General features: G+C 73.1%; 46 protein-coding genes, 1 tRNA gene and 1 pseudogene. 21 read left to right on the top strand and 27 right to left on the bottom strand.

The features are described from left to right. Positions 1-1,474 (top strand): glycoside hydrolase family 15 (locus AC1DT4_RS15835; RefSeq protein ID WP_477090756.1); only part of this gene is annotated, 1,474 nt, incomplete at its 5' end. Positions 1,475-1,569: 95 nt separating this feature from the next. On the opposite strand, the gene AC1DT4_RS15830 is transcribed toward AC1DT4_RS15835, so the two are convergent. The 3 genes from AC1DT4_RS15830 to AC1DT4_RS15820 all read right to left on the bottom strand — a co-directional run bounded on the left by AC1DT4_RS15830 (position 1,570) and on the right by AC1DT4_RS15820 (position 2,897). Next, positions 1,570-1,773, bottom strand: coding sequence for a cold-shock protein (locus AC1DT4_RS15830; RefSeq protein ID WP_456825370.1), 204 nt, complete (start codon positions 1,771-1,773; stop codon positions 1,570-1,572). Between the two features lie 114 nt (positions 1,774-1,887). Continuing rightward, entirely contained in the window at positions 1,888-2,496 is a 609-nt protein-coding gene (locus tag AC1DT4_RS15825; protein WP_477090755.1) for a LytR C-terminal domain-containing protein, read from the bottom strand. A gap of 92 nt (positions 2,497-2,588) precedes the next feature. Then, complete coding sequence (locus tag AC1DT4_RS15820) at positions 2,589-2,897, bottom strand: DUF3263 domain-containing protein (RefSeq protein WP_477090754.1); 309 nt, start codon at positions 2,895-2,897, stop codon at positions 2,589-2,591. A gap of 192 nt (positions 2,898-3,089) precedes the next feature. On the opposite strand from AC1DT4_RS15820, the gene AC1DT4_RS15815 reads away from it, so the two are divergent. Then, positions 3,090-3,767, top strand: coding sequence for a uracil-DNA glycosylase (locus AC1DT4_RS15815; RefSeq protein ID WP_477090753.1), 678 nt, complete (start codon positions 3,090-3,092; stop codon positions 3,765-3,767). 14 nt (positions 3,768-3,781) lie between these two features. Next, positions 3,782-4,585 (top strand): SGNH/GDSL hydrolase family protein, encoded by an 804-nt coding sequence (locus AC1DT4_RS15810; protein WP_477090752.1) that lies wholly within the window; start codon positions 3,782-3,784, stop codon positions 4,583-4,585. 21 nt (positions 4,586-4,606) lie between these two features. Here the strand turns inward: AC1DT4_RS15810 and AC1DT4_RS15805 are convergent, their stop codons facing one another. From AC1DT4_RS15805 to AC1DT4_RS15790, 4 genes are all read right to left on the bottom strand, one after another. Further along, the gene (locus AC1DT4_RS15805; RefSeq protein ID WP_477090751.1) at positions 4,607-5,431 is read right to left on the bottom strand and encodes a hypothetical protein; all 825 of its coding nucleotides are present in this window, start codon (positions 5,429-5,431) and stop codon (positions 4,607-4,609) included. Next, positions 5,428-6,036, bottom strand: coding sequence for a signal peptidase I (locus tag AC1DT4_RS15800; protein ID WP_477090750.1), 609 nt, complete (start codon positions 6,034-6,036; stop codon positions 5,428-5,430). The genes AC1DT4_RS15805 and AC1DT4_RS15800 overlap by 4 nt, the downstream gene beginning before the upstream one ends. 26 nt (positions 6,037-6,062) lie before the next feature. Then, on the bottom strand, positions 6,063-6,542 hold the full coding sequence (locus AC1DT4_RS15795; RefSeq protein WP_477090749.1) for a hypothetical protein: 480 nt from the start codon (positions 6,540-6,542) through the stop codon (positions 6,063-6,065). A 208-nt stretch (positions 6,543-6,750) separates the two neighbouring features. After that, on the bottom strand, positions 6,751-7,923 hold the full coding sequence (locus AC1DT4_RS15790) for a sensor histidine kinase (RefSeq protein WP_477090748.1): 1,173 nt from the start codon (positions 7,921-7,923) through the stop codon (positions 6,751-6,753). Between the two features lie 92 nt (positions 7,924-8,015). On the opposite strand from AC1DT4_RS15790, the gene AC1DT4_RS15785 reads away from it, so the two are divergent. From AC1DT4_RS15785 to AC1DT4_RS15775, 3 genes are all read left to right on the top strand, one after another. Continuing rightward, entirely contained in the window at positions 8,016-8,687 is a 672-nt protein-coding gene (locus AC1DT4_RS15785; protein ID WP_477090747.1) for a response regulator, read from the top strand. Positions 8,688-8,810: 123 nt separating this feature from the next. Continuing rightward, positions 8,811-9,431, top strand: coding sequence for a pentapeptide repeat-containing protein (locus AC1DT4_RS15780; protein WP_477090746.1), 621 nt, complete (start codon positions 8,811-8,813; stop codon positions 9,429-9,431). A gap of 135 nt (positions 9,432-9,566) precedes the next feature. After that, positions 9,567-10,547 (top strand): hypothetical protein, encoded by a 981-nt coding sequence (locus AC1DT4_RS15775; RefSeq protein ID WP_477090745.1) that lies wholly within the window; start codon positions 9,567-9,569, stop codon positions 10,545-10,547. Between the two features lie 67 nt (positions 10,548-10,614). On the opposite strand, the gene AC1DT4_RS15770 is transcribed toward AC1DT4_RS15775, so the two are convergent. The 6 genes from AC1DT4_RS15770 to AC1DT4_RS15745 form a co-directional block, all read right to left on the bottom strand. Then, positions 10,615-10,691, bottom strand: a tRNA-Thr gene (locus tag AC1DT4_RS15770). Between the two features lie 56 nt (positions 10,692-10,747). Continuing rightward, on the bottom strand, positions 10,748-11,668 hold the full coding sequence (locus AC1DT4_RS15765; protein ID WP_477090744.1) for a DsbA family protein: 921 nt from the start codon (positions 11,666-11,668) through the stop codon (positions 10,748-10,750). 44 nt (positions 11,669-11,712) lie between these two features. Next, complete coding sequence (locus AC1DT4_RS15760; RefSeq protein WP_477090743.1) at positions 11,713-12,210, bottom strand: hypothetical protein; 498 nt, start codon at positions 12,208-12,210, stop codon at positions 11,713-11,715. Between the two features lie 41 nt (positions 12,211-12,251). After that, the gene (locus AC1DT4_RS15755) at positions 12,252-12,668 is read right to left on the bottom strand and encodes a hypothetical protein (RefSeq protein WP_477090742.1); all 417 of its coding nucleotides are present in this window, start codon (positions 12,666-12,668) and stop codon (positions 12,252-12,254) included. Further along, the gene (locus tag AC1DT4_RS15750) at positions 12,665-12,835 is read right to left on the bottom strand and encodes a hypothetical protein (RefSeq protein ID WP_477090741.1); all 171 of its coding nucleotides are present in this window, start codon (positions 12,833-12,835) and stop codon (positions 12,665-12,667) included. Before AC1DT4_RS15750 ends, AC1DT4_RS15755 begins: the two co-directional genes overlap by 4 nt. 99 nt (positions 12,836-12,934) lie before the next feature. Further along, entirely contained in the window at positions 12,935-14,653 is a 1,719-nt protein-coding gene (locus AC1DT4_RS15745) for a serine/threonine-protein kinase (protein ID WP_477090740.1), read from the bottom strand. Positions 14,654-14,777: 124 nt separating this feature from the next. On the opposite strand from AC1DT4_RS15745, the gene AC1DT4_RS15740 reads away from it, so the two are divergent. The 7 genes from AC1DT4_RS15740 (at position 14,778) to AC1DT4_RS15710 (ending at position 23,027) form a co-directional block, all read left to right on the top strand. Beyond that, entirely contained in the window at positions 14,778-16,217 is a 1,440-nt protein-coding gene (locus tag AC1DT4_RS15740; protein WP_477090739.1) for an alpha,alpha-trehalose-phosphate synthase (UDP-forming), read from the top strand. After that, on the top strand, positions 16,210-16,992 hold the full coding sequence (gene otsB / locus AC1DT4_RS15735) for a trehalose-phosphatase (protein WP_477090738.1): 783 nt from the start codon (positions 16,210-16,212) through the stop codon (positions 16,990-16,992). Before AC1DT4_RS15740 ends, otsB begins: the two co-directional genes overlap by 8 nt. Positions 16,993-17,037: 45 nt before the next feature. Then, positions 17,038-18,672, top strand: coding sequence for an outer membrane protein assembly factor BamB family protein (locus AC1DT4_RS15730; RefSeq protein ID WP_477090737.1), 1,635 nt, complete (start codon positions 17,038-17,040; stop codon positions 18,670-18,672). Positions 18,673-18,676: 4 nt separating this feature from the next. Beyond that, positions 18,677-20,167, top strand: a complete 1,491-nt coding sequence (locus tag AC1DT4_RS15725) for an outer membrane protein assembly factor BamB family protein (RefSeq protein WP_477090736.1) — start codon at positions 18,677-18,679, stop codon at positions 20,165-20,167. A gap of 19 nt (positions 20,168-20,186) precedes the next feature. Next, the gene (locus tag AC1DT4_RS15720; RefSeq protein ID WP_477090735.1) at positions 20,187-20,342 is read left to right on the top strand and encodes a hypothetical protein; all 156 of its coding nucleotides are present in this window, start codon (positions 20,187-20,189) and stop codon (positions 20,340-20,342) included. 168 nt (positions 20,343-20,510) lie between these two features. After that, complete coding sequence (locus AC1DT4_RS15715; RefSeq protein WP_477090734.1) at positions 20,511-21,638, top strand: ABC transporter ATP-binding protein; 1,128 nt, start codon at positions 20,511-20,513, stop codon at positions 21,636-21,638. 102 nt (positions 21,639-21,740) lie between these two features. Further along, the gene (locus tag AC1DT4_RS15710) at positions 21,741-23,027 is read left to right on the top strand and encodes a DUF4032 domain-containing protein (RefSeq protein WP_477090733.1); all 1,287 of its coding nucleotides are present in this window, start codon (positions 21,741-21,743) and stop codon (positions 23,025-23,027) included. 6 nt (positions 23,028-23,033) lie between these two features. On the opposite strand, the gene rlmB is transcribed toward AC1DT4_RS15710, so the two are convergent. The 5 genes from rlmB to AC1DT4_RS15685 form a co-directional block, all read right to left on the bottom strand. Continuing rightward, positions 23,034-24,041: a 23S rRNA (guanosine(2251)-2'-O)-methyltransferase RlmB gene (gene rlmB / locus AC1DT4_RS15705; RefSeq protein ID WP_477090732.1), complete on the bottom strand. Its 1,008-nt coding sequence runs from the start codon at positions 24,039-24,041 to the stop codon at positions 23,034-23,036. Positions 24,042-24,043: 2 nt separating this feature from the next. Continuing rightward, positions 24,044-25,489 (bottom strand): cysteine--tRNA ligase, encoded by a 1,446-nt coding sequence (gene cysS / locus AC1DT4_RS15700; RefSeq protein WP_477090731.1) that lies wholly within the window; start codon positions 25,487-25,489, stop codon positions 24,044-24,046. Positions 25,490-25,749: 260 nt separating this feature from the next. After that, a complete protein-coding gene (locus AC1DT4_RS15695; protein WP_477090730.1) occupies positions 25,750-26,934 on the bottom strand; it encodes an alanine racemase in 1,185 nt (394 codons plus the stop codon). Beyond that, a complete protein-coding gene (locus AC1DT4_RS15690; protein ID WP_477090729.1) occupies positions 26,931-28,172 on the bottom strand; it encodes an MFS transporter in 1,242 nt (413 codons plus the stop codon). Before AC1DT4_RS15690 ends, AC1DT4_RS15695 begins: the two co-directional genes overlap by 4 nt. Next, positions 28,169-28,819 carry a TetR/AcrR family transcriptional regulator gene (locus tag AC1DT4_RS15685; RefSeq protein WP_477090728.1) on the bottom strand — a complete coding sequence of 217 codons (651 nt, stop codon included), beginning with the start codon at positions 28,817-28,819 and terminating at the stop codon, positions 28,169-28,171. The genes AC1DT4_RS15690 and AC1DT4_RS15685 overlap by 4 nt, the downstream gene beginning before the upstream one ends. A 157-nt stretch (positions 28,820-28,976) precedes the next feature. Here AC1DT4_RS15685 and AC1DT4_RS15680 point away from each other — a divergent pair, with 157 nt between their 5' ends. Further along, the gene (locus AC1DT4_RS15680; RefSeq protein WP_477090727.1) at positions 28,977-30,338 is read left to right on the top strand and encodes a D-arabinono-1,4-lactone oxidase; all 1,362 of its coding nucleotides are present in this window, start codon (positions 28,977-28,979) and stop codon (positions 30,336-30,338) included. On the opposite strand, the gene AC1DT4_RS15675 is transcribed toward AC1DT4_RS15680, so the two are convergent. Continuing rightward, positions 30,335-31,357 (bottom strand): LacI family DNA-binding transcriptional regulator, encoded by a 1,023-nt coding sequence (locus AC1DT4_RS15675; RefSeq protein WP_477090726.1) that lies wholly within the window; start codon positions 31,355-31,357, stop codon positions 30,335-30,337. The genes AC1DT4_RS15680 and AC1DT4_RS15675 overlap by 4 nt on opposite strands. Before the next feature lie 320 nt (positions 31,358-31,677). Between AC1DT4_RS15675 and AC1DT4_RS15670 the strand changes: the two genes are divergently transcribed. The 5 genes from AC1DT4_RS15670 (at position 31,678) to AC1DT4_RS15650 (ending at position 37,864) form a co-directional block, all read left to right on the top strand. Further along, positions 31,678-32,994, top strand: coding sequence for an ABC transporter substrate-binding protein (locus AC1DT4_RS15670; RefSeq protein ID WP_477090725.1), 1,317 nt, complete (start codon positions 31,678-31,680; stop codon positions 32,992-32,994). 104 nt (positions 32,995-33,098) lie between these two features. Then, complete coding sequence (locus AC1DT4_RS15665; protein WP_477090724.1) at positions 33,099-34,019, top strand: carbohydrate ABC transporter permease; 921 nt, start codon at positions 33,099-33,101, stop codon at positions 34,017-34,019. 11 nt (positions 34,020-34,030) lie between these two features. Further along, positions 34,031-34,927 (top strand): carbohydrate ABC transporter permease, encoded by an 897-nt coding sequence (locus AC1DT4_RS15660; RefSeq protein WP_477090723.1) that lies wholly within the window; start codon positions 34,031-34,033, stop codon positions 34,925-34,927. Continuing rightward, positions 34,924-36,828 (top strand): glycoside hydrolase family 127 protein, encoded by a 1,905-nt coding sequence (locus AC1DT4_RS15655; protein ID WP_477090722.1) that lies wholly within the window; start codon positions 34,924-34,926, stop codon positions 36,826-36,828. The genes AC1DT4_RS15660 and AC1DT4_RS15655 overlap by 4 nt, the downstream gene beginning before the upstream one ends. Positions 36,829-36,913: 85 nt before the next feature. Beyond that, the gene (locus AC1DT4_RS15650; protein WP_477090721.1) at positions 36,914-37,864 is read left to right on the top strand and encodes an NADP-dependent oxidoreductase; all 951 of its coding nucleotides are present in this window, start codon (positions 36,914-36,916) and stop codon (positions 37,862-37,864) included. 5 nt (positions 37,865-37,869) lie between these two features. On the opposite strand, the gene AC1DT4_RS15645 is transcribed toward AC1DT4_RS15650, so the two are convergent. Next, entirely contained in the window at positions 37,870-38,085 is a 216-nt protein-coding gene (locus AC1DT4_RS15645) for a hypothetical protein (RefSeq protein ID WP_477090720.1), read from the bottom strand. 82 nt (positions 38,086-38,167) lie between these two features. Then, positions 38,168-39,082: a LysR family transcriptional regulator gene (locus AC1DT4_RS15640; RefSeq protein WP_477090719.1), complete on the bottom strand. Its 915-nt coding sequence runs from the start codon at positions 39,080-39,082 to the stop codon at positions 38,168-38,170. Positions 39,083-39,154: 72 nt separating this feature from the next. On the opposite strand from AC1DT4_RS15640, the gene AC1DT4_RS15635 reads away from it, so the two are divergent. Beyond that, positions 39,155-40,198, top strand: coding sequence for an EamA family transporter (locus tag AC1DT4_RS15635; RefSeq protein WP_477090718.1), 1,044 nt, complete (start codon positions 39,155-39,157; stop codon positions 40,196-40,198). Here AC1DT4_RS15635 and AC1DT4_RS15630 read toward each other — a convergent pair. From AC1DT4_RS15630 to AC1DT4_RS15620, 3 genes and pseudogenes are all read right to left on the bottom strand, one after another. Next, positions 40,120-40,503: pseudogene (locus AC1DT4_RS15630) on the bottom strand (2-C-methyl-D-erythritol 2,4-cyclodiphosphate synthase); the annotation flags it as partial. The gene AC1DT4_RS15635 and the pseudogene AC1DT4_RS15630 sit on opposite strands and share 79 nt — an antisense overlap. Positions 40,504-40,535: 32 nt before the next feature. Continuing rightward, positions 40,536-41,282 (bottom strand): 2-C-methyl-D-erythritol 4-phosphate cytidylyltransferase, encoded by a 747-nt coding sequence (ispD, locus tag AC1DT4_RS15625; protein WP_477090717.1) that lies wholly within the window; start codon positions 41,280-41,282, stop codon positions 40,536-40,538. Positions 41,283-41,295: 13 nt separating this feature from the next. After that, the gene (locus AC1DT4_RS15620) at positions 41,296-41,778 is read right to left on the bottom strand and encodes a CarD family transcriptional regulator (protein WP_055916922.1); all 483 of its coding nucleotides are present in this window, start codon (positions 41,776-41,778) and stop codon (positions 41,296-41,298) included. 206 nt (positions 41,779-41,984) lie between these two features. Here AC1DT4_RS15620 and AC1DT4_RS15615 point away from each other — a divergent pair, with 206 nt between their 5' ends. Next, positions 41,985-42,488, top strand: coding sequence for a hypothetical protein (locus tag AC1DT4_RS15615; RefSeq protein WP_477090716.1), 504 nt, complete (start codon positions 41,985-41,987; stop codon positions 42,486-42,488). Between the two features lie 63 nt (positions 42,489-42,551). Here AC1DT4_RS15615 and pstB read toward each other — a convergent pair whose 3' ends face one another. The 3 genes from pstB to pstC are packed head-to-tail and all read right to left on the bottom strand — an operon-like array spanning position 42,552 to position 45,297. Continuing rightward, positions 42,552-43,331 carry a phosphate ABC transporter ATP-binding protein PstB gene (gene pstB / locus AC1DT4_RS15610; RefSeq protein WP_477090715.1) on the bottom strand — a complete coding sequence of 260 codons (780 nt, stop codon included), beginning with the start codon at positions 43,329-43,331 and terminating at the stop codon, positions 42,552-42,554. Between the two features lie 23 nt (positions 43,332-43,354). After that, complete coding sequence (gene pstA, locus AC1DT4_RS15605; RefSeq protein ID WP_477090714.1) at positions 43,355-44,308, bottom strand: phosphate ABC transporter permease PstA; 954 nt, start codon at positions 44,306-44,308, stop codon at positions 43,355-43,357. A 2-nt stretch (positions 44,309-44,310) separates the two neighbouring features. Then, entirely contained in the window at positions 44,311-45,297 is a 987-nt protein-coding gene (gene pstC, locus AC1DT4_RS15600; RefSeq protein WP_477090757.1) for a phosphate ABC transporter permease subunit PstC, read from the bottom strand. Positions 45,298-45,354 lie beyond the last annotated feature (57 nt).

Raw genomic sequence — 45,354 nt, 5'->3', positions numbered from 1 at the left:
CCCGCACGCTGCACATGTCGCTCTCGGCGGGCCCCGCCGCGCCCGCGGGACCCGGCGACGGAGCCGCGAGGGCGCCGTCGTCGCCGCCGCGCTCGTCGTCGCCGTGACCACCACCACCCTCGTCGCCACCGCACCCGCCGGAGCCACCGAGGCACCCGCCCCGGCGCCCGTCGTCGTGGACCCCGCGGCCCCCGTCTACGCGCACATCCCGCTCTACCTCGACGGCCTGACCACGCTCCCGGGCGGGCTCCGGGAGCCGCTCGACGCCGGCACCGACGTGACGTTCCTGGCCGGCACCCACGTGGTCGACCCGGCCGCGACGACGCTCGCGCGGGTGGTCGGCGGGCAGGTCGGGACGGGCCAGGGGGCGACCGCTCCCGCGGCGGCGAGCGTCGCGGGCCGGCAGCGCGCCTGGCTCGCGTCGGGGACCGTGCCCGGAGCCGGCGGGCCGTACGAGGACATGGCGCGTGCCGCCCTCCTCGACCTGCACGCGCTGGTGCTGCCCGACGGCGCCGCCGTCGCGGCCTGGTCGGACAAGTGGCGGTACGTGTGGCCGCGCGACGCGTCGTTCGTCGCCGTCGCCCTGGCGCGCACCGGCCACGTCGACGACGCGCTGGAGATCCTCGGCTTCCTCGACCGTGTGCAGTCGCCGGACGGCTCGTTCCAGGCGCGCTACCTTCCCGACGGCTCCGGCCCTCCCGACGACCGCGGCGTGCAGACGGACGGCACCGGCTGGGCGATGTGGGCCGCCGGGCTCGTCGTCGACGAGATCGAGGACCCCGCCGACCGAGCGGCCGCCGTCGAGCAGCTCTACCCGCTGGTGGCCCGGTCCGCGCGCCACGCGATCTCGCTCGTCGGCCACGGCGGGTTGCCGCCGGCGTCGCCGGACTACTGGGAGGTCCCCGAGGACTCGCTCACGCTCGGCACGGTCGCGCCGCTGGTCGCGGGCCTCCAGCAGGCGTCGCACCTGCTGGAGCTGGCCGACGACGACGCGCTCGCCGCGGCCGCGTTCGACGCCTCGATCCGGACCAAGGTCGCGGTGATCCGCGCGTTCGGGCCCACGGGGTTCGCCCGCTACGCGACGGGAGGCCACGCAGACGCGGCGAGCGCGTTCCTGCTGCCCCCGTTCCTGGCCACGGCCGTGCCCGGCGTCGACCAGGCGTGGCGGGCCTCGGCGGTGGCGATGGTGCGTCCCGCGAACGGGCTGGCGCCCGGTGCCGGGTGGCGCGACGACGGCGTCTCGTGGACCCCGCAGACGTCCCTCTACGCGTGGGTGGCCGCCGAGAACGGCGACCGGGGTCTGGCCGACGGCTGGCTGTCGTTCCTCGACACCCACCGCACCGCGTCGGGGTCGCTGCCGGAGAAGGTGCTCGCGGACGGATCGCCCGCGGCCGTCGCGCCCCTCGGCTGGAGCGCCGCCTGCGTGCTGCTCGCCCTCGCCGCCCTCGACGAGAGCGCGGGCCTCAGCGGCTGAGGTCCCGGGACCAACCGCCGGGCTTCGCACCCCTCGTCGTCAGACGCCGACGGGCCGCGCACCCGTCGGTGCACGGCCCGTCCGGACGAGCGCGGTCAGAGACCCCTGACCTGCTCGGCCTGCGGTCCCTTGGTGCCCTGACCCACCTCGAACTCGACGTCCTGCCCCTCCTCGAGGGAGCGGTAGCCGTCCGACTGGATCGCGCTGAAATGCACGAAGAGGTCCTGACCTCCCCCGACGGGGGTGATGAAGCCGTACCCCTTCTCCGCGTTGAACCACTTCACGATGCCCTGGGCCATGCCGTAACTCCTCGACGTCCGGTGCCGGGCGCTCCGCCGGCGCCTGGTGCGCGTGAGCCTAGTGGGAGCGATCCCTGGGCGACCAGGGTCGTCTCGGGAGCGACGAGACGTCTGTCAGGCGTCGGGGTCGCTGGCCAGCACGACGGTGATGCCGGTTCCCGCGTCGGCCGGCGACAGCGTCACGACCGTCAGGCCGAGGGTCGAGGCGACGAGGTCCGCGGTCACCTTCTGGTCCTCCGACGCGTAGTAGACGACCGAGTCGTCGGGTGCCGTGCCGGTGAAGTTCCCCGTGGTCACCGCGGTGAAGCCGGCGCCCGTGAGCTTCTCGGCCTGCACGCCCGCCAGCCCGCCGATCTTCGCGGCGTTGAGCACGACGACGGGGGTGTCCATGACCGGGGTCGCAGCGGGCGGCTCCTCCGCCGGCGTCGACTCGGTGGTGGTGTCGGTCGGCGCGGTGGCGCCGTCGCTCGCGGTGTCGGTGGGGTCCGCACCCGTGTCCGAGGCCGGCGAGTCGGACGCGCCGGGGAGCGCCGGAAGGTCACCGTTGCGCGCGGCCAGGTTGACGGCCACGTACGCGGAGCTCGCGGCGAGGACCACGACGAGCAGGAACGGCCACCACCTGCTCCACGCGGTTCGGGGTGCGCGATGCACGCCTCGGGGGACGTCGGGGTTCGACGGGACGTCGAACTCGTCCTCGGGGTAGGAGTACTCCGCCTTGCTCACGCCGGACAGGCTAACGGCTCGGGCCGTGCGATCGGGCCCAGCCGGGCCGGGACGTGGCCCGTGTCACGTGCGGGGATGTCGGGCCCGCCGGATCAGGCGTCGCCGAGGCGACGGGCCGTGCGCGCGCGCTGGCGCGAGGACCGCATCCGGCGCAGGCGCTTGATGAGCATGGGGTCGTGCGCGAGGGCCGCCGGGTCGTCGATCAGCGCGTTGAGCACCTGGTAGTACCGCGTGGCCGACATGTCGAAGAGCTCACGGATCGCCGACTCCTTGGCGCCCGCGTACTTCCACCACTGGCGCTCGAAGGCGAGGACCTGCTCGTCGCGCTCGGAGAGGCCGGAGGCGCCGGGTGCGTCGCTGGGATGCGGGAGCGATCCGATGGCGATCGTCGCGGCGTCCATGCGTCCTCCTGTGCTCTCGGGCTCTGCTCGTGCCAGCTGTCGTCGGCCGCGCCGAGCGACTCGGCTGGCGACGCCCGCCATCGTACGACCGTAATGACACGGGTGTCATTCCTTCGGCGCGTCGTCCCCCGCGTGCCGCAGTCGGCGTGCGCACCGCGCGGCACCGTGCCGTGGATCGGTAGCCTCGCGGGCGTGAACGCCGCGCCGCTCGACCAGCTCGTCGCGCCCGACTGGGCCGTCGCCCTCGCCCCCGTCGAGCCGCAGCTCCGCGCGGCCGGCCAGTTCCTGCGGGACGAGGTCGCTGCGGGACGGCAGTACCTGCCCGCGGGTGACGCCGTGCTCCGCGCGTTCCAGCGGCCGCTCGCGGACGTGCGGGTGCTCGTCGTCGGCCAGGACCCGTACCCGACCCCGGGGCACCCGATGGGGCTCTCGTTCTCCGTGCAGCCCGACGTCCGACCACTGCCGCGGTCGCTGACCAACATCTTCACCGAGCTCGTCGCGGACGTCGGCGTCGCGCCCCCGACGAACGGCGACCTGTCCCCGTGGGCGGACCAGGGCGTCATGCTGCTGAACAGGGTTCTCACGGTGCGTCCGGGCGCGCCCGCGTCGCACCGGCGGCACGGCTGGGAGGCGGTGACCGACCGGGCCATCGCGGCCCTCGTGGAGCGCGGCGGACCCCTGGTCGCGATCCTGTGGGGCCGGGACGCGCAGTCGCTCAAGCCGGCCCTCGGTCACGTGCCGACCGTCGAGAGCGTGCACCCGAGCCCGCTCTCTGCGAGCCGCGGGTTCTTCGGCTCCCGGCCGTTCTCCCGGGTGAACGAGCTGCTCGTCGCACAGGGGGCCGCTCCGGTGGACTGGTCGCTGACCTGAGCAACAATGTGGACGTGACTGAGCCTTCTTCCGTGCCCCGCTGGTCCCGGTACGTCGCCATCGGCGACTCGTTCACCGAGGGCCTCTGGGACGACCCCGACGGCCGCGAGGCGCCGCAGCGCGGCTGGGCCGACCTCCTGGCGTCCCACCTGTCCGCGCGACGGACCGCGGCGGGCGAGACCCCGCTGGAGTACGCGAACCTGGCCATCCGCGGGCGGCTGCTCAAGTCGATCCTGGTCGAGCAGGTGCCGGCCGCGCTGGACCTGAAGCCCGACCTGGTGAGCCTGGTCGGGGGCGGCAACGACATCCTGCGGCCCACCGCCGACGTGGACCGGATGGCGCGCAACCTCGAGGCCGCCGTCGTGCGGCTGCGGAAGGCCGGCGTCGACGTGCTGCTGGGCACCGGCGTCGACGCCGCCGACAGCCCCCTGGTCAAGGCCACCCGCAGCCGGGTCGCCGTCTTCGACGCGCTCATCTGGTCGATGGCCCGCCGCCACGGCGCCTACGTCGTCGACCTCTGGGGCATGCGGAGCCTGCGGGACTGGCGGATGTGGGCCGAGGACCGGATCCACCTGACCACCGACGGCCACGCGCGCGTCGCGCAGGCGGCCCTGGTCGGCCTCGGCCTCGAGCCCGACGACGCCGGCTGGGACGACCCCCTCACGCCCCTGCCGCCCACGCCGCGGATGCAGAAGGCCCGGGAGGACGCCGCCTGGGTGCGCGAGCACGTCTACCCGTGGGCGACCCGACGCCTGCGCGGGAAGTCGTCGGGCGACGAGCGGACGCCCAAGCGGCCCGAGCTGACCCCGCTCGACTGAGCGACCCGCCGGGCGGAAGCGTCAGGGCACGAGGCAGACGATCCCCGACTGGCCGGCGCGGTTCTCGACGAACGACACGAAGGCGTTCGGGGTCGCGCCCTTGTTCGGACCCAGCTGGCCGCTGAACGTCGGCAACGACGAGCAGCTGGACGAGACGGAGGCCGAGTTGTTGATGCTGGTCAGGCCCGAGGTGGACCACGACCAGCCTGCGGGGGCACCCGTGATCGTCAGGGTGAACGCGACGTACTGGTCGTTCGCGATGCCGGGGGCGCTGAAGTCGGCGCCGCCGTTGCCCTGTCCCGCGCCCGCGCTGCCCCAGAAGGCGAACGACGGTGCCCCGGTGATCGAGCACGGCTTCGTGGTGTCGACCGAGCCGTTCGCGTTCCGCACCTCGCACCGGTTGCCCGCGGGCGGCGTGAAGCTCCACGTGGCCGGGACGGCCCAGCCGTTCAGGGTCACGTACGCGAGCGCACCGCCCGAGGCGGGCGGGGTGAAGGCCGACGAGGTGGCCGTGAGCGTCCCCGCCGAGAGCGTGCCGTTCGCGCTGAGGAGCACGGTGCTGGGCGCGGCCGAGCGGTACAGGATCACGCGACCACCGGTGCACACGGTGCCCGTGATGCCGGTGACCTTCACGGACGTGTACTGGCCCGACGCGTTCGCCGTGCCGGTCGGGGAGACCGTGAGCGGGCCGTTGGTGCAGCGCGCGGCGGTGGCTCCGTAGGCGCGAGTACCGCCGACCACCTTCAGGCTCGCCGCGGCCGCCGGCACCACGGTGGCGACGACGAGCAGGACGAACGCGACGAGTGCCGCGGCGAGCGCGGGCCGCGAGGACCTGGGGGTCCTCATGAGATCCCCGCAGGGTCGAGCTCCGCGACGGGCGACGACGCGAGAGCTGACTCGTCGTCTGACCGGTCGTCCGCCTCGTCGTCGGCGTCGTCCCCGTCCTCGTCCTCGTCCTCGTCGCGTGGCCACACCAGGATCGCGAGCGCCAGGACGATCAGGCTCGCCCAGATCCACGGGCTCGTGACGGCCTGGACCACGAGACCGACCTGGGGGACGTGAAGACGCGCGACACCGAGGATCTCGTCGTCCGTCGGGCTGAAGGGGTCGACCCAGTCGTTGTTGTCGCCCTGGATCTGCCAGCCGGACGGGTCGCCGCCGATCACGCGGTGGATGATCCGCGCGCCGCCCAGCTCGTGCGGCTGGTAGACGACGATGTCGCCCACGGTCGGCTCGCCGCAGCGGGACGCGACGAGGTCACCGGTGTGGAAGGTCGGCTCCATCGAGTGGCCCGACACGATCGTCAGGGTCGTGCACCCGCCCAGGCTGGTCGGCCAGAGCAGGATCGCGGCGACCGCGGTCAGCGCCCACACCAGGACCGTGGAGACGCGCCTCAGCACCCGGCGCGCGGGGGGCGCGTCGGGTGCTGAGGTCGAGTCCGTGTGGTCCACGGGCGCCGCCGGGCTGCTGTCGCCGGTCAGTCGATGATCGTGACCGAGATCTTCGCGATCGAGTTGATCTGCGTGACCGTGCTGATGCCGAAGCTCGACAGCGGGATGACGGGCGTGAGGGTGCCGGCCGCGATGGCGGCGGCGGGCGCGTACTCGGTGCCGACGGCCGCGTTGGCCGTGGTGCCGAACGCGACCTTGTAGTGCTTGCCGATGCAGGCGGTGTCGATCGACGTCAGCGTGACGGAGTCGGTCGCCGACGGGTAGCCGAACGTGGTGCCGGTGGCCAGCTGGCCGGCGGTGCTGCCGTCGAGCGAGAACGAGGCCGTGATGGTGCCCGTCTGGCACGCCGCGGCCGTGATGGTGGTGACCCCGGCCTGGACGATCTTGCCGTTGGTGCCCGTGAGCGACAGCTGGGCGGCCGACGCGAGCGACAGGCCCGCGACACCGAGGATGGCCAGGCCGACGGCCAGACCCTTGCGGGACTTCTTGGACTTCGTGGAAGCCATGGTGATCTCCTGATCGGGAAGGTGCGGGGAATCGGCACCTCACCGAGACCCGCTCACGGAGACACGCCGAGAGGCGGTCGTCCGCGAACGTAGGTGTCATCGGCACGATCACCCGTTCGGCTCTGGGTGGCAGCACCCCGCCCGCCCGGCATGCCCTTTTCTTTCACCCCGCACGAATACGGCGCACCCGTCAAGTCGGACAGGCGTCCTACTCGGCTCCGGCCCCGAGCGGCAGCCACGCCTCGAGGCGGGCGCCCTTCTCGCGGCCCGGCGAGAGCGCCAGTCGGCCGTTCACGAGGGACAGCCGGGTGGCCAGCCGGGCGGTACCCGAGGGGGTGCCGGCCGTCGTGGCGTCGTACAGCTCGCCGTCGTTCTCGACGCTCACGTGCAGCACGGAGTCGCTGACGTCCAGCACCACGACGATCGACGACGCCGGCCCGTGCTTGAGCGCGTTCGTGAGGGCCTCCTCGACGAGGCGCACGGCGAGCAGGCGCTCGCTGATGGTGAGCGAGCAGCCGGAGGGGTCGTCGAGGGCGCGCACGGCGTCGCTCACCTGGAGCCTGGTCGCGATGCTCGCGGGGATGCGGCCGAGCAGCGCGCGCACCGCCGGCACGAGCCCGAGCTCGAGGCGATCGGGGTAGAGGATGCGGCTCATCTCCCGCACGTCGATCTCGCGCGCCGACTCGAGCTCGGAGCGCACCCAGCTCAGCGTGTCGACGTCCTCGTCGTCCATGCCGCGCGCACCGGCGCGCGCCAGGACGTCACCCAGCCGCGCGTCCATGAGCACGAGCTTCGACTGGAGCGTGCCGTGCAGTCCCTCGGCGACCGCGCGCCGCACCCGGATCTCTTCCTGCTCGAGCGCCTTCAGGGCGATCTCGACGTGCACAGCGTCGCGGGCGGACGCGCGGTTCCGCACGCGGTTCGCACGACGGACCTTGAGGGCCCACATCCCGATCGCGCCGGAGACCGCCCCGAGGACGAAGCCGCTGAGCACCTCGGCGTCGCGCGCCGGGTCGCTCAGGGAGTCGTGCACGCCGAGCAGCACCTGGGCGACGAAGCGCGCGACCGCGGCCACCGCGGAGGCGGCGAGGACGGCCGTCGCCATCGACCAGAACCGCGTCGCGAGGTGCGCCCGGACGGCGGCCAGCACGACGACCAGCATCACGACGGCGACCGCGTTCGCCGCGAGCCGCGCGCTGAGGGGCACCGACTCCCACTCCGGGATGTACGTCGAGTACACGTACGTCGACTGCAGGGCGGCGCCGAAGCCGTAGCCCAGCGCGATGATCGCGGTCCCGCGGAGCAGGGCCACGCGGTCGCCGCGGAGGTCCTCGCGGCGCTGGAGCACGGCCGCGGCGGAGTCGGTCGACGTCGTCGTCATCCCGCGCTCCCCCCTCGCAGCCGTGCGTGACGTTCATGGTCGGCCCGGCGCGTACCGCGCGTCGAACCCAGCCGCAGACGATACTGGCGGCGATGACCGTTCCTGCTACCAGCCCCCTCCGCGTCGCCATCGTCGAGGACCAGCCCCTGTTCCGCTCGATGCTCGAGCACACGCTCTCCGGCACGCCCGGCCTGCAGGTCGTGGCCGCGGTGGGCACCGTGACCGACGCCGCCCGGGTGCTGCGCCCCGGCTCGGTCGACTGCGTGATCCTCGACATCGACCTGCCCGACGGGAACGGCATCGCGCTGGGGGTCACGCTGCGGCGCCGGACGCCCGAGCTCGGCATCCTGCTGCTGTCGGCGCACGACGCGATGGACCTCCTGCTCGACCTCCCGACCGATGTCGCCGCCGGGTGGGGGTACCTCTCCAAGACGTCGTCGACGAGCGAGGAAGTGCTGGTCAACGCGGTGCGCGCGGCCGCCGTCGGCGAGACCGTGCTCGACCCTGCCCTGCTGGCGCGCATGACGCCTCGCGCCGGCTCGGCCGTCGCCCGGCTCACCGACCGCCAGTACGAGGTGCTCCGGCTGCTGGCGTCGGGGCTGTCGAACGCGGGCATCGGCGACAGGCTCGGGATCACCGAGAAGTCGGTACAGAATCATGTCAACGGGATGTACGCGACGCTGGGCATCGACAGCGACCCGAAGCGCAACCCCCGGGTGAGTGCGGCCCTGAGACTGCTCGAGGAGACCGGGCCGAGCGCCTGACTCGTCCGGTTCCTCCCCGGGAGCTGCCTCGGCAAGTTTCACCCGGTGCGCGGCTTGCGCGGCCGCGCCCTGAGATCGGCAGCGGCGGCCGTCAGGCACCTGCGCGTACGCCATGATCGACGCATGGCTGAGCGACGCGGCGGCGAGGCCGCTCCCCCGACCACGTCGATGGTGCGGGGCGAGGACTGGTACGCCCGCGACCTGTCCGGCCAGGAGTTCCACAACGTCGAGTTCGTGGACCTCGACCTGACCGAGACGTCGGGCGTCGGTGCGGTGTTCGAGGAGTGCGTCTTCCGGAACGCGAAGTTCAACGCCTCCGTGCACACCGACGCCGCCTTCATCAACTGCACCTTCCACCGCTCGAACTTCTTCGACGTCCGGTTCGAGCGGTGCAAGCTGATCGGGTCGATGTTCGACGGCTGCACCTTCGACATCACCGTGGTCGAGGGCGGCAACTGGTCGTTCGTCGGCCTGCCCGGCGCCGACCTGCACTCGGCGACGTTCACCGGCGTCCGGCTGCGCGAGGCGGACCTCACCGGGGTCCGCGCGCCGGGCGGGACCCTGCGCGACTGCGACCTGGCCGGGGCGTGGCTGCACCTGGCCGACCTGTCGGGCTGCGACCTGCGCGGCAGCGACCTGGCGGGCATCGACCCCGCGACGGTGAAGCTCGAGGGCGCCATCATCACGCTGCCGCAGGCCGTGGTGATCGTCGAGGCGATGGGGCTGGACCTCCGGGTGGAGTGAACGGTGACCAGGGGCGCCGTCCGGGTGACCCGGTCGAGGGGTGGGCCGCGAACGGTCCCCGATCCACTAGTCTCCGTCCCCAGCACGGCGCCGGCCGGCGCGTGCCCACCGCACCGCCGAACCCTGGAGCCCCTCGTGCGCCGAACCCTCGCCCGGGCAGCCGCCCTCGCGCTCACCGCGATCGTCACCATGTCGACGGCGACGATGGCGTCGGCGGCGGCGCTCCCCGCCGCGTACGTCGGCCCGAACGACGGCTTCTACTCCCAGCCGTACACCGACACGTTGATCTGGGTGCACTCGACGGGCAGCCCCGGCGCCGGCGTGTCCACGAGCTACGCCCCGGCAACCTTCGCCGAATGGTCGTCCCAGGGCTTCCCGACGCCCCGGCCGATGGCGATCCGCTACGTGAAGGCACCCTTTCTCAGCACCATCCTCGCCGTCCCCTACGCACCCGGCACGAACAACCGGATCGAGCTCTGGTCCTCCCGGACGGCGCTCACCGGCGAGCAGTGGGCCCGCGTGGGGTACCCGTGGCCGCAGGTCACGACGAACATCCCGGGCTACGTCCTCCAGTACCGCTCGACGACCGGGGACCCGACGATCTGGGCCTCGATCGACTCCGAGCGGCACGCGCTGACGCTGGCCGAGTGGATCGCCGCCGGGCAGCCGCAGCCCATCGTCTCCGCCGGAGGCACTGGTCCCGGCCCCGCTCCCGCTCCGACGGTGAGCTACCAGGGCTGGCCCACGTCCCCCGAGCTGTTCGCCGTCCCGAGCGACGGCTCCGCCTTCCACAAGCTGACGCCCGCGGAGTGGGCTCGAGCGGGCTACCCCGCGCCGCTCATGGTGCCCGGCGGGTACTACAAGCTGTCGTGGGACGTCACGATCGCGCTGCTGGGTCCGATCAACGGCGACGTCGAGCTGCTCACCCCGGCGACCTGGGCCCACCGCGACTACCCGACGCCGGCCGTCGTCCGGACCATCCCCGGCGACTACTACTGCTACGACACCGACGCCGAGGCCGTGTACTACGACGGTGCCACGGTCTCGGACTACCTCACGGACGACGAGGTAACCTCGTTCCTCGGCGTGGACGTCGACGACGTAGAGGAGTGCTGACTCCCTCCCGCCGCTGAACGCGACAGCCCGCCACCTGCACATGCGCAGGTGGCGGGCTGTTCTCGTGTGGAGCCCCCTATCGGATTCGAACCGATGACCCCCTGTTTACAAGACAGGTGCTCTGGCCGACTGAGCTAAGGAGGCGGGCGGCCCCAGGATAACCGGGCGCTCCCCGCGAGGAGCGCCCGGTCACCGGTGGGTCAGGAGCCCTGGGCGGCCTGGACGGCCTCGAGCAGGGCGCCCGGCGTGCGCCAGTCGCCCGTGAAGGGCTCGCCGTTGATGAGGATGGTGGGCGTCGAGATCTTGCCGATGTCCGTGGCCATCTGGTTGGTCGCGGCGGAGACCCAGGGGGCCATGGTCCGCCACGTGCCGTCGGCGGTGGCCTCGGTGTCGCCGTCCTTGGTGGTGTACGTGCCGTCCACGGTGCTCGTGAACGTCGCGGCCACCTCGGCCGGGACCCCGACGTCGGTCGCGATCTTCTCGATCTCGGCGTCGGTGCGGCCCTCGGAGCCCTCGGCGGGCTGGTCGACGTACATCGCGCTGACGAAGTCGGCGAACTGGCCCGGCGCCTTGTCGGCGACGATCGCCGCGGCGTTGGCGGCCCGCGTCGAGTACGACGTACCCGCGGAGTTGCCGTCGAGGAACGAGATCGGGTGGTACTCGATCGTCGTCCCGCCGTCCTTGAGCATCGTGTCGAGATCGTCGCCGTTGATCTCCTCGAACTGCCCGCAGATCGGGCACATGAAGTCGAAGTAGACCGTCAGCGTGACGTCGCCGTCGCCGACCACGCCGACGTCCTCGGCGGTGGTGCCGCTCACCGGGATGCCGCCCTTGTCGTTGGCGGGGGCCGGCGCGGTGACGTCCGCGAGCGCGGGGGCCACGACGTTCGCCGAGGTGCCGCCGTAGACGACGTCGGAGTTGGCGGCCTGGTTGGTCTTGTTCTGGTTGACGATCGCGAAGCCGACGCCGACCAGGGCGAGGACGGCGACAACGAGGCCGGAGATGGCGAGGATGCGGTTCCGCTTGGCCTTGCGCTCCTGCTCCTTGCGCATCTGGGCGGCCTTGAGGCGGGCGTCCTCGCGGCGCACGGCCTTGGTGGGGCGTGGGTCGTTCGTGGGCATGGGTGCTCCTGGGTGGGACGAGGGGTGGTGGGCGAGCCGGCGGGTCAGGCGACCGCGGGCGGACCCCGCCGCGCGATGCTGCCGGCGAGCACCCGCTCGGTCCACGACGCCGCGACGGTGGTCGGGACGTGCCGCACCTGTCGGGCGACGGGCAGCGCCCGCGCGGGGCCGCGCAGGCCCGGGAGGGCCCGGCCCAGGAGCAGGCGCACCTGGCGGGACGCCCGCACGAGCAGCGCGGTCAGGCCGATCCCGCAGGCGGTGAGCAGCAGGTAGAGGGCCGCGACCGGCACGGCGACGCTGAGCAGCACCACGGCGCCCTGCGACACGGTGCCCAGGCCGTAGGACCCGTCCGGGCAGTCGGTGGCGTCCCGGAGCACCGACAGGCGCAGACCGAGGGGGCCGAGGGCACCGCCCGCGGCGACGCAGTCGTGCAGCAGCACCCGGCCCTGGGCGACGACGGCCGCGGCGAGCGCGGTGACGGCGAGCGCGACGACCGGCGACAGGCGCGACGCAGCCAGGTGCGGCCCTCGTCGCGCGGTCATGCCGCACAGCGTAGGGGTCGAGGCTGAGGATCCTGACGTCGTCAGCTCGGGCGAGGCTGCCGGACCACCTCGATGTCGAAGCCGAACGAGCGCTTCCACTCGCGGGCCAGCCGCCCGCCGGCCCGCTGCACGATCCCGCGCACCCACCACTCGTCGGGGTCGATCCCGGGGAACGCGTGCTCCACGAGCAGGGGCCGGAACCGTGCGTCGACGGCCTCGACCCGGTCCCGCAGCGCCGCGAGCTCGGGGTACGACGCCAGCCCGGGGTCCGTCAGGGCGGCCTCGAGCGTGGTGCGCGCCATCACCTCGTTGGCGTAGGCGAACTCGTCGCCCCGGTAGCCGTGCTCGCACTCGACGACGAAGCTCGACCACCGCTCGAGGACCGCGGCCGGGCTGTCGTCGCGCCAGACGCCGCGCGCCCGGACCACCGAGGTGAAGGCGTCGTCGAACGCGCTCACTTGGCGATCTCGCGCAGGAAGAACTCGTAGCCCTCGTCGGGCCGGAAGTACGCCACGATCACGTCGCCGCGGAACACCCCGAGCGAGCCGGTGCGGTGGTCGAACCGGACGACGTCACCGTTGCTGCGGCGCCCCACGGCCACCTCGGCCTCCGCCTCGAGCGACATGCCTGCACCCTCCCCGGGATCGACCAGCCTTCACCCAAGGGGGTGAAGGCACGGCGCGCCAGGGCGGTCCCGCATCGCGAGACGGACGAGGGTCCCGGGCTACGGCAGGACCGGGGTGGGCAGGGGCGCCCAGGTGATCGGGCTGCCGCTGAGGATCTGGGCGATGAAGATCGCGGACACCGCCAGCAGGACGGCGGTCGCGACGAGCGCGCCGGTGCGTCCGGGCGCGACGACCGCGAGCACCCGCCGTGCGCCGATGCGCGTCATGAGCGACAGCGGTCCCCACCAGACGACCGCGGCGCCGAGCAGCACGATCGAGCCGACCAGGATCGACGCCGTGAGGCCCTGCGGCTCCTGGCCGGACGGCGACTCGGCGATGGTCCAGTGGCCGTCCCCGATCAGCCACCACGACACCCCGAGCAGGATGACGACGACGCTGGCGCCGACGACGAGCGAGGGCACCAGACCGACCAGCGAGCGCAGCAGGTGCCAGGGCGCGGTGGCCATTGCGACCGCCCGGTCCGAGCGCCGCACCCCCGCCCGCTCGCGGCGGCCGTACATCGCCTCGACCGTGGACCCCGCGGTGCGCACGACGATCACCAGCAGCGTGAACACGACGAGCGTCACGCCCGGGTACAGCGCGCCGGCCGAACCCAGCAGCAGGCCCGCGGCGAGCAGCGTGCCCCAGCGACGGCGGGCCGGCGGCCGCTCGTAGCCAGAGCCCTCCGGTTCCGGCTCCTCGGACGCGTCCAGGTCCTCGGTGATCCACTCGACGCCGTCCGGGTCCTCCTCCCACGCCTCGTCGTCGGCGGGGTCCTCCACCTCGGACGGGTCGAAGGCCCGGGTCCGGCCGTCGTTGGCGACGAGGGCGGGTCCGGCCGCGGCAGCGGAGGGAGCCGCAGCCCCGGCGGCGACGGCGACCGTCGCCGCCCCGGTGGGCAGCACCGTCGTCCCGACGAAGTCGTCGGCCACGAGCACGGCCGTCGCGGCCTCGTCGGCCATCGGCTCGCCCTCCGCCACCACCAGCGTGAGCGCGGCCACGACGTCGTCCGGCGAGGTGCGGTCGGCGGCGGCCGGCGCCAGGGCGCGCGTGAGCGTCGCGGTGGTCAGCGGCCCGAGGCCGTCGAGGTCGACGTCCCCGGAGCGGGCGCGCGCGAGCACGGCCTCCAGCGGCCGGGTGCCGAACGGGTCGCGGCCGGTGGCGGCGAACGCCAGGATCGCGGCCCAGCCCCAGAAGTCGGACGCGGCGTCGGGCTCGCCGCCGTCGAGCAGCTCGGGCGCCAGGTAGCCCGGCGTGCCGATGACGAGGCCCTCGGAGGTCAGGCGCGAGTCGTCCGCGGCCTGCGCGATGCCGAAGTCGATGAGCACCGGTCCGTCGTCGCTGACGATGACGTTCGACGGCTTCAGGTCGCGGTGGATCACCCCCGCGCCGTGCACGGCGACCAGGGCGTCGAGCAACCCCTCGGCCAGGTCGAGCAGCTCGTCGGCGGCCAGCGGACCGCGCTCGCGCACGTGCTCCTCGAGGTTGTCGCCCGCGACCAGCTCGGTGACCAGGAACGCCTCGGTCGAGTCCGCCTCGGCGTCGAGGATCGCCGCGACTCCCGGGTGGCGCAGCTTCTGCAGGGCGTGCACCTCGCGGCGCAGCCGGTCGCGCGCGACCGCGTCGGACCCGATGTGCGGGTGCAGCAGCTTGAGGGCGACCGGGTCCCCGCCCCCGTCGACCGCCCGGTAGACCGTCCCCATGCCGCCCGAGCCGAGGGGGGCGACGACGGTGTATCCGCCGATCTCCGACCCCGGTGTCAGACCGATCCGCTCCATCTCCGCACCGTAGCGGGAGGCCAGCACGCCGTGCCCGGCAACGCGCTGGCACCTGCCGACGCGCTCCCCCGTCGCGTCGCGGGCTCCCCCTATAGGGTCGAACCAGACCCAAGGAGTTGATCTGGTGCCTTCCGACGCGCCCGCGCACGGCTACGACTTCGTCGTCGTCGCGAACCGCCTGCCCGTCGACGTGAGCCTCGGCGACGACGGCGAGCCCACCTGGACCCGTTCGCCCGGCGGCCTGGTCACGGCCCTCGCGCCGGTGATGGCCAGCACGTCCGGCGCGTGGGTCGGCTGGGGCGGCTCGCCCGACCTCGAGCTCGAGCCGTTCGACGTGGACGGCACCGAGCTGATCCCGGTGGTGCTGACCGAGGACGACCTCGAACAGTTCTACGAGGGCTTCTCCAACGACACCCTCTGGCCGCTGTATCACGACGTCATCGAGCCGCCGGCGTTCCACCGGCAGTGGTGGGACTCCTACCAGAAGGTGAACCGGCGCTTCGCGGAGGCGGCCGCCGCGCAGGCCGCGCAGGGCGCGACCGTGTGGGTGCACGACTACCAGCTCCAGCTGGTCCCCAAGCTGCTGCGCGAGCTGCGCCCCGACCTGCGGATCGGGTACTTCCACCACATCCCGTTCCCGCCGCTGGAGCTGTTCGCCCAGCTGCCGTGGCGCGTGCAGGTGGTCGAGGGGCTGCTCGGCGCCGACCTCGTGGGCTTCCAGCGGGCCGGCGACGCCGCGAACTTCGTCCGCGTGGTCCGTCGGCTCACGGACCTGACGACGCGCGGGCAGATGGTGACCCTGTCGAAGCACGGCGAGCCCGGGCGGCACGTGCGCGCGGCCGCCTTCCCCATCTCGATCGACTCGCACGCGTTCGACGAGCTGGCCCGGACCGAGTCCGTCCGCGAGCGCGCGCAGCAGATCCGCCGCGAGCTGGGCGACCCCGAGTACCTGCTGCTCGGCGTCGACCGGCTCGACTACACCAAGGGCATCCGGCACCGGATCAAGGCCTACGGCGAGCTGCTGTTGGAGGAGCGGCTCTCCCCGCAGAGCACCACGCTCGTGCAGGTGGCCAGCCCGAGCCGGGAGAACGTGGGGGCGTACCAGACGCTGCGCGACGACGTGGAGCTGCTGGTCGGACGGATCAACGGGGACTACGGCCAGGTCGGGCACGCGCCCGTGCAGTACCTGCACCAGTCCTTCCCCATGGAGGAGATGGCGGCGCTGTACCTCGCCGCGGACGTCATGCTGGTGACCGCGCTGCGCGACGGCATGAACCTGGTGGCCAAGGAGTACGTCGCGGCCCGGTCCGACGACCGCGGCGCGCTGGTGCTCTCCGAGTTCACGGGCGCCGCCGACGAGCTGACGGGAGCGGTCCTGGTGAACCCGCACGACATCGAGGGCATGAAGGACGCGATCACGTACGCCGTCCACATGGACGCCCGCGAGTCGCGCAAGCGCATGCGCCGGCTGCGGCGGCGCGTGCTCGGGCACGACGTCGTGGCCTGGTCGGAGGACTTCCTCGCGGCCCTCAACGCCGTGCCCGTGCGAGCCGGCCGTGGCTGAGGGCCTGGACGCCCTGCGCGCCGCGCTGACCGCGGTCGCGGCCGACCCCGCGCGCCGGCCCGTGCTGGTCGCCCTCGACTTCGACGGCACCCTCGCGCCGCTGCAGGACGACCCGTCGCAGTCCCGCATCATCCCGGCCGGCGTCGAGGTGCTCGACCGGCTGGCCGGCACCCCCGGGGTCCTGCTCGCCCTCGTCTCGGGCCGGTCGATGAACGACCTGCACACGCTCGCCCAGGTGCCGTCCGGCACGTTCCTCATCGGCAGCCACGGCGCGGAGCGGGCGCGGGTCACCACGTGGGGCCTCGACCGCGACGTCGTCCAGCTGAGCGACGAGCAGGCCGACCGGCTGGCGTCGCTCGGGGCCGAGGCGGCCCGGATCGCTCGCGGTCGCGACGGCGTCTGGGTGGAGACCAAGCCCACGGCCGTCGTCGTGCACACGCGCCTCGCGGAGGACTCCGTCGCCCAGCCGGCCGAGCAGGAGGCGATCGCGCTGGGCGAGCGCCTGGGCTCCGGGGTGCTGCACGGCAAGGACGTCGTCGAGATCTCCGTGCTCACCGCCAGCAAGGGCGAGGCGCTGACCGCGCTGCGCGACGAGCTCGCCGCGCGCGTCGTGCTGTACGCGGGCGACGACGTCACCGACGAGCACGCGTTCGACGCGCTCCACGCCGACGACCTGACGGTCAAGGTCGGCGCCGGCGAGACGTCCGCGCGGTTCCGGGTCGACGGGCCGGACGAGATGGTGACGGCCCTGGCGGTGCTGGCCGACGCCCTCTGAGCGGCCTGCTGGTCGGTGGCGGGGGCGAGGCGTAGCGTGCGCCTCATGCCCGGCCGGATGCACGAGGTCGAGCTCGTCGAGGCTGCGGACGAGCCCGCGCGATCCCGTTCGGCCCCGGCACCCGAACCCCGCCGACCGTCGTGGACCGGGCGCCCCGGCCAACGCGTCGACGTGGAGCTGGACGACGAGCTCGACAGCCAGGAGCTCCACGACGCCGACCGGAACGTCGACGCCGCCCGGACGTGGCTGCGCCGGCACGCCCGCTGGCTGGTCCCCGTGGCCGCCACGCTGGCCGTCGCCCTCGTCGGCACCCAGGTCGTGATGAACCACCGGGAGGCCGCGCGCCTCGCCGCGCTGGCCGCGATCCCGGGGGTCGTGCCGCCGGCGGACCCGTCGATCGGCGTGCTCTGGCGGGCGGACCCCCGCCTGGCGAACGTGCTGCAGTCCGGCTCGGTGGTGGACGGCAGGCTCGTCGGCGGCATGCAGGACGAGAGCGGCGCGCTGTCGATCGTCGCTCTCGACCCCGACACCGGGGTGACGGCGTGGACCACCCCTGTGGAGCTCCCGACCGCGCCCGAGGCCACCGTCGGCGCGACGCCGTCGGTCTGGGTCGCGTGCACCCCGGTGACGCACGGCGAGGGTTCCGTCGTGGCCTGCATCGCGCAGCGGTACGGCGGCGACGACGTGGTCCTCGGCGTCCCCGAGACGACCGTCGTCGTGCTCGACCCCGCCGACGGGTCCGTCCTGGCTCGCCGGGCGGTGCCCAGCACCACGGGGCTCACGTTCACGGACGGCGACCTCCTGGTGGCCGAGCGCGTGGCCGACGACGGAAGTCCCGCCCGCACCGACGCGTCCTCCGTGCGGTGGGCGGTCACCGCGAGCGACGTGGTCAGCGGCGACACCACGTGGACCTGGACCAGCCCGTCGGTCGACGTCGTCGGCCGCGAGGACGGACCGCAGGCCTCGAACGCCACCGGGTCGGCGACCCTGCAGAGCGTCGACGACGAGGTGCTGATGACCGTCGACGAGCACGCGTGGATCCTGTCGGACACGGGTCGCCCGCTGCGCGACGTCCCGCTCGAGCCCGGCTCGTGGATGGGACCGGCCCGCGCGGGGGTGTTCATCCAGAACACCTGGACGTCGTCGGACCGCTATCAGGGCTCCCTCCTGCTCGCGGACGGCACGGAGGTCCCGGTCGAGGAGACCAGCGGCTGGCTCGCCGTCGACGACGGTTCCGCCCCGGGCGTCGTCTTCACGGTGGGCGCGGGCCCGCAGGAGGTCCAGGGCCTGAGCGGCCGGTCGGCCCGGACCGGCAAGGAGCTGTGGCACCTGCCCGGCTCGATCGCGACGGCCCTGCTGCTCGACGGCACCCTGTACGTGGCGGCGGACGAGTCGATCGTCGCGCTCGATGCCACGACGGGCGAGACCCGGTGGCGCCGGACGCTCGACCAGGTGCCGCAGCAGCTGTCGACCGACGGCCGCTACCTGCTGGTCCCCGGCGTGGGCGTGACCCTGGACGCGTACGCGTTGCGCGACGGCGAGCTCGCGTGGCAGAAGGACCTGGCGCAGGAGGTGGCCGGCGACCGGGACCCGGTGTTCGTGCAGGGCTTCCAGTCGGGCTGGCACGACCCGCGGCTCTACGTCTGGATGGACAGCGGCGCCGTCGCGGTCCTGGGCTGATCTGATGAGCCTGCATCCCGGGCACCTCGCACCCGTCGAGCTCGACGAGCAGGACGAGCTCGACGGCTCCCTGCCCGTGTCCATCCTGCCGGCCTGGCTCAAGCGGCACGCGCTCTCGGTGGCGGGCGCGGCCGCGCTCGTCGCGCTCGCCCTGGTGGGCGCCCAGTCCGCGATCGACGTCGGCGAGCGCGACCGCCTGGCGTACCTGGCGGAGGTCCCCGGCGTGCTCAGCCCGCTGCACGACCCGCCCGGCGAGCTGTGGCGGTGGGCGCCGACGGCCGGATCCCTGGTGGCCGGCGACAGGGAAGGGCGGTGGGCGATCGGCGCGCGGTACCACTCGGGCGGTGTCGACCTGCGGGGGACCGACCCCGACACGGGTCGGGTCCTGTGGTCGGTGCCCTTCTCGCTCGACGCCGCGCTGCCGCCGGGAGGCCGGTCCGAGTTCCCGTCGGTCTGGGTGCGCTGCACCGCCCTGACGCCCACCGACGAGCCGCGGGCGGTCTGCGCCGCCGAGGTGTCCCCGGCTGCCACGGTGGGGGCACCGACCCCGCTCCTCGTGCTGGACCCCACGCGCGGCGCCGTGCTCGCGACGCCGACCGTCGAGGCGGGCTCGCTCTGGTCGGTGACCGGCTCCCACCTCGTCGTCGCGACACCCGTCACCGACGACGGCGGCGGCGTGCGCTGGACCGTCACGGCCACCGACCCCACCACGGGTGACGTCGCCTGGCGCCGGACGACGCCGGTGGTGCCGGCGGTCCACCAGGTCCGGACCGGTCCCGACATCATCCGCTCCGACGCGGAGCTGACCAGCGACGACGGCCGCGTGCTGCTGACGGACAGCGGCCACGCGTGGCTGTTCGGCGCCGACGGCGCGCCGCGCGGGGACGTCACGGTGGCGACCGACGGCTGGGCCGAGCTCGCGCGCGCCGGCACCCTCGTGTGGTCGCCGTGGCAGGCCTCCGCCGTCCCGGCCGGAGTCCTGGCCACCCGGGACGGCACGCGCGTGGCGGTCCGCGAGATGCCTGCCCGGCTGGCCGTCGACGACGGGACCGCGAACGACGTCGTCCTGCTCTCCGACGGCACGGACGGCCGGGGCGGTCGGGGCGGCAGCACCCTCGTCGCCCGCGCCGCCACCACCGGGGACGAGCTCTGGCGCACGGAGGGCACGTCCGGCGACCCCCTGCTCGTCGACGGCACCGTGTACGTCGCCCACGGGGACGAGGTGCTCGCCCAGGACGCCACGACCGGCGAGGTCCGCTGGCGCTCGATCATCGGCTCCCCGCCGGTGTACCTCGGCACGGACGGGACGCTGGTGATCGTCGTGACCGCGAACCGGACCCTGCGCGGCCTCGACCTCTCCGACGGCCGGCCCGCCCGCGCCGCCGACGTCGCCCGCCTGCTCTCCCGCGACCCCGGCGGCGTCGACCAGGTCAGCGAGTACGCCGGGCGGCTGCTCATCCGGTTCCTCGACGGGTCGGGCATCGTCGTCGGCTGAGACGCCCTGCGCTCCGCGCATGGCGGGCCGGCTGCAGGAGGTCGCGCTCGAGGACGACCTCGACGCGCCGGTCGGCCGCGCTGCCGGCGTCGAGGACCGGGCCGAGAGCCGGCTCGGGACGGTCGACGGGATGCTCGTGCTCAGCGGTCCAGGGGGTGCGACGGTCCTCGGCTGAGCGTGGCGTGCGTCACTGTCCGGGGTGGACGGTCCACCCCGGTATGGCATGATGACCGCGGGCGACGGAGGATCCCCTCCTCCCGATCCCGTGTCATCGAGGACACTCTTGACACTCTTCACTACGGATCGTCCGGCACGTACCTGCCGGTGAAGGGATTGATCAGCCATGGCAACGGTCACTTTCGACAAGGCCTCCCGGGTCTACCCGGGCACCGAGCGCCCCGCGGTCGACGCGCTCGACCTGCACATCGAGGACGGCGAGTTCCTCGTCCTCGTCGGCCCCTCCGGTTGTGGTAAGTCCACCTCGCTCCGCATGCTCGCGGGCCTCGAGGACGTCAACGCGGGCCGCATCCTCATCGGCGACCGCGACGTCACGGACGTCCAGCCGAAGGACCGCGACATCGCGATGGTCTTCCAGAACTACGCGCTGTACCCGCACATGACGGTCGCCGACAACATGGGCTTCGCGCTCAAGATCGCCGGCACGCCGAAGGCGGAGATCCGCCAGCGCGTCGAGGAGGCTGCCAAGATCCTCGACCTCTCCCAGTACCTCGACCGCAAGCCGAAGGCCCTCTCGGGTGGCCAGCGTCAGCGCGTCGCCATGGGCCGTGCCATCGTGCGTTCGCCCCAGGTGTTCCTCATGGACGAGCCGCTGTCGAACCTCGACGCCAAGCTCCGCGTCCAGACCCGTACGCAGATCGCGTCGCTGCAGCGTCGTCTCGGTGTCACCACCGTCTACGTCACGCACGACCAGACCGAGGCCCTGACCATGGGCGACCGCATCGCGGTCCTCAAGGACGGCCTCCTGCAGCAGGTCGGCACGCCGCGCGACATGTACGACACCCCGGCCAACGTCTTCGTCGCCGGCTTCATCGGCTCGCCGGCCATGAACATCGGCACGTTCCCGGTGCTGGACGGCGTCGCCAACCTGGGCCGCGCCCGCGTCGCCGTGCCGCGCTCGGTCATCGGGCAGTTCACCGAGGACGACCGCAACCACATCACGGTCGGCTTCCGCCCCGAGTCCGTCGACGTCGTGCCCGAGGGCACGCCGGACGGCATCCCGATCATCGTGAACATCGTCGAGGAGCTCGGCTCCGACGCGTTCGTCTACGGCTCGCTGACCAACGAGTTCGGCCGCGCCGACGCCGTGCACTCCGGTGCCGGCGACGCCCAGGTCATCGTGCGCGTCGACCCGCGCCAGGTGCCCGGCAAGGGCGAGACCATCTACATCAAGCTCCGCGAGGGCGAGACGCACCTCTTCCACGCGGGCAACGGCGAGCGCATCGCCGTCTGACCTCAGCAGCAACCCGACAGGGCGGTCCCGGCGTGTGCCGGGGCCGCCCTGCGGCATTCTCCTCGGGCGGCCCTGTGGGCGTTCTCTGAGAGGATCGAACCCATGAGCCCGACGCCGCAGCGCCTCCAGATCACCGCGGCCTCCCCCGACCCCGCGCTCCTCGACCTGCCGTGGCACATCCCCCTCGAGGACTGGCCGGCGGAGACCCTCGCCGCCCTCCCGCGCGGCATCTCCCGGCACATCGTGCGGTTCGCCAAGATGTCGGGCCGGGTCATCGCGGTCAAGGAGATCGGCGAGACCGTGGCGTACCGCGAGTACGAGCTCCTGCGCCAGCTGCGCCGCCTCGACGTGCCGTCCGTGGAGCCCGTCGGCGTCATCACCGGGCGCAGCGACCCCTCCGGCGAGCGGCTCGAGGCGGTGCTGATCACCAAGCACCTGTCGTTCTCCCTGCCCTACCGCGCGCTGTTCAGCCAGTCGCTCCGTCCCGACACCGCGACGCGTCTCATCGACGCGCTCGCCGTGCTCATGGTCCGGCTGCACCTGGTCGGCTTCTACTGGGGCGACGTGTCGCTCTCGAACACGCTGTTCCGGCGCGACGCCGAGACCTTCGCGGCCTACCTCGTCGACGCGGAGACCGGCGACCTGCACGACAAGCTGTCCGACGGCCAGCGCGGATACGACCTCGAGGTCGCACGGGTCAACATCATCGGCGAGCTCATGGACCTGCAGGCCGGCGAGTTCCTCGAGGAGGACGTCGACGCCGTCGCCATCGGGGACGCCCTCGCCGAGCGGTACGGCGAGCTGTGGCGCGCCCTGACCGAGTCGGAGTCGTTCACGTTCGGCGACCGCTGGCGCGTCCAGGCCCGCATCGACCGCCTCAACGACCTGGGCTTCGACGTGGGGGAGCTCGACATCACCACGGACGTCGACGGCACCAGCGTGCGCATCCAGCCCAAGGTCGTCGACGCCGGGCACCACTCCCGCCGGCTCATGCGGCTCACGGGTCTCGACGTGCAGGAGAACCAGGCGCGCCGGCTGCTCAACGACCTCGACGAGTACCGCGCGGCCACCGACCGGCAGCGCGAGGACGAGTCGTTCGTCGCCCACGACTGGCTCACCGAGATCTTCGAGCCCGCCGTCCGCGCCGTCCCGCGTGACCTGCGCGGCAAGCTCGAGCCCGCGCAGATCTACCACGAGCTGCTGGACCACCGCTGGTTCCTGTCCGAGCAGGCGGGCCACGACGTGCCCATGAAGCAGACCGCCAAGAGCTACGTGAAGAACATTCTTCCCACGCGCCCCGACGAGCAGGCGATCCTCGGCGTGCAGGCCGGCGAGATCCCGGACACCGACATGATCCCGCGGGTCACCGACGACCAGATCCTCGGCTGACCTCGGTCAGCTCGCGCGCTGGCGGGCGACCTCGAACAGGGCGATGCCCGCGGCGACACCGGCGTTGAGCGACTCGACGGCCGACGCGATCGGGATCGACGCGATCGCGTCGCACTGCTCGCGGACCAGCCGGGACAGTCCCTTGCCCTCCGAGCCGACGACGAGCACCAGCGGGTCGTTGGCGTACGGCAGGTCGGTGATCGCCACGTCGCCGCCGCCGTCCAGCCCGACGACGAACACGCCCGCCGCCTTGAGCCCCTGCAGGGTCCGCACCAGGTTGGTCACGCGCGCCACGGGCACCCGCGCCGCGGCACCCGCCGACACCTTCCACGCCGACGCGGTCACGCCCGCCGCCCGACGCTCGGGCACCAGCACGCCGTGCGCCCCGAACGCGCCGGCCGACCGGAGCACCGCACCGAGGTTGCGGGGGTCGGTGACGCCGTCGAGCGCGACGATCAGCGCAGGCCGGTCGGACTCCGCCGCGGCGTCGAGAAGGTCCTCGTCGTCGGCGTACGCGTACGGGGGCACCTGGATGGCGACGCCCTGGTGCACGGAGCCGTCGGTGAGCCGATCGAGCTCGGAGCGGCTGACCTCGAGCAGCGGGTAGTTCTCGTTCCCGGCGAAGCTGATGATCTCGCGCGTGCGGTCGTCGGCCTCGAGCCGTGACGCCAGGTACACCGTCGACACCGGGATGCCCGCCCGGAGCGCCTCGACGACCGAGTTCCGGCCGGAGACGATCTCGTGGGTCGAGCTCTTGCGACCGCCCTTGGAGCCGGCGGCGCTGCGGCTCGCCGACGCCTGCTGGCGCCCCGACGTGCCGCGCGTGCCGGCGACGGCCCGGCGCTCCGCCGCGATCTTCGCCTTGTGCGCGGGGTGGTACTCGCGGTCCTCGGCCTTGGGCGTCGGCCCGCGACCCTCGAGCGACCGGCGGTTCTTGCCGCCCGTGCCCGCGCTGGCGGTCTTCTTCGAGCTGCCCTTGCGGACGGCCCCTCGACGCTCTGAGTTTCCGGCCATGTTCAGTTCTCCTCTGCGGTGTCGGGGCGGGCGGCCAGAGACCACCGCGCCCCGGAAGGTGAGTCCTCGACGACGACGCCGGCCGCGGCGAGGCGGTCCCGGATCGCGTCGGAGGTGGCGAAGTCACGGGCGGCCCGGGCCTGCGCGCGGGCCTCCAGCTCGGCGGCGACGACGGCCTCGAGCGCCCGCGCGTACCGCGCGTCGCTGCCGTGCGCCCGCCACTGCTGACCGCCCGGGTCCAGGCCGAGCACGTCGAGCATGGCCCGCAGCACGACCATGGCGTCGCGAGCCTCGGCGAGGTCGCCGCGCGCGAGCGCCGAGTTGCCGGTGCGCAGGTGCTCGTGGACCACCGCGAGCGCGGCCGGGACGTTGAGGTCGTCGTCCATGGCGGCGACGAACTCGGCGGGCAGCTCGACCGTGCCCACCTCGGCGTCGTCGGCCACGCCCACCTTCTCGGCCGCCCGCTCGACGAAGCCGGCCAGCCGGTCCCAGGTGGCCTCGGCCTCGCGCAGGGTGTCGTCGGTCCACTCGAGCATCGAGCTGTACTGCACGGCCGTCATGGCGTAGCGCAGGACGGACGCCCGCTCCTTGGCCAGCACCGCCGTGACCAGCAGCCCGTTGCCGAGCGACTTGCTCATCTTGGCGCCGCCCTGCGTGACCCAGCCGTTGTGCAGCCAGTACTGGGCGAACCCGTAGCCCGCGGCGCGCGACTGTGCCTGCTCGTTCTCGTGGTGCGGGAAGCGCAGGTCGAGCCCGCCGCCGTGGATGTCGAACGTGTCGCCGAGGTAGCGCTGCGCCATCGCCGAGCACTCGAGGTGCCAGCCGGGTCGACCGCGGCCGAACGGGGTGTCCCAGGCCGCCGTCTCCGGCTCGCCCGGCTTGGAGGCCTTCCAGAGCGCGAAGTCGCGGGGGTCCCGCTTGGCGTCGTCGTCGACCGTGCCGTCCGGCGCCGGGACCATGTCGTCGACCCGCTGGTTGGTCAGCGCGCCGTACTCCGGGTAGCTGCGGACGTCGAACCAGACGTCGCCGGGACCCGTGGTGTACGCGTGCCCGGTCTCGACCAGCCGGTCCATCAGCTCGACCATCGCCGGCACGTGACCGGTCGCGCGCGGCTCGTGGCTGGGCGGCAGCACGCCGAGCGCGTCGTACGCGGCGGTGAACGCCCGCTCGTTCGTCGTCGCCCAGGCCCACCACTGCTCGCCGGCGTCGGCCGCCTTGGCCAGGATCTTGTCGTCGATGTCCGTCACGTTGCGCACCAGCGTCACGCGGTGGCCGGTGCGGCGCAGCCAGCGCACCAGCACGTCGAACGCGACGGCCGAGCGGAGGTGCCCGATGTGCGGCGGCGCCTGCACCGTGGCCCCGCACAGGTAGATGCCGACCTCGCCGGGGACGAGCGGGACGAAGTCACGCACCGTCCGGGTCGCGGTGTCGAAGAGGCGCAGGGTCACGCGCCAAGGCTACCGGCGCGCCGCCCTCCCGCCTTTCACACCCCGGAAGGCCGTCACGACGCCCGATCCCGCCCAACGTCCGCACTCGATCGGCTGGGACCCCGCAGCACTGCGGACGCTGCCGTCCACCCAGGGGCGTCCGCACGACCGAGCGTCCCGGCGGCCGAATCTGCGGACGCAACCCAACCACCGCGCAACGTCCGAGGAGATGCGGGCTATGGGGCTCATTTGCTCGGACGTTGCGGCGGAAGGGGGGACCGTCAGCCGAAGGTCTTCTGCTCGCCTCGGTACGTCGGGACCGTGGTCTCGATGGTGCTGCCGCGGACCAGGTGGGCCTGCTCGAAGCGCTCCATGACCTCGCCGGACTTGGCGTGACGGAACCACACGCGGTCGCCGACGCGCAGGTCGGCGCCGCCGGAGAGCCGCAGCGGGGTCTGCACCTCGCCGGCGCCCTCGCGGCTGGTCAGCGCCAGCCCGGCGGGCCAGACCGGCCGGGGCTGGCGGGACTTGGTGGCCGGGCCGGAGGCGATGTAGCCGCCGCCGAACGCGGTGGCGAACCCCGGACCGGGGATGCGGACGACGTCGAGCCCGAAGAACGCGGCGGGCCGCGGGGTGAACGAGCGGTAGGCGTCGAAGAGCGTGGGGACGAAGAGCCCGGAGCCGGCGGTGACCTCGGTGACCACGGGGTCCGCGGCGCTCGTGGCCACCGAGCCGGAGCCGCCCGAGTTCACGAGGGTCAGGGAGTGCCCGACGGCGGTCTCGACGGCGTCGACGACGGCGGAGCGGCGGGTGGCCAGGTCGGCGATCGAGAAGCGCTTGACGGCGCGCACGGCGGGCGACGAGTCGGGCAGGCCGGCCACCTGGGCCTCGTAGAACATGACGCCCACGACGTCGACGCCCGGGCGGGCGGCGATCGCGGCGGCCAGCGCACCCGCGTCGGACGCGGAGTGCACGGGCGAGCGCCGGACGCCCAGGTGGGCTGCGACCGGGCCGAACCGCACCTTGAGGGACGCGTCGACGTCGAGGCACAGCCGCAGCGTCGCGCCGTGGGCCTGGGCGGCGCGGGCGGCGAGCTCGACCTGGGCGACGTCGTCGACCATGAGCGTGACGGCCGCGGCGGCGACCGGGTCCGCGGCCAGGGCGTCGAGCGCGCCGGTGTCGACGGTCGGGTAGCCCAGCAGGACGTCGTCGACACCCTGCCCGACCAGCCAGAGCGCCTCGCGCAGCGAGTACCCCATGACGCCGGCGAACCCGGGCAGCGCGAGCACCCGCTCGAGCACGTGCCGGACCCGCACGGACTTGCTGGCCACCCGGATCGGGGTGCCGGCGGCGCGGCGCACGAGGTCGGCGGCGTTGGCGTCGAGCGCGTCGAGGTCGACCACGGCCAACGGCGCGGGCAGGTGGTGCGTCGCCTCGTCGAGGCGATCGCCGAGGGTGCGGGTCATGCATCGGCTCCAGCCGTCAGAGGGGCTTCGTCGTGCTTCACGACGCCGAAGCGGCCGGCGAAGATCGCGACGGCGATCACGAGGACCGCCGGGACCGCGAAGCCCCAGCGCAGGTTGGACTGGCTGCCGATCACGCCGACGAACACGCCGCCGAGGACCGCGCCGATGTAGTTGAAGCCGTTGAGCCGCGCGACGACCGCGTCCGCGTGCCCGGGGGCCAGCTCGCCGGCCGACGAGAAGCAGAGCGGGGCGATCAGGCCCAGGCCCGCACCGGCGACGGCGAACCCGAGGACCGCCTGCAGCGGCGTCTGGCTGGTGATGACCAGGAGCAGCCCGGCGGCGCCGACCAGCGAGGCGACGCGCACGACGGGCGCCCGACCCCAGCGGCGGACGCAGGGGTCCCCGGCGAGGCGCGAGACCAGCGTCATGGCGAGATAGGCCGCGTACCCGAGCTTGGTGATCGTGCCGGTGGTGTCCAGCACCTCGTGCATGAAGATCGGGCTCCACGTGGAGACCGCCTGGTCGTTCACGTAGTAGGCGACGACGCCGAGCCCGAGCAGCAGCAGCGGCCCCCACGGGATCACGGGCTTGACGGGGTCGATGCGCGGCTCCGCCGGCGTCGGGACGGCGCCGACGGGTGCGACGACCTCGCGCCACGCCCCGCGCCAGACGATCGCCGAGACGACGGCGGCGACGACGGTGCCGAGCAGGAGCGTGAACGCGACCGGGTCGGTGGAGACGCGCCCGGTCGAGACGGCGACCAGGACCGTGCCGACGATCCCGCCGACCGACCACGACGCGTAGAAGCCGGTGAGCAGCGACTTCCCGTAGATGCCCTGGATGGCCACGGCCTGCATGTTGGTGCCGGCGTCGACCATGCCGAGCCCCACGCCGTACACCGCGAAGCCGCAGGCCAGCAGGGCGAACGTCGGCGCGACGGCGACCACGACGACGGCGACCGCGACCACGACGAGCCCGGTGCCGAGGACGGCCCGGCTACCGCCGGGGGTACGGGCGATCCGGTCGGCGACCAGCGTGCCCACCCCGGCCATGACGCAGACGCCCAGGATGACGGCGGCGATCGTCAGGTCGTCGATGCCGTAGCGGGTCTTGAACGAGTCGAGGCTCGTCAGGATCATCGCGAAGACGAACCCCTGCGCGGCGAACCCGAGGGAGCCGGCGACGCGGGCGCGCCGGGCGACGGCCGACACCGCCGCAGTGGGCAGGATCGCGCTCACGCGGGCGTCGTCGGGGCAGGCTCGAGCTCGTCGTCGGGCGCGAGCGCGGCCGGCACGGCGACGGTGGCGAGGAACTTGCCGAACCCCTGCAGCCCCTGGCGGGCGGTCTCCGAGTCGCCGTCCACCAGCCACGCGAGCGAGAAGCCGTCGACGACCGCGACGACCGTGCGGGCGAGCGTGCCGCGCGGCACCGTCCAGCCGACGTGGGCCGCCCGCTCGACCAGGTCGAGCACCTGCTCGGCCGCGGCCCACTGACCGCGGTACTGCTCGATGGCCACCTGGTTCAGCTCGGGGTGACGCAGCGAGGAGGTGGTCAGCTCATAGGAGAGGAGCTGGGGACCGCGCGACTCCTTGATCCCGGTCCAGAGGGCGTCGATGACGTTCTCGATGACGCTCTGGGTGTCCCCCTCCCCGCCGTCGGGGAGCTCGCCCAGGCTCCGCTCGAGGTTGGCCGACGTGATGGCGTGGGCCATCGCGCGCAGGAGCTCGTCCTTGTCCTGGAAGCAGTAGTGCACGACCCCCAAGGAAACCCCCGCCTCCGCGGCGACGGCGCGCACGGTGGCAGCATCGATGCCGTCCCGGCTCGCGACGGCGAGCGCAGCCTCGATGAGCTGTTCGCGCCTCTCGGCCACAGGCAAGCGATTCATGAAGGGTCCCCTCCCTCGTGCGACGGCCCGACCGGACGATCAATCACCGGTGGCGAGGCCGACGTCTCCCCAGTGCACAGTTCAATATCCCTTGTCACGATAGTCAAGGACCTGGCGCACTTGACTTGGACAACTGCCCAGTAAGACCCTTCGTCCTATGGGACGACTGCCGGCAGCCGGCGCCTGGCAGAACTGGGCACGCACCGCGAGCGCGACGCCGCGCCGCGTGCTGCATCCTCGTGACCTGGACGAACTGGTCGCGACCGTACGAAAAGGGGCGGCCGACGGCCTGTGCGTCCGCGCCGTGGGCGGCGGTCACAGCTTCACCCCCGTGGCGGTCACCGACGGGGTCCACCTGCGTCTCGACTCCATGGACGCGTTCGAGCGTGTCGCGCCCCAGCCGGACGGGACGACGCACGTCACGGTGGGCGCCGGGATCCGGTTGCACGCCCTCAACGCGCTCCTCGCCGACCACGGCCTGGCCATGCGGAACCTCGGCGACATCGACAAGCAGTCGATCGCGGGCGCCATCTCGACCGGCACCCACGGCACGGGCGCCGGCCTCGGCGGACTGGCCACGCAGGTGGTCGGCGTCCGACTGGTGACCGCGACGGGCGACGTCGTCGAGACCTCCGCCACGCAGCGGCCCGAGCTGTTCGAGCTCGCGCGCCTGGGCCTCGGCAGCGTCGGCGTGCTCGCCGCGGTGACGCTCGAGGTGGTGCCGGCGTACCGGCTCGAGGCGCGCGAGGAGCCGTGGCCCCTGGAGGCCGTCCTCGAGCAGCTGGACGGGCCGGACGGCCTGGTCGAGGGCAACGACCACTTCGAGTTCTACTGGTTCCCGCACACGCGCCGCGCGCTGACCAAGCGCAACAACCGGGTGGCCGACGACGTCGTACGGCCGCTGAACCCCGTCCGCGGATGGGTCGACGACGAGCTGCTCTCGAACGGGCTGTTCTCCCTCACCAACGGCGTGGCCACCCTGATGCCCTCGGCCACCGCGTCGATCAACGGCATCGCCGCCCGCGCTCTGAGCTCGCGCCGCTACACGGCCCCGTCGGCCGAGGTGTTCGTCTCGGCGCGGCGGGTGCGGTTCCGTGAGATGGAGTACGCCATCCCGCGCGACCGGCTGCGCGACGTCCTCAAGGAGATCGACGCCTGGATCGAGTCGACCGGCGAGCGGGTGCCGTTCCCGGTCGAGGTCCGGTTCGCCGCGGCGGACGACCTGTGGCTGTCGACGGCGCACGGGCGGCAGACCGCCTACGTCGCCGTCCACCAGTACCTGCGGCTGCCGTACGCGCGCTACTTCACCGCGGTCGAGCGCATCGTCGCGCAGGTGGGCGGGCGGCCCCACTGGGGCAAGATGCACTGGCTCGAGGCCGAGCAGCTCGGGGAGCTCTACCCGCGCTTCGCCGACGCCCAGCGGGTGCGCGCCCATGCGGACCCGGAGGGCGTGTTCAGCAACCCGTACCTCGACCGGCTGCTCGGCTCGCCGGAGCTGAGCACCCACCACGCGGCCTAGCGCCTCGCGACCGTCGACCCCCGGATCACCAGGCGCCCGGACACGTACTCGGTCCCCGAGCCGATGTCCACGCCGTCGAGGGCGGCGAACACCCGTTGCGCGGCGGTGCGCCCCAGCTGCTGCAGGTTGGCGTCGATGCTGGTCAGCTCCGGGCGGGCGTTGGTGGTCAGCACCTCCCAGTTGTCGAACCCCATGACCGCGAGGTCGCCGGGCACGCTCCGGTGCAGGTCCCGCGCGGTGTCCAGCGCGCCGCGGGCGATCTGGTCCGAGCCGCACAGGACCGCGTCGACGTCCGGGTGCCGGGCCAGCAGCATCGCGGCGGCGTCGCGCCCCCACCGTTCGGACCACTCGCTGTACATGACGTCGCCCACCAGCTCGAGGCCCACGGCGTGCAGGCCCGCGACGACGCCCGCCGCCCGGTCCCGGGCCGCGGCGTAGGCGTGCTCGCCGGTGATGTGCGCGATCCGCGTGCGACCGCAGGCGACCAGGTGCTCGACGGCGATGCGGCCGGCGCTGACGTTGTCGGGCGTGATGGACAGGTCGGAGGCGTCGTCGGACGGCGCGTACGCGTAGACGACGGGGACCGGGATGTCGTGGCCGAGCGACGGGCGCGGGTCGGTCTGCCGGCCCACCACGATGAGCCCGTCGACCCGGCGGCTGAGCAGCGCCCGCAGGTGGTACTGCTCGCGGATGGTGTCGCCGCGCGCGTCGCAGAGGAACACGTTGACCTGACCCGCGCCGAACGCGTCCTCGGCGCCCATGAGGATCGGGATGACGAACCGGCCCTCGAGGTCGCTGGTGAGCAGGCCGACGGTCCCGGTCCGCCCGGCGAGCAGCCCGCGCGCCAGCGGGTTCGGGCTGAACGACAGCCGGTCCGCGGCCTCGATCACGCGTTGCCGGGTCGTGTCCTTGACCTGGTCGCGGCCGTTGAGCGCCTTGGACGCCGTGGCCACCGACACGCCTGCGAGCCGGGCGACGTCCGAGAGGGTCACCGCGCGGGCCGGCTCGGTGCGTGCCACGGGCCCTCCCTCCTCGGCTTCGCGGCCCCCGGTGCCGCGTGCTGCGGCCGGCGTCGCGGTTCGTGATCGAACTGTAACCGTCCCACCCCGTTGACGCGCCACCCCCGGCCGAACTATCTTCAGAAAACCTTTTCGGCGAGTTTCGGGATCCGGTCGGTGGCACGGTGATCTCCTAGGTGAGCAGGTCCGGGCACCAAGGAGTCGGCGCGAAGCCGACTGTTCAGCCCACCCGATGTTCACGAACCGATAAGGGTTTCGCCCCATGACCCCCGGGGTGCCGACGACGGCACCCGCTCGACGAAGAGCACGAGGAGAGCCCCATGAGGATCACCCGCACCCGGCAGGCAGGCACACGCCTTGCTGCCGGGGTCGTCACGGCCGGCCTGCTGGTCGGCCTGGCGGCGTGCACCAGCGCGAAGGACGACACCAGCACCGGCGGCAGCACCGCTGACGTCACGGCCGGTACGGACGGCACCGACGACGGCACCAAGCTGACGCTCTGGACCCGCGCGCCGCTGGAGAAGCAGGCCAAGCTGCTGGTCGCCGCCTACAACGACTCGCACGAGAACCAGGTCGAGCTCACGGTCGTCCCCAACGACGACTACGTCGCCAAGGTCGGCGCCGCAGCGGGGTCGGACGGCCTGCCCGACCTGTTCGCCGCGGACATCGTCTACGTCCCGAACTGGGTCCAGCAGGGCCTCTTCCAGGACCTGACCGCCCAGATCGACGCGCTGCCGTACAAGGACGCGATCAACAAGGGCCACCTGACCGCCGGCACGCAGGACGGCAAGGAGCACGTGCTGCCGTTCGTCCTCGACCTGTCGATGCTGTTCTGGAACAAGGACCTCTACAAGGAGGCCGGCCTCGACCCCGAGACGCCGCCCGCCAACATGACCGAGTACGTCGCCAACGCCAAGGCGATCCAGGCCCTCAACAAGCCGGACACCTACGGCACGGCCACCGGGTTCAACTGCGGCGGCTGCCTGGTGTTCACCTGGTTCCCGTCGGTCTGGGCCGACGGCGAGCAGGTCATGAACGAGGACGGCACCGAGTCGCTGCTCAACAGCGACACGGCGAAGGACATCTACGGCGACTGGAAGGACATGTGGGACTCGGGCGCCGTGCTCCCGTCGTCCAAGGACGAGGCCGGACCGACGTGGACCGCAGGCTTCACCGAGGGCAAGGTCGGCCAGATGTTCTACCCGGCGACCCTGCTGTCGTCGACCACGGGCTTCGACGTCGGCGTCGCCGGCATCCCCGGGCCCAAGGGCGGCGCGTCCACGTTCGTCGGCGGCGACGGCATCGGCGTCTCGAAGGACTCCAAGAACGCCGCCCAGGCGTGGAACTTCCTGTCGTGGATGATGTCCGAGGACGCCCAGGTCGGCGTGCTGGCCAAGGACAACGACGTCGTCTCGCGCAGCGACCTGGCGGACAACGAGTACTCCTCCAAGGACCCGCGCCTGATCACGATCAACGAGGTGGCCGGCAAGGGTGACACCCCGGTCGCGCTGAACTTCCAGCAGGCGTTCAACGCGCCGAACAGCCCGTGGCTGACGCTCGTCCGCAACGCGGTCCTCGGCGACGGCAGCTCGGTCGACGCCGACAACGACGAGATCACGGCGGTGCTCGGGCAGTAGCTGCCCGACCTGTGGGGCGTCGCGGTGCCGCAGGGCACGGCGGCACCGCGGCGCCCCACAGCCGTCCGCCCCGTTGAGCTCGATCCCGCACGAGAGGCCCTCCGATGACCGTCCAGACGGCCGCCCCACCCCGGGCGGCGCAACCGCCGCCCCAGAACCGCCGCCGCGACGGCCACCGCCTGCGCGGCTGGGCCTACGCGTCGCCGACGGCGCTGTTCGTCCTCGTCCTGTTCGTGGTGCCGCTGATCCTCGTGTTCCGCATGAGCGCGTCGCAGTGGCCCCTGCTCTCGGGCGACCAGGGCATCAACTTCCCCGACAACTACACCGACGCGGTCACCAACCGGTTCTTCGTCGACTCGGTCCTGTTCACCCTGAAGTACACGATCCTGGCGACCGTCCTCCTCATCGCGCTGGGCCTCGGGCTCGCGCTGCTGGTGCAGGAGTCGACCCGGTGGAAGGGCCTGCTGCGCACCGCGTTCCTGGTGCCGAGCGCCCTCGGCCTGGCGTCGGCGTCGCTGCTGTTCTACGTCCTCTACTCGCCGCTCGCCGGCCCGCTCGCGCCCTTCATGGAGCGCATGGGCTGGAGCTTCCTGGGCACGCCCAACGCGGCGCTGGCGTCGACCCTGTTCCTCATCGTCTGGCGGTACGCCGGCTTCTACATGCTGCTCATGCTCGTGGGGCTCCAGTCGATCCCGGCGGACATCTACGAGGCGGCGCGGATGGACGGCGCCAACCGGTGGCACACGTTCAGCCGGATCACGATCCCGCTGCTCAAGCCGACGCTCGCCCTCACCACGATCCTCTGCGTCACAGGGTCGCTGCTGGCGTTCGAGCAGTTCTACATCCTCACCAAGGGCGGGCCGGACAACAGCACCATCACGGTGGTGCAGCTCATCTACTCGGTGGCGTTCCAGGGCCCCAACAACCTCGGCGTGGCTGCCGCGCTGTCCGTCATCGTCCTGGCCGCGCTCGTGGTCATCAACGTGGTCCAGCTCCGCGCGTTCCGCGGCTCGGACGAGAGCTGAGAGGGCCGACGATGACCATCGCCACCGTCACGCACGCCGCCCCGGAGGCCGAGCTCCCGCCGCCCCGTCGGACGGCACCGCCGACGACGATCGCCGGCCTGGCCCTGCGGACGCCGTTCTGGGTCTTCTCCGGCGCCATCGCCGTGATCTTCCTGTTCCCGCTGGTGTGGACCGCGTTCTCCTCGGTCGCCCCGCACCCCGGGACCGGGCAGGTCGACGGCTGGGGCTTCGGCAACTACGTCACGCTCGCGCACTACCAGGCGGGCATCTGGCAGTACCTGGCCAACTCCGTGTTCGTCTCGGGCCTGTGCGTCGTGCTCACGCTCGCCATCTCGACGCTGGGCGGGTACGCGTTCGCGCGGTTCCGCTTCCCAGGCCGCAACGCGCTGTTCCTGCTCACGCTGGCCATCCTCATGGTCCCGTACGCGACGCTGCTGATCCCGCTGTACGTGCTGCTCAACGCGATCGGCCTGCAGAACTCCCTGCTGGGCGTCGCGCTGGTGCTCACCATGTTCCAGCTGCCGTTCTCCACCTTCATGATGCGGATCTCGTTCGAGTCCGTGCCGCGCGAGCTGGACGAGGCCGCGATGGTGGACGGCTGCTCGACGTTCTCCGCGCTCTGGCGGGTGCTGCTGCCGGCCGTCAAGCCGGGCCTGATCACCGTCGGGCTGTTCGCGTTCCTGGCCGCGTGGAACGACTTCTTCGCGCCGCTGATCCTCATCAACGACTCGAACAAGCTGACGCTCCCGCTGGCCGTCGCCAACCTGCGCGTGCAGGTGCAGGGAGTCGTCGACTACGGCGCCACCGAGGCCGGCGTCGTGGTCCTGGCGCTGCCCTGCATCGTGCTGTTCCTCCTGCTCCAACGACACTACGTGCGCGGCTTCATGTCGGGCGCGCTCAAGGGATGACGACCATGACGACGACACGAGCGACGCCGGTCGCACCCACGAGCGGCGCGCTGCGCCCCCTCGGCCTCGACGAGGTCCGGATCACCGGGGGGTTCTGGGCCGACCGCCAGGAGGTCAACGGCTCCGCGAGCCTCGCGCACATCGAGCACTGGATGGAGCGCGAGGGGTGGATCGGCAACTTCGACGCCGCCGCCGCCGGCACCCTGGACGACGAGCACCGCGGGGGTCGGGAGTTCTCCGACTCCGAGGTCTACAAGCTGCTCGAGGCCATGGCGTGGGAGATCGGGCGCACCGGCGACACCACCCTCGACGGCCGGTTCGGCGCGCTCGTCGCCCGGGTCGCCGCCGCGCAGGAGCCGGACGGCTACCTCAACACGAACTTCGGGCGCCCGGGTCAGCGACCGCGGTACTCCGACCTCGAGTGGGGGCACGAGCTGTACTGCTACGGGCACCTGTTCCAGGCGGCCGTCGCCCGGGCACGCACGCGTCCCGACGCCGACGACGGGCTGCTCGCCGTGGCCCGCCGCGCCGCCGACCACGTCGTCGCGACGTTCGGCCCCGACGGCATCGCGTCGGTCTGCGGGCACCCGGAGGTCGAGCCGGCGCTGGCCGAGCTGGGGCGGACCGTCGGCGACCGTCGGTACGTCGACCAGGCCGCGCTGTTCGTGGAGCGCCGCGGCACGGGGACCCTTCGGGACATCGAGCTCGGCCGCGCGTACTACCAGGACGACGAGCCGGTCCGGGAGGCCACGGTCCTGCGCGGGCACGCGGTGCGGGCCAACTACCTGGCCGCCGGCGCGGTCGACGTGGCCGTCGAGACCCAGGACGCGGACCTGCTGAAGGCGCTGACCACGCAGTGGGAGAACACGGTCGCCCGGCGCACCTACGTCACCGGCGGCCAGGGCTCGCACCACGAGGGCGAGTCGTTCGGCGACGACTTCGAGCTCCCCCCGGACCGCGCCTACTCGGAGACCTGCGCGGGGATCGGCTCCGTGATGTTCTCGTGGCGCCTGCTCCTCGCGCAGGGCCTGCCCCGGTACGCGGACCTGCTCGAGCGCACCCTGTACAACGTCGTCGCCACGTCTCCGTCGGCGCAGGGCACCGCGTTCTACTACACGAACACGCTGCACCAGCGCCGGCCCGGCACCGTGCCGCCGGCCGACGTCGCCAGCCCGCGCGCGTCCTCCTCGTTGCGGGCGCCGTGGTTCGCCGTGTCGTGCTGCCCGCCCAACGTCGCCCGGACGCTGGCCAGCCTCGCGGCGTACGTGGCGACCACCGACGACGACGGCCTGCAGCTGCACCAGTACGCCCCGGCCCGCATCCGCACGACGCTGTCCGACGGCCGCCGCGTGGAGCTCGACGTCGACACCGCCTACCCGCGCGACGGCGCGGTCCGGGTGACCGTCGCGACGACCGAGGACCGTCCGTGGACCCTCACGCTGCGCGTCCCGGCCTGGGCGCAGGGCGCGACGCTGGTCACCCCGGAGGGCACCGAGCCCGCGCCGGTGGGGACCGTGTCGGTGCACCGGCGCTTCACCGCCGGCGACGTGGTCGAGCTGCACCTGCCGACGGCCCCCCGGGTCTCGACCGCCGACCCGCGCATCGACGCCGTGCGTGGCTGCGTCGTCGTCGAGCGCGGGCCGGAGGTGCTCTGCGTCGAGTCGGTCGACGCTGGAGCCGACGTCGGCGACCTGCGCCTGGACCTCGCAGCCGGGCTCCGGGAGGTCGACGGCAGCGTGCGGGCGACCCTCGTCACGCGGGCCGGCAGCGAGCCGACCTGGCCCTACGGCAGCCCCGCCGAGCAGCCCGCCGCGAACGCCGCCGAGGTGCCGCTGATCCCGTACCACGACTGGGCGAACCGGGGCCCCTCCACCATGCGCGTGTGGATCCCGGTGGCCTGATGCGTCGTCACCCGCGGGGGTGATCCCCGCGGGTGAGATCGGCGCGCACTGGCCTTGCGCCGGGCGGCAGGTGCAGAGTGTGCCGGTGGCACTCACCAGCAGGGCCGTCGTCGCCAGCGCGTACGGCGGACCGGAAGTCCTCCGCCTGATCGACGTCGACCCGGGCGACCCGGGTCCCGGCAACGTGCTCGTCGAGGTCCGGGCGGCGGGGGTCAACCCCACCGACTGGAAGGGCTACGCGGCCCGCCCCGGCGCGGACCCCGCGAAGCTGCCGCTGCGGCTGGGCTACGAGGTCTCGGGCGTCGTCAGCGCCGTCGGGCCGTCCGTGCGCTGGCTCGTCCCTGGCGACGAGGTGATCGCGTGGCGGGTCCGGGGCGGCTACGCCGACCGGATCGTCGTCTCCGAGCAGGTGACCGTCCGCCGGCCCCAGAACCTCGACTGGCCCGCCGCGTCGGGCCTCCTGCTGACGGGCGCCACGGCGGTGCACACCCTGAGCGCGACCGGGACGCACGACGGGGACGTCGTGCTCGTGCACGGCGGCTCCGGGGGCGTCGGCCGCATGGTCGTCCAGCTGGCGGTGCTCCGCGGTGCCCAGGTCATCGCGACCGCGTCCCCGTGGCACCACGACGACCTGCGGAACCTCGGCGCGACCCCCGTCGCCTACGGCGAGGGGCTGCTCGACCGCATCGCCGAGGCCGTCCGCTCCACGGGACCGGTGACGGTGGCCATCGACACCGTGGGAACGGACGAGGCCCTCGACACGTCGGTCGCCCTCGTGGCCGACCGCGCGCGCGTCGCGACGATCGCGGGCTTCCGCCGGGCGGGCGAGCTGGGCATCAAGGCCCTCGGCGGCGGCCCGGGTGCCGATCCCGGGGACGCCGTGCGCGAGGCCGCGCGCGCCCAGCTGGCGGAGCTGGCGTCGGACGGGACGCTCGACGTCCGCGTGGCCCAGGTGTACCCGCTGTCGGAGGTGGCGCAGGCGCACCGCGACGGCCAGGCGGGGCACTCCGCGGGCAAGCTGGTGCTGATTCCCTAGGCCCGTCAGAAGGGCAGGGGCGGCGGCGTCTCGGTGATCTCGCGGCGGTGCTGCTCGTCGAGCCCACGCAGTCCGGCGCTGGTCGCCTCGAGCACCTCGAGCGGGACGCGGACGCGCACCCGGACCGCCTGGACACCGGTCTCGCGGTGGGGCAGATGGGGGTGCGCGAGCGCTCCCACCACGGGGAGCCTCTCGGTGGGTGCCTCCGACGACTGTGTCACGCCGGGGACGGTACCTGCCCATCCCAACCGGACGCCAGCCCAGATTTCGGGCACGCCGCTGACCTGCCCGCACGCGCCGGGATCACGTCGCGCCGATGTCCGCCGCCAGGGCGCGCAGCTCGTCGAGCACGCGGCGCACCACCAGCCGCTCGGCCCGGTCCCGCCGCAGCAGCGCGTCGATCCGGCGGCCCGCGCGCACCCCCGCCAGCGGCACGAGCCGCACGTGCGCACCGCCGCCGAACGTGTACCGGGGCAGCAGCGAGACGCCGTGCCCGGCCGCGACGAGCGCCTCGACCACGTGGAAGTCGTTCACGCGGTGGACGATCCGCGGCGCGGCTCCGGAGCGGGCCCCGACCGCACCCAGCACCGTCGCCACGGGGAAGCCCTCGCGCACGGCGATCCACGGCAGGTCGCGCAGGTCCTCCGGGTGCACCTGCGCGCGCCCGGCCAGCGGGTGGTCGAGCGGCACCGCGACGTCGAGCGGCTCCCGCAGCAGCGGCACCACGCGGACGGCCGCCCCGCCCGCCCAGACGGCGCCGCCGTCGGGCCGGTGCGCGACGACGACGTCCATCCGGTCGGTGAGGCCGACGAAGTCGTCCTGCGCGACGTCCTCGTCGGTGCACTCGAGCGTGATGCCGTCGAGCTCCGGCAGCTCCGTGACCCGCGTGAGCAGCGCCGGGAGCAGCAGCTGCGCGCCGCTCTGGAACGCCGAGACCCGGACGACGCCCTGCGGCCGCTCGAGGAACTCGGCGCACGCGGCCCGCGCCCGCTCCAGCGCGACGGCCACGTCCACCGCGGCGACCGCCAGCGCCTCGCCGGCCGGCGTCAGCCGCAGACCCCGACCCACGCGCTCGGTCAGCGGCACACCGACCTCGCGCTGCAGCTGGGCGACCTGCTGGGAGACCGCCGAGGGCGTCAGGTGCAGCACCGCCGCCGCGGCCGTGACGCCGCCTTGGCTGCCGATGGTCCGGAGGGTCTCGAGAGCGCGCGGATCCATGAAGCGACGCTACATCGTCATGTCATTTCTCTGCGCTGGTGCTGCAGGGTGCGTGGCCCGCATGCTCGGACCATGCCCGCCCGCGACCGCCTGCTCGCCGTCCTCGTCGCCGTGTGCTGGGGTCTCAACTTCCCGGCCATCCACCTGTCGCTGGAGCAGTTCCCCCCGTTCTTCCTGGTCGCCCTGCGCTTCGCGCTCATCGCCGTCCCGACGATCCTGCTGGTCCGCCGCCCCACCGCTCCATGGCGCTGGATCGTCCTCTATGGCCTCGGGTTCGGCGTCCTGCAGTTCGTGTTCCTCTACCTGGCCATGTCGTCAGGCATGCCCACCGGTCTCGCGTCGCTGGTGCTCCAGTCGTCCGCGCCGTTCACCGTGGTGCTGGCGGGGGTGTTCCTGCGCGAGCGGATCACCGCCCGGCAGGGGGCGGGCATCCTGCTCGCCGTGGCGGGCCTGGGCGGCATCGCGGCGCACCGGGCCGGGCTCGCGGGCGGCGCGACACTGGTCCCCGTGCTCCTCACGCTCTGCGGGGGGCTCGGCTGGGCCGTCGGCAACCTCGGCAACCGCCGCGCGGTGCAGGCGCAGCCCGGCGAGCCGTTCCGGCTGATGCTCTGGATGTCCGTCGTGCCGCCGCTCCCCATGCTGGCGCTCTCCCTCGCCGTCGAGGGCCCGGAGCGCATCGCCGGCTCGTTCCACGACCTCGGCAGCGCACAGGGCCGCCTCGCGGTCGGCGGCCTCCTGTTCACCGTCGTCGTCGCGACCCTGGTCGGCTCCGGGCTGTGGACCACGCTCATGGGGCGGCACCCGTCGAGCACCGTGGCGCCGTTCTCGATGCTCGTCCCGGTCGTCGGCATCGCGGCCTCGTGGCTGCTGCTGCGCGAGCGGACGTCCGCCGCCGAGCTGGCGTGGGGCGCGCTGGTGGTCGGCGGCGTGCTGCTGGGCAGCACGCGAGCCCGGGTGTCGCCCGCGCGTCAGCCCGCGACGACGAGCGCGGTGGCGATCGCGGCGACGCCCTCGCCCCGGCCGGTCAGCCCGAGCCCGTCGGTGGTCGTGGCGGAGACGCTCACGGGCGCTCCGACCGCCGCCGAGAGCGCCGACTCGGCCTCGGCACGCCGCTGACCGACCTTCGGGCGGTTGCCGATCACCTGGACCGCCACGTTGCCGATGATGAACCCGGCCGCCCGGACCCGGGCCGCAGCCTCGGCCAGCAGCGCGGCGCCCGCGGCACCGGCCCACCGGGGCTCCGACGTGCCGAAGTTCGACCCGAGGTCGCCCAGGCCCGCCGCCGACAGCAGCGCGTCCGCCGCGGCGTGCGCCGCGACGTCGGCGTCGGAGTGCCCGGCCAGCGGCCGCTCCCCCGGCCATGCCAGGCCCGCGAGGTGCAGGACGGCGTCCGGCGCGGGGTCGGGGTCGTAGGCGTGCACGTCGACGCCGATCCCGGTGCGTGGCAGCTGGCTCACTCGTCGTCCTCCGTCGGCAGCGCGGCGACCGCGAGGTCCCGGGCGGTCGTGATCTTGGCGGCCCGCTCGTCGCCGGCCACCACCCACACGGGCTCGCCCAGCCGCTCGACCAGACCCGCGTCGTCGGAGGCCGCCAGCGCCTCGTCGTGGGCATCCACGGCGCCCCGCTGGTGCGCGCGCAGCAGCAGGTCGCGGGAGAAGCCCTGAGGCGTCTGGACGGCGCGCAGCTCGGCGCGGGGCACCGTCTCGAGCACGGGCTCCACGTCGACCCCGCGGTGGGCGGCGACGCGCTTGATGGTGTCGGTGACCGGCAGACCGGGCACCACGGCGGGGTGCCCGTCGCGCACCGCGTCGACCACGCGGGCGACGAGCGACGGCGGCGCCAGCGGGCGGGCCGCGTCGTGCACCAGCACGACGTCGACGTCGCGCCCCCGGGGGTCGCCAACGAGCGCCGCGAGGCCCGCGGCGACGGACGCCTGCCGGGTGGCTCCGCCGGCGACGACGAGCAGTGCCACGTCGTCGGACAGGTGCGCCAGCTCCCGCTCGATCGCGTCGAGGTGGAACGCGGGCGCCGTCACCACCAGCACCCGGACGCGCTCGTCGCCCGCCGCGCGAGCCGCCAGCAGGTTGCCGGCGGCGTGCGCGACGAGCGACTGACCTTCCAGAGGCACCAGGGCCTTCGGGAGGGAATGACCGAGCCTGCTGCCGCTCCCGGCGGCAGTCAGGACAGCAGCGACGGTCACCGGTGAGGTGGCGTCAGGAAGCGAGAACCTCGTCGAGGATCGCTTCGGCCTTCTCCTCCTCGGTGTGCTCGGCGAGTGCGAGCTCCGAGACGAGGATCTGGCGGGCCTTGGCGAGCATGCGCTTCTCGCCCGCAGACAGGCCGCGGTCGGCGTCCCGGCGGGAGAGGTCACGGACGACCTCGGCCACCTTGATGACGTCGCCCGACGCGAGCTTCTCGAGGTTCGCCTTGTAGCGACGGGACCAGTTGGTCGGCTCTTCGGTGTACGGCGCGCGGAGAACCTCGAACACCTTGTCGAGACCCTCCTGACCCACGACGTCCCGCACGCCCACCAGGTCGACGTTCTCAGCCGGGACCTCGATGGTGAGATCTCCCTGAGCGACCTTGAGCTTGAGGTAGAGCTTGTCCTCTCCGCGGATGGTTCTGGTCTTGATCTCTTCGATCAATGCCGCACCGTGGTGCGGGTAGACAACGGTCTCCCCAACAGTGAAAGTCATCTGCAGGTGTCCCCTTTCGCAGAGGGGTATCTTATCACGCCCATTTTCGCCTTTTGCCGGGCGAATACCGCCATCCGCGCAGGTCAACGGGCTGCCCGGCCGAGCGCCCCGCGCGGAGGGCGCACGGTCCGGTCCGGGCTAGGCTTGCCCCGACGGAGGACCCGTCGACAGCCACGCTGCAGCCGCCTGACGCCCGAGGAGTCATCGTGACCTCGCCCCGCCCCCGCACCCTTCGGGCTGCCGCCCTCGCCGCCGGCGCCGCCGCCGTCGGCCTGGTGCTCGCCGGCTGCTCCGCCACCAACCCGATCACCACCGAGGACCCGTACGGCGCCTCCGACGGCGTCCGGATGACGCTGGGCGACGTGCGCGGCAGCAACCTCCTGGTCGTCTCCGAGGCCGAGGGCGAGCCCGGCAACCTCCTGGGGGGGCTCATCAACGACGGCACCGAGAACCGCGTCGTCACCGTCTCCGCGGGCGACACCTCCGAGACGGTCGAGCTGGGCCCGAAGGAGACCGTGCTGCTCGGCGGCGGCGACGCGCCGGAGGACGGCCAGGCGAGCATCATCTTCGAGTCCGTCGACGTCCCGCCGGGCGCGGTCCTCGTCGTGACCTTCTCGACCCCCGAGGACGGCTCCGTCACGGCCAACCTCCCGGTGCTCGACGGCTCCCTGCCCGAGTACGCGACGTCGGTGCCGACGCCCTCCAGCTGAGCGCGCACGACAGAGGGGCCGTCCGGATCCGGACGGCCCCTCTGTCGTTCCGGGTTCGGCTGCTCAGCCGAAGCGGCCCGAGATGTAGTCCTCCGTGGCCTGCTCGCGGGGCGAGGAGAAGATCGTCGACGTCTCGTCGATCTCGACCAGCCGGCCCGGCTGCCCGGTCGCGGCGAGGTTGAAGAAGGCGGTCCGGTCCGAGACGCGGGCGGCCTGCTGCATGTTGTGGGTGACGATGACGATCGTGTAGTCCGACTTCAGCTCGGCGATGAGGTCCTCGATCGCCAGGGTCGAGATCGGGTCGAGGGCCGAGCACGGCTCGTCCATGAGCAGCACCTGCGGCTTGACCGCGATCGCGCGGGCGATGCAGAGGCGCTGCTGCTGGCCGCCCGACAGGCCCGAGCCCGGGCGGTTGAGCCGGTCCTTGACCTCGTTCCACAGGTTCGCGCTGCGCAGCGACGTCTCCACGACCTCCTCGGCGTCGGACTTGGAGATGCGCTTGTTGTTCAGCTTGATGCCGGCCAGCACGTTCTCCGCGATCGACATCGTCGGGAACGGGTTGGGGCGCTGGAACACCATGCCGACCTGGCGACGGACCGCGACCGGGTCGACGTCGGCGCCGTACATGTCGATGCCGTCCATCGCGACCGACCCCTGCACGTACGCGCCCGGGATCACCTCGTGCATCCGGTTGAGGGTGCGCAGGAAGGTCGACTTGCCGCAGCCCGACGGGCCGATGAACGCGGTGACGGACCGGGGCTCCACCGACATACCGACGTCGGCGACCGCCTTGAAGTCGCCGTAGAAGATGTTCAGGTCCTTGACGTCAATTCGCTGTGCCATGGGGATGTGTCTCCTTGTGGGGCTCAGGCCCGGGTCTTCGGCGCGAACCAGCGGCTCACGCCACGCGCCACGAGGTTGAGCAGCATGACGACCAGGATGAGCACGAGTGCCGCGCTCCAGGCCCGGTCATAGTTGATCGTCGCGATGCAAGCGTCGTCTCCGGGGGCGCAGGGCACAAGCCCGGCCGCGTACTGCCGGTACACGTAGACCGGCAGCGTCATCATGTTGCCCTCGAAGACGTTGTTGTTGATCGAGTCGGTCGCGCCGACCGTGATGAGCAGCGGCGCGGTCTCGCCGATGACCCGGGCGATCGCGATCATGACGCCCGTCGTGATGCCGGCGACCGCCGTGCGGAGCACGATCCGGATGATCGTGAGCCACTTGGGCACGCCCAGCGCGAACGACGCCTCGCGCAGCTCGTTGGGGACCAGCCGCAGCATCTCCTCGGTCGAGCGGATGACCACGGGGATCATGAGCACCGAGAGGGCGACCGCGCCCACCACCCCGCTGGTCGCACCTGGTCCGACGACGAGGTAGAACAGCGCGAACGCGAACAGACCGGCGACGATCGACGGGATGCCCGTCATGACGTCGACGAGGAACGTGACGGACCGCGCGAGCGAGCCGGACCCGTACTCGACGAGGTAGACCGCCGTGAGGATGCCGATCGGCACCGAGATGAGCGTCGCCAGGCCGGTGATGAGGAGGGTGCCGAGCAGCGCGTGGTAGACGCCGCCCGCGTCCATGCCGCCGTACACGTTGCGCATCGAGTGCGTGAGGAAGTAGAGGTCGAACCGGCCCATGCCGTTCGCGATGACGCTCCAGACGAGCGAGACCAGCGGGATCATCGCGAGGACGAAGGCGCCCCAGATGAGCACCCGCATGATGCGGTCGGTGCGGCGGCGCCTGGGGTCGACCTGGCCGAGCAGGCGGCGCAGCTCGGCGGTCTCCGGGGTGAGGGTGTCGCTGATGGCCATGGTCAGTTCGCCCCCGAGAATTCCTTGCGCCGCGCGATGATGCCGCGGGCAGCCAGATTGACGAGCAGCGTGATGACGAACAGCGCCAGACCGGTCGCGATGAGGGTCGAGCGGCCGATGTCGTTGGCGTCGTTGAACCGGGCCGCGATGTTCGCGGCGATGGTCTGCTGCTGGCTCGCGACCAGCAGCTGGAACGAGTAGAGCAGTCCGGGCGACAGGATCATGAGGACGGCCATCGTCTCGCCGAGCGCGCGCCCGAGACCGAGCATGGCGGCGGAGGTGACCCCCGAGCGACCGAACGGCAGGACGGCCATCCGGATGAGCTCCCAGCGCGTCGCGCCGAGGGCCAGGGCGGCCTCCTCGTGCAGGCGCGGCGTCTGCAGGAACACCTCGCGGCTCACGGCCGTGATGATCGGCAGGATCATCACCGCGAGCACGATCGCGGTCGTCATGAGGACGCGCGGCGGGTTCGAGGCGTTGCCGTTGGCGTCGCCGGCGAACAACGGGATCCAGCCGAAGTAGTCCACGAGGAACTGCCACACCGGCTGGACCTTGGGCGCGAGCACCTGCACGCCCCACAGTCCGAACACCACGGACGGGATCGCGGCGAGCAGGTCGACCACGTAGCCGAGCACCGACGCCATCCGGCGCGGCGCGTAGTGCGAGATGAACAGCGCGATCCCGACCGCGACCGGCACCGCGATGACCAGCGAGACGATGGCGGCCAGGATCGTGCCGAAGACCAGCGGCCCGACGACCGTCCAGAGGTTGCCGCCCTCGGGGATCCACGGGACCACCGAGGCGAGGTCGCCGTGGGTGAGCGCCGGCATGGCCTCGATGAGCAGGAAGATGGCGACCGCTGCGAGCACGGCGAGGATGACGATGCCGGACCACACCGCCAGGTACCGGAACCCGCGGTCGAGGCCGCGATCGGTCGGCTTGGAGCGGCGTCTCCGCGGAGGTGCTGCCGGCGCGGTGGCCGGGGTCATCGCTGTCGTGGGCGAGGCCAACGGATCTCTCCTGTCGAGGGAGTCGTAGTGCGTCGT

The sequence above is a fragment of the Cellulomonas sp. P4_D11 genome (assembly GCF_056401915.1).
The sequence above is the reverse complement of the archived record's forward strand: the minus strand, read 5'-3'. Positions and strand labels throughout refer to the sequence as shown.

Coding starts and splice junctions, on each gene's coding strand:
- AC1DT4_RS15790 (WP_477090748.1), bottom strand. CDS start 7,923: ATGACGACGACGTCGACCGACTCCGCCGCGGCCGTGCTCCAGCGCCGC.
- AC1DT4_RS15765 (WP_477090744.1), bottom strand. CDS start 11,668: ATGCCCACGAACGACCCACGCCCCACCAAGGCCGTGCGCCGCGAGGAC.
- AC1DT4_RS15730 (WP_477090737.1), top strand. CDS start 17,038: ATGCCCGGCCGGATGCACGAGGTCGAGCTCGTCGAGGCTGCGGACGAG.
- AC1DT4_RS15685 (WP_477090728.1), bottom strand. CDS start 28,819: ATGAATCGCTTGCCTGTGGCCGAGAGGCGCGAACAGCTCATCGAGGCT.
- AC1DT4_RS15795 (WP_477090749.1), bottom strand. CDS start 6,542: ATGGCTTCCACGAAGTCCAAGAAGTCCCGCAAGGGTCTGGCCGTCGGC.
- AC1DT4_RS15780 (WP_477090746.1), top strand. CDS start 8,811: ATGGCTGAGCGACGCGGCGGCGAGGCCGCTCCCCCGACCACGTCGATG.
- AC1DT4_RS15820 (WP_477090754.1), bottom strand. CDS start 2,897: ATGGACGCCGCGACGATCGCCATCGGATCGCTCCCGCATCCCAGCGAC.
- AC1DT4_RS15695 (WP_477090730.1), bottom strand. CDS start 26,934: ATGACCCGCACCCTCGGCGATCGCCTCGACGAGGCGACGCACCACCTG.
- AC1DT4_RS15725 (WP_477090736.1), top strand. CDS start 18,677: ATGAGCCTGCATCCCGGGCACCTCGCACCCGTCGAGCTCGACGAGCAG.
- AC1DT4_RS15720 (WP_477090735.1), top strand. CDS start 20,187: ATGGCGGGCCGGCTGCAGGAGGTCGCGCTCGAGGACGACCTCGACGCG.
- rlmB (WP_477090732.1), bottom strand. CDS start 24,041: ATGGCCGGAAACTCAGAGCGTCGAGGGGCCGTCCGCAAGGGCAGCTCG.
- AC1DT4_RS15785 (WP_477090747.1), top strand. CDS start 8,016: ATGACCGTTCCTGCTACCAGCCCCCTCCGCGTCGCCATCGTCGAGGAC.
- AC1DT4_RS15760 (WP_477090743.1), bottom strand. CDS start 12,210: ATGACCGCGCGACGAGGGCCGCACCTGGCTGCGTCGCGCCTGTCGCCG.
- AC1DT4_RS15805 (WP_477090751.1), bottom strand. CDS start 5,431: ATGAGGACCCCCAGGTCCTCGCGGCCCGCGCTCGCCGCGGCACTCGTC.
- AC1DT4_RS15640 (WP_477090719.1), bottom strand. CDS start 39,082: ATGGATCCGCGCGCTCTCGAGACCCTCCGGACCATCGGCAGCCAAGGC.
- AC1DT4_RS15750 (WP_477090741.1), bottom strand. CDS start 12,835: ATGTCGCTCGAGGCGGAGGCCGAGGTGGCCGTGGGGCGCCGCAGCAAC.
- AC1DT4_RS15745 (WP_477090740.1), bottom strand. CDS start 14,653: ATGGAGCGGATCGGTCTGACACCGGGGTCGGAGATCGGCGGATACACC.
- AC1DT4_RS15715 (WP_477090734.1), top strand. CDS start 20,511: ATGGCAACGGTCACTTTCGACAAGGCCTCCCGGGTCTACCCGGGCACC.
- AC1DT4_RS15665 (WP_477090724.1), top strand. CDS start 33,099: ATGACCGTCCAGACGGCCGCCCCACCCCGGGCGGCGCAACCGCCGCCC.
- pstA (WP_477090714.1), bottom strand. CDS start 44,308: ATGGCCATCAGCGACACCCTCACCCCGGAGACCGCCGAGCTGCGCCGC.
- AC1DT4_RS15710 (WP_477090733.1), top strand. CDS start 21,741: ATGAGCCCGACGCCGCAGCGCCTCCAGATCACCGCGGCCTCCCCCGAC.
- AC1DT4_RS15670 (WP_477090725.1), top strand. CDS start 31,678: ATGAGGATCACCCGCACCCGGCAGGCAGGCACACGCCTTGCTGCCGGG.
- AC1DT4_RS15680 (WP_477090727.1), top strand. CDS start 28,977: ATGGGACGACTGCCGGCAGCCGGCGCCTGGCAGAACTGGGCACGCACC.
- AC1DT4_RS15620 (WP_055916922.1), bottom strand. CDS start 41,778: ATGACTTTCACTGTTGGGGAGACCGTTGTCTACCCGCACCACGGTGCG.
- AC1DT4_RS15830 (WP_456825370.1), bottom strand. CDS start 1,773: ATGGCCCAGGGCATCGTGAAGTGGTTCAACGCGGAGAAGGGGTACGGC.
- AC1DT4_RS15655 (WP_477090722.1), top strand. CDS start 34,924: ATGACGACCATGACGACGACACGAGCGACGCCGGTCGCACCCACGAGC.
- pstC (WP_477090757.1), bottom strand. CDS start 45,297: ATGACCCCGGCCACCGCGCCGGCAGCACCTCCGCGGAGACGCCGCTCC.
- pstB (WP_477090715.1), bottom strand. CDS start 43,331: ATGGCACAGCGAATTGACGTCAAGGACCTGAACATCTTCTACGGCGAC.
- AC1DT4_RS15635 (WP_477090718.1), top strand. CDS start 39,155: ATGCCCGCCCGCGACCGCCTGCTCGCCGTCCTCGTCGCCGTGTGCTGG.
- AC1DT4_RS15660 (WP_477090723.1), top strand. CDS start 34,031: ATGACCATCGCCACCGTCACGCACGCCGCCCCGGAGGCCGAGCTCCCG.